Annotated in this window: 51 protein-coding genes and 2 pseudogenes (2 of these 53 cut by a window edge); 27 read left to right on the forward strand and 26 right to left on the reverse strand. The window is 72.5% G+C overall.

Translation table 11 applies throughout. The features are described 5' to 3' along the window. Positions 1-311, forward strand: partial view of an L-histidine N(alpha)-methyltransferase gene (gene egtD / locus ACZ7DL_RS12850; RefSeq protein ID WP_470773875.1) — the 3' portion only. It extends 652 nt beyond the left edge of the window; only the last 311 of its 963 coding nucleotides appear in the window; its start codon lies beyond the left edge, outside the window; the stop codon is at positions 309-311. Positions 312-326: 15 nt separating this feature from the next. Here egtD and ACZ7DL_RS12855 read toward each other — a convergent pair whose 3' ends face one another. Continuing rightward, a complete protein-coding gene (locus ACZ7DL_RS12855) occupies positions 327-1583 on the reverse strand; it encodes an extracellular solute-binding protein (protein ID WP_470773876.1) in 1257 nt (418 codons plus the stop codon). Between the two features lie 214 nt (positions 1584-1797). Between ACZ7DL_RS12855 and ACZ7DL_RS12860 the strand changes: the two genes are divergently transcribed. Further along, entirely contained in the window at positions 1798-2013 is a 216-nt protein-coding gene (locus tag ACZ7DL_RS12860) for a dodecin (protein WP_470773877.1), read from the forward strand. 33 nt (positions 2014-2046) lie between these two features. Here ACZ7DL_RS12860 and ACZ7DL_RS12865 read toward each other — a convergent pair whose 3' ends face one another. Next, a complete protein-coding gene (locus tag ACZ7DL_RS12865) occupies positions 2047-2538 on the reverse strand; it encodes a phosphatase domain-containing protein (RefSeq protein WP_470773878.1) in 492 nt (163 codons plus the stop codon). A 206-nt stretch (positions 2539-2744) separates the two neighbouring features. Here ACZ7DL_RS12865 and ACZ7DL_RS12870 point away from each other — a divergent pair, with 206 nt between their 5' ends. The 9 genes from ACZ7DL_RS12870 (at position 2745) to ACZ7DL_RS12910 (ending at position 14074) form a co-directional block, all read left to right on the forward strand. After that, a complete protein-coding gene (locus ACZ7DL_RS12870) occupies positions 2745-3194 on the forward strand; it encodes a (2Fe-2S) ferredoxin domain-containing protein (RefSeq protein WP_470773879.1) in 450 nt (149 codons plus the stop codon). A 111-nt stretch (positions 3195-3305) separates the two neighbouring features. Further along, positions 3306-3476 carry a 50S ribosomal protein L32 gene (gene rpmF, locus ACZ7DL_RS12875; RefSeq protein WP_470773880.1) on the forward strand — a complete coding sequence of 57 codons (171 nt, stop codon included), beginning with the start codon at positions 3306-3308 and terminating at the stop codon, positions 3474-3476. Between the two features lie 37 nt (positions 3477-3513). Beyond that, positions 3514-4521, forward strand: coding sequence for an LLM class flavin-dependent oxidoreductase (locus ACZ7DL_RS12880; protein WP_470773881.1), 1008 nt, complete (start codon positions 3514-3516; stop codon positions 4519-4521). A gap of 76 nt (positions 4522-4597) precedes the next feature. Next, positions 4598-4792: an antitoxin gene (locus ACZ7DL_RS12885; RefSeq protein ID WP_470773883.1), complete on the forward strand. Its 195-nt coding sequence runs from the start codon at positions 4598-4600 to the stop codon at positions 4790-4792. 27 nt (positions 4793-4819) lie between these two features. Beyond that, positions 4820-7153 (forward strand): ATP-binding cassette domain-containing protein, encoded by a 2334-nt coding sequence (locus tag ACZ7DL_RS12890; RefSeq protein WP_470773884.1) that lies wholly within the window; start codon positions 4820-4822, stop codon positions 7151-7153. 95 nt (positions 7154-7248) lie between these two features. Next, a complete protein-coding gene (locus tag ACZ7DL_RS12895; protein ID WP_470773885.1) occupies positions 7249-7653 on the forward strand; it encodes a CU044_2847 family protein in 405 nt (134 codons plus the stop codon). A 57-nt stretch (positions 7654-7710) separates the two neighbouring features. Beyond that, positions 7711-9804 (forward strand): VMAP-C domain-containing protein, encoded by a 2094-nt coding sequence (locus ACZ7DL_RS12900; protein WP_470773886.1) that lies wholly within the window; start codon positions 7711-7713, stop codon positions 9802-9804. After that, a complete protein-coding gene (locus ACZ7DL_RS12905; protein ID WP_470773887.1) occupies positions 9801-10745 on the forward strand; it encodes an AAA family ATPase in 945 nt (314 codons plus the stop codon). Before ACZ7DL_RS12900 ends, ACZ7DL_RS12905 begins: the two co-directional genes overlap by 4 nt. A gap of 2 nt (positions 10746-10747) precedes the next feature. Beyond that, positions 10748-14074: an SAV_2336 N-terminal domain-related protein gene (locus ACZ7DL_RS12910; RefSeq protein ID WP_470773888.1), complete on the forward strand. Its 3327-nt coding sequence runs from the start codon at positions 10748-10750 to the stop codon at positions 14072-14074. Here the strand turns inward: ACZ7DL_RS12910 and ACZ7DL_RS12915 are convergent. The 6 genes from ACZ7DL_RS12915 to ACZ7DL_RS12940 form a co-directional block, all read right to left on the reverse strand. After that, positions 13988-14884, reverse strand: coding sequence for a lysophospholipid acyltransferase family protein (locus ACZ7DL_RS12915; RefSeq protein WP_470773890.1), 897 nt, complete (start codon positions 14882-14884; stop codon positions 13988-13990). The two genes, ACZ7DL_RS12910 and ACZ7DL_RS12915, sit on opposite strands and share 87 nt — an antisense overlap. Continuing rightward, complete coding sequence (locus ACZ7DL_RS12920; RefSeq protein ID WP_470773891.1) at positions 14884-15678, reverse strand: GNAT family N-acetyltransferase; 795 nt, start codon at positions 15676-15678, stop codon at positions 14884-14886. The genes ACZ7DL_RS12915 and ACZ7DL_RS12920 overlap by 1 nt, the downstream gene beginning before the upstream one ends. Positions 15679-15823: 145 nt before the next feature. Next, entirely contained in the window at positions 15824-16852 is a 1029-nt protein-coding gene (locus ACZ7DL_RS12925; protein ID WP_470773893.1) for a hypothetical protein, read from the reverse strand. A 97-nt stretch (positions 16853-16949) separates the two neighbouring features. Next, the gene (locus tag ACZ7DL_RS12930) at positions 16950-17699 is read right to left on the reverse strand and encodes a succinate dehydrogenase/fumarate reductase iron-sulfur subunit (RefSeq protein WP_470773894.1); all 750 of its coding nucleotides are present in this window, start codon (positions 17697-17699) and stop codon (positions 16950-16952) included. Continuing rightward, positions 17696-19645, reverse strand: coding sequence for a fumarate reductase/succinate dehydrogenase flavoprotein subunit (locus ACZ7DL_RS12935; RefSeq protein ID WP_470773895.1), 1950 nt, complete (start codon positions 19643-19645; stop codon positions 17696-17698). The genes ACZ7DL_RS12930 and ACZ7DL_RS12935 overlap by 4 nt, the downstream gene beginning before the upstream one ends. Before the next feature lies 1 nt (position 19646). Then, positions 19647-20315, reverse strand: a complete 669-nt coding sequence (locus ACZ7DL_RS12940) for a succinate dehydrogenase (RefSeq protein ID WP_470774084.1) — start codon at positions 20313-20315, stop codon at positions 19647-19649. Between the two features lie 120 nt (positions 20316-20435). Here ACZ7DL_RS12940 and ACZ7DL_RS12945 point away from each other — a divergent pair, with 120 nt between their 5' ends. Further along, positions 20436-21320, forward strand: coding sequence for a LysR family transcriptional regulator (locus ACZ7DL_RS12945; RefSeq protein ID WP_470773897.1), 885 nt, complete (start codon positions 20436-20438; stop codon positions 21318-21320). A gap of 160 nt (positions 21321-21480) precedes the next feature. On the opposite strand, the gene ACZ7DL_RS12950 is transcribed toward ACZ7DL_RS12945, so the two are convergent. Then, positions 21481-21888, reverse strand: a complete 408-nt coding sequence (locus ACZ7DL_RS12950; RefSeq protein ID WP_470773899.1) for a DUF4345 domain-containing protein — start codon at positions 21886-21888, stop codon at positions 21481-21483. After that, entirely contained in the window at positions 21854-22411 is a 558-nt protein-coding gene (locus ACZ7DL_RS12955; protein WP_470773901.1) for a DUF6463 family protein, read from the reverse strand. The genes ACZ7DL_RS12950 and ACZ7DL_RS12955 overlap by 35 nt, the downstream gene beginning before the upstream one ends. A 241-nt stretch (positions 22412-22652) precedes the next feature. On the opposite strand from ACZ7DL_RS12955, the gene ACZ7DL_RS12960 reads away from it, so the two are divergent. Then, positions 22653-23597 (forward strand): LysR family transcriptional regulator, encoded by a 945-nt coding sequence (locus ACZ7DL_RS12960; RefSeq protein WP_470773903.1) that lies wholly within the window; start codon positions 22653-22655, stop codon positions 23595-23597. A gap of 110 nt (positions 23598-23707) precedes the next feature. On the opposite strand, the pseudogene ACZ7DL_RS12965 reads toward ACZ7DL_RS12960, so the two are convergent. After that, positions 23708-23884 (reverse strand): annotated as a pseudogene (locus tag ACZ7DL_RS12965) (DUF2867 domain-containing protein); the annotation flags it as partial. Between the two features lie 5 nt (positions 23885-23889). On the opposite strand from ACZ7DL_RS12965, the gene ACZ7DL_RS12970 reads away from it, so the two are divergent. Next, positions 23890-24405: a TetR family transcriptional regulator gene (locus ACZ7DL_RS12970; protein WP_470773905.1), complete on the forward strand. Its 516-nt coding sequence runs from the start codon at positions 23890-23892 to the stop codon at positions 24403-24405. Positions 24406-24521: 116 nt separating this feature from the next. Here ACZ7DL_RS12970 and ACZ7DL_RS12975 read toward each other — a convergent pair whose 3' ends face one another. From ACZ7DL_RS12975 to ACZ7DL_RS12985, 3 genes are all read right to left on the reverse strand, one after another. Then, positions 24522-26666 (reverse strand): putative bifunctional diguanylate cyclase/phosphodiesterase, encoded by a 2145-nt coding sequence (locus ACZ7DL_RS12975; protein WP_470773907.1) that lies wholly within the window; start codon positions 26664-26666, stop codon positions 24522-24524. After that, on the reverse strand, positions 26663-27475 hold the full coding sequence (locus tag ACZ7DL_RS12980) for an SAM-dependent methyltransferase (protein ID WP_470773909.1): 813 nt from the start codon (positions 27473-27475) through the stop codon (positions 26663-26665). The genes ACZ7DL_RS12975 and ACZ7DL_RS12980 overlap by 4 nt, the downstream gene beginning before the upstream one ends. A gap of 273 nt (positions 27476-27748) precedes the next feature. Beyond that, complete coding sequence (locus ACZ7DL_RS12985; protein WP_470774086.1) at positions 27749-28714, reverse strand: SCO0930 family lipoprotein; 966 nt, start codon at positions 28712-28714, stop codon at positions 27749-27751. Between the two features lie 791 nt (positions 28715-29505). On the opposite strand from ACZ7DL_RS12985, the gene ACZ7DL_RS12990 reads away from it, so the two are divergent. Then, positions 29506-29634 carry a hypothetical protein gene (locus ACZ7DL_RS12990; protein ID WP_470773912.1) on the forward strand — a complete coding sequence of 43 codons (129 nt, stop codon included), beginning with the start codon at positions 29506-29508 and terminating at the stop codon, positions 29632-29634. Between the two features lie 32 nt (positions 29635-29666). Continuing rightward, positions 29667-30431, forward strand: a complete 765-nt coding sequence (locus ACZ7DL_RS12995; RefSeq protein ID WP_470773914.1) for a bestrophin-like domain — start codon at positions 29667-29669, stop codon at positions 30429-30431. Positions 30432-30606: 175 nt separating this feature from the next. On the opposite strand, the gene ACZ7DL_RS13000 is transcribed toward ACZ7DL_RS12995, so the two are convergent. After that, on the reverse strand, positions 30607-31395 hold the full coding sequence (locus tag ACZ7DL_RS13000; RefSeq protein ID WP_470773916.1) for a hypothetical protein: 789 nt from the start codon (positions 31393-31395) through the stop codon (positions 30607-30609). Positions 31396-31730: 335 nt separating this feature from the next. Between ACZ7DL_RS13000 and ACZ7DL_RS13005 the strand changes: the two genes are divergently transcribed. Further along, the gene (locus ACZ7DL_RS13005; RefSeq protein WP_470773918.1) at positions 31731-32402 is read left to right on the forward strand and encodes a class F sortase; all 672 of its coding nucleotides are present in this window, start codon (positions 31731-31733) and stop codon (positions 32400-32402) included. 54 nt (positions 32403-32456) lie between these two features. Here the strand turns inward: ACZ7DL_RS13005 and ACZ7DL_RS13010 are convergent, their stop codons facing one another. Together ACZ7DL_RS13010 and lysX are read right to left on the reverse strand one after the other, a co-directional pair. Beyond that, positions 32457-33293 carry a polysaccharide deacetylase family protein gene (locus tag ACZ7DL_RS13010; RefSeq protein ID WP_470773920.1) on the reverse strand — a complete coding sequence of 279 codons (837 nt, stop codon included), beginning with the start codon at positions 33291-33293 and terminating at the stop codon, positions 32457-32459. Positions 33294-33481: 188 nt separating this feature from the next. Then, positions 33482-36763 (reverse strand): bifunctional lysylphosphatidylglycerol synthetase/lysine--tRNA ligase LysX, encoded by a 3282-nt coding sequence (gene lysX / locus ACZ7DL_RS13015; protein ID WP_470773922.1) that lies wholly within the window; start codon positions 36761-36763, stop codon positions 33482-33484. 135 nt (positions 36764-36898) lie between these two features. Between lysX and ACZ7DL_RS13020 the strand changes: the two genes are divergently transcribed. Then, complete coding sequence (locus ACZ7DL_RS13020) at positions 36899-37375, forward strand: universal stress protein (protein ID WP_470773924.1); 477 nt, start codon at positions 36899-36901, stop codon at positions 37373-37375. Here ACZ7DL_RS13020 and ACZ7DL_RS13025 read toward each other — a convergent pair. Continuing rightward, entirely contained in the window at positions 37311-38555 is a 1245-nt protein-coding gene (locus ACZ7DL_RS13025; RefSeq protein ID WP_470773926.1) for an MFS transporter, read from the reverse strand. The two genes, ACZ7DL_RS13020 and ACZ7DL_RS13025, sit on opposite strands and share 65 nt — an antisense overlap. 102 nt (positions 38556-38657) lie before the next feature. On the opposite strand from ACZ7DL_RS13025, the gene ACZ7DL_RS13030 reads away from it, so the two are divergent. Beyond that, on the forward strand, positions 38658-39605 hold the full coding sequence (locus tag ACZ7DL_RS13030) for a LysR family transcriptional regulator (RefSeq protein ID WP_470773928.1): 948 nt from the start codon (positions 38658-38660) through the stop codon (positions 39603-39605). Positions 39606-39656: 51 nt separating this feature from the next. After that, a complete protein-coding gene (locus ACZ7DL_RS13035) occupies positions 39657-41081 on the forward strand; it encodes an amino acid permease (RefSeq protein WP_470773930.1) in 1425 nt (474 codons plus the stop codon). An 11-nt stretch (positions 41082-41092) separates the two neighbouring features. Here the strand turns inward: ACZ7DL_RS13035 and ACZ7DL_RS13040 are convergent, their stop codons facing one another. Next, entirely contained in the window at positions 41093-42244 is a 1152-nt protein-coding gene (locus ACZ7DL_RS13040) for a CapA family protein (RefSeq protein ID WP_470773932.1), read from the reverse strand. 216 nt (positions 42245-42460) lie between these two features. On the opposite strand from ACZ7DL_RS13040, the gene ACZ7DL_RS13045 reads away from it, so the two are divergent. From ACZ7DL_RS13045 to ACZ7DL_RS13060, 4 genes are all read left to right on the forward strand, one after another. Further along, on the forward strand, positions 42461-43009 hold the full coding sequence (locus tag ACZ7DL_RS13045; RefSeq protein WP_470773934.1) for a sigma-70 family RNA polymerase sigma factor: 549 nt from the start codon (positions 42461-42463) through the stop codon (positions 43007-43009). 143 nt (positions 43010-43152) lie between these two features. Next, positions 43153-43668 (forward strand): hypothetical protein, encoded by a 516-nt coding sequence (locus ACZ7DL_RS13050; RefSeq protein WP_470773936.1) that lies wholly within the window; start codon positions 43153-43155, stop codon positions 43666-43668. 151 nt (positions 43669-43819) lie between these two features. After that, positions 43820-44473 (forward strand): zf-HC2 domain-containing protein, encoded by a 654-nt coding sequence (locus ACZ7DL_RS13055; RefSeq protein WP_470773938.1) that lies wholly within the window; start codon positions 43820-43822, stop codon positions 44471-44473. Positions 44474-44551: 78 nt separating this feature from the next. Beyond that, a complete protein-coding gene (locus ACZ7DL_RS13060; protein ID WP_470773940.1) occupies positions 44552-45139 on the forward strand; it encodes a hypothetical protein in 588 nt (195 codons plus the stop codon). A 16-nt stretch (positions 45140-45155) separates the two neighbouring features. On the opposite strand, the gene ACZ7DL_RS13065 is transcribed toward ACZ7DL_RS13060, so the two are convergent. The 3 genes from ACZ7DL_RS13065 to ACZ7DL_RS13075 all read right to left on the reverse strand — a co-directional run bounded on the left by ACZ7DL_RS13065 (position 45156) and on the right by ACZ7DL_RS13075 (position 49504). Beyond that, entirely contained in the window at positions 45156-46019 is an 864-nt protein-coding gene (locus tag ACZ7DL_RS13065; protein ID WP_470773942.1) for an Fpg/Nei family DNA glycosylase, read from the reverse strand. A 55-nt stretch (positions 46020-46074) separates the two neighbouring features. Then, positions 46075-48141: a SpoIIE family protein phosphatase gene (locus tag ACZ7DL_RS13070; RefSeq protein WP_470773945.1), complete on the reverse strand. Its 2067-nt coding sequence runs from the start codon at positions 48139-48141 to the stop codon at positions 46075-46077. 97 nt (positions 48142-48238) lie between these two features. Beyond that, positions 48239-49504: a DUF6777 domain-containing protein gene (locus ACZ7DL_RS13075; RefSeq protein WP_470773946.1), complete on the reverse strand. Its 1266-nt coding sequence runs from the start codon at positions 49502-49504 to the stop codon at positions 48239-48241. Positions 49505-49630: 126 nt separating this feature from the next. Here ACZ7DL_RS13075 and ACZ7DL_RS13080 point away from each other — a divergent pair, with 126 nt between their 5' ends. Continuing rightward, entirely contained in the window at positions 49631-51052 is a 1422-nt protein-coding gene (locus ACZ7DL_RS13080) for a lipase maturation factor family protein (RefSeq protein ID WP_470773947.1), read from the forward strand. Here ACZ7DL_RS13080 and ACZ7DL_RS13085 read toward each other — a convergent pair. Both ACZ7DL_RS13085 and ACZ7DL_RS13090 read right to left on the reverse strand, forming a co-directional pair. After that, the gene (locus tag ACZ7DL_RS13085; RefSeq protein WP_470774087.1) at positions 51040-51891 is read right to left on the reverse strand and encodes an amidohydrolase family protein; all 852 of its coding nucleotides are present in this window, start codon (positions 51889-51891) and stop codon (positions 51040-51042) included. The genes ACZ7DL_RS13080 and ACZ7DL_RS13085 overlap by 13 nt on opposite strands. An 81-nt stretch (positions 51892-51972) precedes the next feature. After that, positions 51973-52341 (reverse strand): annotated as a pseudogene (locus ACZ7DL_RS13090) (aldo/keto reductase); the annotation flags it as partial. Here ACZ7DL_RS13090 and ACZ7DL_RS13095 point away from each other — a divergent pair. Beyond that, positions 52223-52903 (forward strand): FadR/GntR family transcriptional regulator, encoded by a 681-nt coding sequence (locus ACZ7DL_RS13095; RefSeq protein ID WP_470773948.1) that lies wholly within the window; start codon positions 52223-52225, stop codon positions 52901-52903. The pseudogene ACZ7DL_RS13090 and the gene ACZ7DL_RS13095 sit on opposite strands and share 119 nt — an antisense overlap. A 124-nt stretch (positions 52904-53027) precedes the next feature. Next, entirely contained in the window at positions 53028-53804 is a 777-nt protein-coding gene (locus ACZ7DL_RS13100) for an IclR family transcriptional regulator (RefSeq protein WP_470773950.1), read from the forward strand. Positions 53805-54156: 352 nt separating this feature from the next. On the opposite strand, the gene gap is transcribed toward ACZ7DL_RS13100, so the two are convergent. Together gap and ACZ7DL_RS13110 are read right to left on the reverse strand one after the other, a co-directional pair. Beyond that, positions 54157-55167 carry a type I glyceraldehyde-3-phosphate dehydrogenase gene (gene gap, locus ACZ7DL_RS13105; RefSeq protein WP_470773952.1) on the reverse strand — a complete coding sequence of 337 codons (1011 nt, stop codon included), beginning with the start codon at positions 55165-55167 and terminating at the stop codon, positions 54157-54159. A 66-nt stretch (positions 55168-55233) separates the two neighbouring features. Next, a protein-coding gene (locus ACZ7DL_RS13110) for a DMT family transporter (protein ID WP_470773954.1) crosses the window boundary here: on the reverse strand, positions 55234-56111 show its 3' portion. 49 nt of this gene lie beyond the right edge of the window; 878 of the gene's 927 nt are visible here — the last part of the coding sequence; its start codon lies off the right edge, out of view — the gene reads right to left on this strand; its stop codon occupies positions 55234-55236.

Genomic DNA, 56111 nt, shown 5'->3' on the forward strand with positions numbered 1-56111 from the left:
TGCTGGCCGTCATCGACCGGGAGCTGGGGGCCGACTTCGATCCGGACGCGTTCGACCATGTGGCCCTGTGGAACGCCGAGCGGGAGTGGATCGAGATGCGGCTGCGCTCCCGTACCGACCAGACCGTGAAGGTGCCCGCGCTGGATCTCGCCGTGCACTTCGCCGCGGGCGAGGAGCTGCGCACCGAGGTGTCGGCCAAGTTCCGGAGGGACGGCGTGACCGCCGAACTGGCTGCGGTGGGCCTTGAGTTGACGCACTGGTGGACGGACGCCCAGGACCGGTTCGCGCTGTCGCTGAGCGTCGTGCGGTGAGCCGGGGGCGGTGGCTCAGCCCACGTTCGGGGCGAGCGCCTCGGTGATCTTCCGGGAGGCACGGCGGGCCTCCGTCGCGGGGTCCGCGCCTCCCAGCACCCGGGTCATGTACTCCTTGATCGGGTTGTCGGCCTCCACGTCGGCCCACTGAGGGGTGTGGGGGGTCGCCCGGCCGTGTGCCGCACCCGCGGCCATGGCGGCGACCCCCTCCTCGCCCGCGACGGCGTCGGCCAGCGTGGTCTTGTTGGGCACGTAGTTCATGGTGCGGGCGAGTTCGGTGTCCCATTTGGCACCGGTGAGGGCCGCGACGACGGCGGTCGCGGCGAACTGGTCATCGGTGTTCCGCGGGACGACCAGGTCGGAGCCGCCGGTGAAGACGGTGCCGGGCCGCCCGGCGGCCTTGCCGGGCACGGGGAAGAAGCCGAGCTTGTCCTCGAGGTCCGGCTTCTGCCGCACGATCGCCTGAGCGAGCCCGGGTACGGCGATGATCTGCGCGACCTTGCCGCCGGCGAACACCCCGGCCTGGGGCGGGTGTTCCTCGTCGGCGGCGGCGGGCCCCTTCCCCAGCGCCTGGAGCCGGCGGTAGAAGTCCATGCCGCGCAGCGCGGCCGGCGTGTCCAGCGCGCCCTCCCACGTGTAGTCCTTCTCCCGGGCGAGGTCGCCGCCCTCGTCCCAGATGAAGCCGGAGAGCGTGTACCAGTCCTGCCCGGCGAGGTAGATGCCCTGGCCGTCACCGGAGTTGAGCTTCTCGGTGTCGGCGAGCCACTCGTCGCGCGTCATCGGCGGGCGGGTGATGCCGGCCTGCTCGAAGAGGTCCTTGCGGTAGATGACCACACGGTTGGCCGCGTACCAGGGAACGCCGTACTGCTTGTTGCCGTCCCGGCCGGGCTGGGCGAGGCCGGGCAGCCACTTCTCCTTGCCCCAGTCCCGCATCGACTCCAGGGTGAGGTCCACGAGCCGGCCGCCGTCCGCGTACAGCGGGACCTGGGTGTTGCCGACCTCGATCACGTCGGGGCCGTCGCCGGAGTCCGTCTTGAGCGCGGTGCGCACCTTCTCGACGACGCCGGTCCACTCCTGGATGCGGATGTCCAGGCGCAGGTCCTGGTGGCCGCGTTCGAAGTCCTCGGTGAACCGCTGGAGGAACTCCCTGGAGGCACTGCCCTTCATCAGCCACACGGTCACGGTCGTGCGCTCGTGTCCGCCGGGGAGCAGTCCGCAGCCGCTGACGAGGGAGCCGGTGACACAGATGAGGGCGAGCAGACGACGTCTCACGAGGGGTCCTGTTCTGTCTGGCAGGGCGGTGCGGACAGGGGTGGGGGCCCGACGTGGGGGGACGAGCCGACGGCTCGTACGGGGTGTGCTGGATTTTGGTATGGACCAATGCGGAGGTCAAGGGTTACCGACGGCAGGCACGGGACGCCGTGCGGCCGCGGCGTTGATGCGGCACGGTGGAGTACGGCGTGACCCCGCCGAGAGGAGAACCCTCATGTCGAACCACACCTACCGCGTCACCGAGATCGTCGGCACGTCGCACGACGGCGTCGACCAGGCCATCCGCAACGGCATCGCCCGCGCCGACCAGACCCTGCGCAACCTGGACTGGTTCGAGGTGACCCAGATCCGCGGCCAGATCGAGAACGGGCGGATCGAGCACTACCAGGTGGGCCTGAAGGTCGGCTTCCGCATCGAGGACGGCGACTGACCCGGCCGGGCCGTCCCACCCGCCGTCCGCGCCTCAGGTACGCCCCTCCCGCTCCTGCGCGTCCTCCAGCGCGGCCGACTTCGCGGCCCAGCGGGCCCGTACGACCCTGAACCCGGCGCGCTCGGCGTCGTCGCACACCAGCTCGTCGTCGTCCACGAGCACCCGGATCTCCCGGTTGCGGGCGAGCCGGCGCAGGATCTCCAGCTTGGTGAACCGCGCCGGCCTGCGGTCGGCGTTGCCGCGCATGTACACGCGCCCCTCGGGCAGCCCGTGGGCGGCGAGCCATTCCAGCGTGTCCCGGCGGCACCGCTCGGGACGGCCCGTGAGGTAGACGATCTCGCAGTCACCGGCGCTCTGCACGGCCAGCGCGACGCCCTCGGCGAGCGGTGGATCCTGCGGCGCGGCGGCGAAGAACCCGTCCCAGTCGCGCGGCCGGCCCTCCAGGAAGTGCTGGCGGTGCGCGGTGCCGGCGAGTGTGTTGTCGAGGTCGAACACGGCGAGCGGACGTGTGCTGCTGTCTGTCACACCGGCCACCCTAGCCAGCCCCCGGACTCCGCATCCCGCGTGCGCCGAGCGGCTGCCGGGGTACGAGCGAGCGGACGGCCACCGGGAGACCTCGGGCGCGACGTGCCGTTCCGGCCGAAGCCGCGGATGCCGGGCGCGGTCGGCTTCCGGGCACGGCACCCCACCCACCCTCAACTCGCCCCGACGGGTACCTTCATGCTTCTCTCATGCCCAACTCCTCCACGCCGCCGTCTCCGGCGCCGACCTCTCCCGCCCCTTCCTCTCCCGCGCCCCACGCCGCCGTCGCCCGCCCCTGCACGCTCGTCGTGTGCCGGGGGTGCTGCTGCGGCGATCCGGCCAAGCATCCCGGCACCGACCACGCCGGCCAGCTGGAGCGGCTGCGACAAGCCGCCGCCGAGGGGGACTTCGAGGTGCGGGTCACCGACTGCCTCGGACCGTGCGACCAGGCCAACGTGATCGTCGTACGGCCGTCGACGGCGGGCCGGCGCGCCGGCGGCCGGCCGGCGTGGATCGGGTTCGCCCTGGACGACGTCGGCACGGCCGAGGTCGCGGACTGGGCACGGGCGGGCGGCCCCGGCCTGGCAGCACCCCCGCCGACGCTGGAGCTCCAGATGATCCAGGCCCCGCGCGGCGCCAGGGCGCGTTCCGGCCGCTGACGGTCACCGGCGACCGCGGTCACCCACAGCCACACACCACGACCACTTGATAATGGCATCCATTTTCATATAGCGTCCTCGGTGCCTGCCCCCAGCACCGAGGAGGACTCCATGGCCGTTCCCAAGCGGAAGATGTCCCGCAGCAACACCCGCCACCGCCGCGCCCAGTGGAAGGCGGCCACCCCCACCCTGGTCCCCGTCACGCTCGACGGCGTCCGGCACCTCGTCCCGCAGCGCCTGGCCAAGGCATACGAGCGCGGGCTGCTGCGCCCGGAGGACTGACCGGGAATCCCGGGCGCGCCAGGGCGTTGAACCCTGCGTGAGCAGCACAGTGATCGCCCGGACCCGGTTCTCCGTCCTCGACCGCTCCCGCACCCGCGAGGGCCGTCCGCCCGCCGAGGCGCTGCGGGACACCGTCGCGCTGGCCCGGGAGGCGGAGGCCCTCGGCTACCACCGGTTCTGGGTGTCCGAGCACCACGGAGTGCCCGGCGTGGCCGGCTCCGCGCCGACCGTGCTCGCCGCAGCGGTCGCCGCGGCCACCCGCGACATCCGGGTCGGCACCGGCGGAGTCATGCTGCCCAACCACCGGCCCCTGGTCGTCGCCGAGCAGTTCGGGGTGCTGGAGGCGCTGTTCCCGGGGCGTGTCGACATGGGGCTCGGCCGCTCCGTCGGCTTCACGGACGGGGTGCGCAGAGCCCTCGGCCGGGACAAGGAGGACGCCGAGGACTTCGCGGCGCAGCTCGGCGAACTGCTGGACTGGTTCACGGGCGGCTCGCCGACCGGGGTGCACGCCCGCCCCGCGGAGGGCCTGACCGTGCCGCCGTTCGTACTGGCCATGGGAGAGGGCGCGCGGATCGCGGCCCGCGCGGGCCTGCCCATGGTCATCGGTGACCTGCGCGGCCGCGACAGGATGCTGCGCGGCATCGACCAGTACCGCTCGCTGTTCCGCCCCTCCCGCTGGGCGGCCGAACCGTACGTCGTGATCTCCGGTACCGTCGCGGTCGCCGGCACCGAGACCGAGGCGCGGCGGCTGCTGGTCCCGGAGGCCTGGTCGATGGCGTACTCCCGCACGCACGGCACCTTCCCGCCGCTCGCCCCCGCCGCATCGGTCGAGGCCCGCACCATGACCGCGAAGGAACGCGGCTTCTACGAGTCCGCCCTGGCCGGGCACATCGCCGGCACCGCGGACCAGGTCGCCCACGAGCTGGAGACGGTGCTGAAGGAGACGGGTGCCGAGGAGGTGCTCGTCACCACCAGCACCTACGACCGTACGGCCCTGCTGGACTCCTACCGGCGGCTCGCCGCGCTGTTCGCGCCGGTGACGTGACCGCTCGAGATGCGATCCCCGCCCCCGCCGGTGACCCTTGGGAGAGCACAACCCCCACGCGACGAGGAGGGCTGCCATGTCCTTCATGGACAAGATCAAGGGCATGCTCAAGGGCCATGAGAGCATGGCCGACAAGGGCATCGACAAGGGCGGGGACTACGTCGACCAGCGCACCGGGAACAAGTACCGGTCCCAGGTCGACACCGGGCAGGACAAGGTGAGGGACGAGTTCGGCACCCGGCAGGACCGGGACAACCCTCCGCGGTCGTAGCGCCCGGGGGCGGTTAGAGTACCCCCGATGCACCACCCCCACGACCCGTACGTCCGCGTCCGCGGCGCCCGTGAGCACAACCTCAAGGGCGTCGACGTGGACATCCCCCGGGACGTGCTGGCGGTGTTCACCGGTGTCTCCGGCTCGGGCAAGTCGTCCCTGGCCTTCGGCACGGTCTACGCCGAGGCCCAGCGGCGGTACTTCGAGTCGGTCGCCCCGTACGCGCGCAGGCTCATCCACCAGGTCGGGGCGCCCAAGGTCGGCGAGATCACCGGGCTGCCGCCCGCGGTCTCGCTCCAGCAGCGCCGCTCGGCCCCCACCTCGCGCTCCTCGGTGGGCACCGTCACCAATCTCTCCAACTCGCTGCGCATGCTCTTCTCGCGCGCCGGCACGTACCCGCCCGGTGCCGAACGGCTCGACTCGGACGCGTTCTCGCCGAACACCGCGGCGGGCGCCTGCCCCGGCTGCCACGGCCTGGGGCAGGTGCACGAGACCAGCGAGGAGTTGCTGGTCCCGGATCCCTCGCTGTCCGTCCGCGAGGGCGCCATCGCGGCCTGGCCGGGCGCCTGGCAGGGCAAGAACCTCAGGGACATCCTCGACACGCTCGGGTACGACGTGGACCGGCCCTGGCGCGAGCTGCCCGCGCGGCAGCGCGAGTGGATCCTGTTCACCGACGAACAGCCGGTCGTCACCGTGCACCCGGTCCGGGACGCGGACCGCATCCAACGGCCGTACCAGGGCACGTACACGAGCGCCCGCCGGTATGTGCTGAAGACCTTCTCGGACACCAAGTCGGCCACCCTGCGGGCGAAGGCGGAGCGGTTCCTGGCCGGCGCGCCCTGCCGGGCGTGCGAGGGCAGCCGGCTGCGGCCCGAGGCGCTCGCGGTGACCTTCGGCGGCCGGACCATCGCCGAACTGGCCGCGCTGCCGCTGACCGACCTCGCGGGGCTGCTGGACGGCGCCGCCACGGAGACCGCCCGGGTGCTCACCGAGGACCTGAAGTCCCGTATCGCGCCCGTGGTCGAACTGGGCCTCGGTTATCTCAGCCTGGACCGGGCCACCCCCACCCTGTCGGCGGGCGAGCTCCAGCGGCTGCGGCTCGCCACCCAGTTGCGCTCCGGGCTGTTCGGTGTGGTGTACGTGCTGGACGAGCCGTCCGCCGGACTGCACCCGGCGGACACCGAGGCGCTGCTGACGGTGCTGGACCGGCTCAAGGCGGCCGGGAACTCGGTGTTCGTGGTGGAGCATCACCTGGAGGTGGTGCGTGCCGCCGACTGGCTGGTGGACGTGGGCCCCGGCGCCGGCGAGCACGGCGGTCGCGTGCTGTACAGCGGGCCGCCGGCCGAGCTGGCCTCGGTCGAGGAGTCGGCGACGGCCGCGTTCCTGTTCGACGAGTCGCCCGGACCGGCGCGGGAGGTGCGCACGCCACGCGGCTGGCTGTCGGTGGGTCCGGTGACCCGGCACAACCTGCGCGCGGTGACGGCCGGGTTCCCGCTCGGCGCGTTCACCGCCGTCACCGGTGTCTCCGGGTCCGGAAAGTCCACGCTGATCGGTGAGTTGACGGAGGACCTGGAGGGGGTGGGGCGGCTGGTCCGGGTCGACCAGAAGCCCATCGGACGCACCCCGCGGTCCAACCTGGCCACCTACACCGGCCTGTTCGACGTCGTACGGAAGGTGTTCGCCGGCACCGAGGAGGCGCGGGCGCACGGGTACGGCGTCGGGCGGTTCTCGTTCAATGTGGCCGGGGGACGCTGCGAGACCTGTCAGGGTGAGGGGTTCGTCAGTGTGGAGCTGCTGTTCCTGCCGAGCACGTACGCGCCCTGCCCGGACTGCGGCGGCGCCCGCTACCGGCCGGAGACGCTCCAGGTGACGTACCGGGGACGGAACATCGCCGAGGTGCTGGACCTGACGGTGGAGGCGGCCGCGGAGTTCTTCGCGGACACCCCGGCCGCCGCCCGCAGTCTTGGCACGCTGCTCGACGTGGGCCTCGGCTATCTGCGGCTCGGCCAGCCCGCGACCGAGCTGTCCGGCGGGGAGGCCCAGCGGATCAAGCTGGCGAGCGAGCTCCAGCGCGGACGCCGGGGGCACACCCTGTATCTGCTGGACGAGCCGACCACCGGACTGCACCCGGCCGACGTGGAGGTGCTGATGGACCGGCTGCACGGGCTGGTGGACGCCGGCCACACGGTGGTCGTGGTGGAGCACGACATGACGGTGGTCGCGGGCGCCGACTGGGTGATCGACCTGGGTCCGGGCGGCGGCGAACGGGGCGGCCGGATCGTGGCGGCCGGCCCGCCGGAGCGGGTGGCCCGGGCGGAGGGCAGCGCGACGGCGCCGTATCTGGCCCGGGTCATGCCCTGAGCCTCGGGTGGTCCAGCGAGTCCAAGGCATCGATGCGGTAACCGAGTTGTGCAAGAACAGCGGCTGGCGCGGGCTTCCCGCCGATAATACGAACCGTGAGCTCTTTCGCCGATTCCTCCGATCTCGCGCTCGACGACGGCACTCCGGTCCGGTTCCTGCTCGGGCCCGGCACGGTACCGCTGCCCTCTCCACCGGACGACGACCTCCCGGAGGGCATGGGCCGGGCGGTACCGGTCGGCGCGGGCGGCCGCGCGGTCGCGAACTTCGCGGCCGAGGCGCTCCGGGGTGCGCTGCGGCCGATCGGCCCGCTGCTCCAGGAGGTCCACGACGCCGCCACGGCGGTGCCCGAGCCGCCCACCGAGCTGACCGTGACCTTCGGCGTGCAGGTCGGCCAGGACCTCAAGTTCGGGATCGTCGGGGCGGCCGGGCAGGCGCATCTCACCGTCACCGCCAGTTGGCGGCCCGCCCCGGACACCGGTGCGACGCCCGCCGCGGAGTGACACGTGGGATGGTTCCGGAATCGGTGGGACAGTTTCGATGATCCGTCCCGGTACGTCGTGTCCATCCGGCGCATCGAGGACGGCAAGACCGCGGGTGCGGGCTTCGTGCTCGGCCCCGACACGGTGCTGACCTGCGCGCACGTCGTCAACGCCGCGCTGGGCAGGGAGATGTTCGACGCACGGGCACCGGGCGTGGCGGAGGTTCCCGTCGAGGTGCCCGACGCCGGGTCGGCAGGCAGCCGGGGGTACCCGGCCCGCGTGGCCCACTGGATCCCGCCCCGCGCCCGGGACGGCGGAGCGGTGAGCGCGGGCAGCGACGAGTGGCGCGGCGACCTCGCCGTCCTGCGCGTCGACGCCCCGGCCGGGGGCCTGCCGCCCGGTCCCCGCCAGGCGGCCATGGCGGTCGGCCACAAGGTGGACGCCTGGCACGGTGTGGGCCGTGCCTCCACCGTGGCCCGTCTCACCGTCGCCGCTCTCCAGGGCCCCCTCGCCTATGTGGACGGCGCGCCCACCGGCATGGCCGTCGGCCCCGGCTACAGCGGCAGCCCGCTGTGGTGCCGGGAGGAACAGGCCGTGGTCGGACTCGTCGTCGGCCACTTCATGCCCGTGGACCGCACGGGTGCGCCGCTCGCCCTCGCTTTCCAGAGCGTCATCCGGCGCAGCTGGGCCCTGCCCTGGCAGGCCGTCGAGGCGGAGCTGCGCCCCCTCGGCGTGCTGGACGGCCTGCGGCCCGCGCCGGTCGACCCCGACGACCCCGCCTTCGCGTTGCTGGTGGAGGCGATCGAGGACGGGCTTCCCTCCCCCAGCGGGCGTGGTGACTGCGCCCGCAAGCTGGCCCGGCTGTGCGGTGTCGAGCCGGGCAGCGACGTCGTCCCGCCCTCCCCCGAGGAGGTCGGTGCATTCGTGCTGACCCACCCGCGGGCCCTGGCGGCGCTGGTCGGGGTTCTGCGCCGGGACGACCCGCGGGCGGCCGACCGGATCCTGGCCGCGGGCGCCCTGTCCCGCACGCCCCGGCTGCTGACCGCGGCCGAGTTCACGGAGCTGCGCGGCCACCTGCGCGCCATCGTCCCGGCCGTGCTGGGACGCTTCCCCGAGGCGGTCCGGGCCGCGCTGCCGCATCTCGCGGCCCGGCCGGGCGGCGACACCGTGGACGCGTTGCTCGATCATCTGGAGGGCCTGTCGGGCGACGGCCACGCGAGCGGCGACGAGCGCCGGGTGCCGGCGCTGCTGCGGGTGATGGAGTACGTCGGCGCGCTGTGCCCCGACACCCAGCGGGCGCGGCTGCGGCTGTGGGCGGACGGGGTGGCCCGGCGCCTGGGCATCGAGCGGTCGGCGCTGGCCGAGCGCCGTTTCGACGCGCAGGAGTGGGCGCGTTCGGTGCGCGCGCGGGCCACCCGGGTCCGCGTGCTGGTACAGGTGACCAAGACCGGGCGGAACCGGCACCGGCTGCGGATCTGGTGCGACGAGGGGACCGGGCCGCGGCAGGTCTCCGCCGAGAGCGTGAAGTCGTACTCGGCCTCGGAGGCGGCGCGCGAGGTGCTGCGTGCGCTGGACTCGCTCACGCCTCCGGCCGAGGACGAGCGTCCGCCGCTGGTGGAGGTGCTCGTGGACCGCGGCGGTCTCAACCTGCCCGTGGACGAGTGGGCGGCCAGGGACCCGGCCGAGCTGGTGCCCGGCGTGCTCGGGGTGGAGTTCCCGCTGGTCGTGCACTGTCCCGAACTGCTGCGTCGCAACGGTCGGTTCGTCTCCCGCTGGCGTACGCGGTGGAGCCGCCTGGACTCGGGCAAGGCGCTCGTCGTCTCCGAACCCACCGACCGGGACACGCTCTACTCCCGGCTGGTCAACCAACTCGACACCGTGCGCGTCTCCGTGGACGTACCGCCCGGTCCTCCCCGGGACCGCATCGTGCAGACCTGCCTGGCGCTGGGCATACCTGTGGTGATGTGGGACCGCCGCGAGGACGGCCCCTCGCACAGCGTCCGGCACATGGCCGAGGTCGCGACCCGGGAGCTGCCCGACGGTGTGCACAGCTATCGGGCGAACGCCCAGGCCAACCCTCCCGAGTTCCCCGGCCGGCCGGTCCTCGCCTGGGCCGACGCCGACCGTACCGTCCCTCGTCTGCATCTGTCCGAACCTCAGGAGGGCTCATGACATCCGCCGCCGACTGGCGCCTGTTCCGAGGCGACGGTGTGCCCCGGGCCGTCGGGCTCCCCTCCGCCCCGCCCTGGCGGCGCTTCACCCCGGCGCGCGCGACGCGCCCCGAGCTGCCGTACGTGATCGATCCGCGGCACGCCGACATCGTCAACGCGGCGCTGCACCTGCGCCGTCCGCTGCTGGTGACCGGGCCCGCCGGTACCGGCAAGTCGTCCCTCGCCCGGGCCGTCGCGCACGAGCTGTGCCTGGGCGACCTGCTGCGCTGGTCGGTCACCAGCCGCTCCACGGTGCCGGACGCGCTGTACGTGTACGACGCCATCGGCCGGCTGCGGGAGACCACGCTCAGCCGGGACCGCGGCGAAGGGGAGCCGTCCATCGGGCAGTTCATCCGGCTCGGGCCACTCGGTACGGCGCTGGTGGCGTCGGCCGCCCCGCGCTGTCTGCTCGTGGACGAGATGGACAAGGGTGACGTGGACCTGCCCAACGACCTGCTCACCGTGTTCGAGGAGGGCTACTTCGAGATCAAGGAGCTGGTCCGGCTGCCCGAGGACACGGCCGACGTGGAGGTGCAGACCTCCGACCACCGGGGGACCGTCCGGGTGCACCAGGGGGTGGTGCAGTGCGCCGAGTTCCCGGTGGTGATCATCACCAGCAACGGGGAGCGGGACTTCCCGCCCGCGTTCCTGCGCCGGTGTCTGCGGCTCGAACTGCCGGTGCCCGACGAGGAGCGGCTGCGCACCATCGTCGCCGCTCATCTGGGCGAGGATGCGCTGCGGGAGGCGGACGACCTGATCGACGCCTTCCTGCGCCGCCGCGCTCTGGGCGAGCTGGCCACCGACCAGTTGCTGAACGCCGTGTTCCTGCGCAGCGGAGGCGTCGACCTGAACGCGGACGGCCTGCTGGACGCCGTGCTGCACCAGCTCACCGGGGCGATGTGACGGTGGCCGGCGGGGGCGAACGGCTGGCCGAGGTGGTGCGGGTCCTGTCGGCCTGCGGCCACGACCTGGACGCGGACCAGGTCCTCGACGTGCTGTGGCTCGCCCGCAGGCTGCCCCCGGACGCCGGCGCCCCGCTGCTGCGTGAGCCGTCGCCCCCGTCGGCCCGCCCGGCGCCGGATCCCCTCCCCGAGCCCGGCCGGGCCGCCCCGCAGCAGCCGGCGCCGGAGCCCGACGACCCGGACCTGCCCGATCTCACCGCCCCCTCTCTGTACGCGGCGGCCCGGCAGAGTGCGGTGGCGGAGGTACGCATCGCCCCGGCGGCCCCCGAGCCGCGGCGGGCGATGCCGGTGCGGGTGCCCGAGGACAAGGCCCTCGCCGACGAACTCGAACTGGGCCGGGCGCTCAGGCCGTTGCGCCGCCGCCTCGACAGCCGCTACCGCACGGAGATCGACGAGGAGCGCACCGCCGCCCAGCTCGCCGAGACGAATCTGCCCGACGTGGTGGAGCGGCCGGTGCGGGAGCGCTGGCTGAATCTGGCGCTGCTCGTGGACGACGGCCTGTCGATGCTGTTGTGGCATCGGCTCGGCGCCGAACTGCGCACGCTTCTGGAGCGGTTGGGTGCGTTCGCCACCACCCGGGTGTTCGGCCTCGACACCCGCAGTGCCCGCGAGCCCTGCCTGCGCGCCCGCCCGTTCCGGCCCGAGAGCGGTGTGCTGCCGCTGAGCACCGTCAGCGACCCCTCGGGCCGTACCCTCGTGCTCGTCGTCAGCGACGGCATGGGCGCCGCCTGGCGGTCCGGGACGCTGCACCGGCTGCTGGCGGAGTGGGCTGCCCGCGGCCCGGTCGCGGTGCTCCAGACGCTGCCGCCGGACATGTGGGAGGCGTCCGGTATCGCCGCGGAGCGCTGGCAGTGCACGACCCGGCGGATCGGCGGTGCCAACGCGGCCTGGGAGGTGGGCGATCCGGTGCTGCCACCGGAGCTGTCCGCCTTCGACGGGGTGCCGGTGCCCGTGCTGGAGCCGACGCCTCAGGCGCTGCGGGACTGGGCGCGGCTGCTGGCCTCGCCCGGCGCCACCGTGGAGCTGCCGCTGCTGGCCCGTCCCGATCCGTACGGCAGTGTGGCCGCCGCGCGGGATCTGACCAGCGCGCAGCACTTCCGGGACGCGGCCACCCCGGAGGCGTACCGGCTGGCGGCGCATCTGGCGGCGGTCTCCCCGCTGTCGGTACCGGTGATGCGGCTGGTGCGGGCGGCGGTGCCGTGGCCGGCGACGACCTCGCACCTGGCGGAGGTGTTCCTGGGCGGCCTGGTCCGTCCGCATCCGGCGCCGGTGCCCGGCCCGCTGCCCGCCAAGCACCGGGTGTTCGACTTCACCGAGGAGTCCAAGGCGGTCCTCCTGGACTCGGTCCCGCAGGCCGAACTGTTGCGCACCAGCCGGCGCATCGGCCGCCACCTGGAGGAACTGGCGGGCAACTCCCCGGACTTCCCCGCCTGGCTGGCCCATCCGGACGGCTCCGCCCAGCTGCCCGGCTCGCACCAGCCGTTCACCAGCGTCGAGCGCCGGCTGCTGGCCCGGTTCGGGATGTCCTTCGACCGGGTGCCCGGCCTGCCCCGCCGGGAGCCGGACCGCACCGCCGGGTCCACCGACGACTGGGAGCCCCTGACCGACGCCGACCCGGTGCGGCTCGGCGCCTACCAGCTGCGCGACCGGCGCCGGGGCCGCCGTACGGTGGTGTACCGCGGTGTCGACGCGCAGGGCACCGAGGCGGTGCTCCGTACGCCACGACCCGAGCTGCCCGCGGCCAACGCCCAGTTGATCGCGGTGGAGGCGGAGGTGCTGGGCCGGCTCCAGGGCCAGTACGCGCCGGCGCTGCTGGCCACCGGACTGGAAGATTCCCCGCCGTGGCTGGCGATGGCCCCGGTGCGGGACCAGGACGCCCCGGACGGGCAGCCGCCCCGGCTGTCGGACGTGTTCGCCCGGTCCCTGGAGCAGGGCAGGACCCCGTTCGACCTGGTGCGCGGTCTGCTGGTGTCCTGGCATCTGGCGAACGCGCTCGCCCTGTGCCACGCCGGCGGGCTGGTGCCGGCCGGCTTCGGCATGGACAGCGTGTACGTGCTGCGCCGCACCATCGTGCTCGGCGACCTGTCCGACTGCGCGGTCGACGGCCGGTATCTGGGGCCCGGCCCGGTGCCGACCGTCGCGGACAGCATGCGCGCGCTGGGGGCGATGCTCCAGCTGATCAGCAGCAAGGTGCCGAGCCAGCCGGAGGGCATGCATCTGTGGCAGGGCGACGGCTGGGAGCAGCTGCGGCGCCTGGTGCTGCGCTGCCTGGACGAGGACCCGGCCCGCCGGCCCACCGCCAGCGAGGTCGCCGACGCCCTCGCCAAGTACATCGCGCTGGCCCGGCTGCGGCAGGGTGACGACGTGCCGCGGCCGGTGGCGCCGGCGGGCAGCCGGGCGCCGGCCCCCGTGCCGCTCACCCCGCCGGCCCCGGCCGAGCCGGTCCCGCCGGCCGACCGGCTGCTGCGCCTGCGCCTGCGTCCGGCCCGCTCCGAGTTCCGCAGGCGCCTGGACCGGGTGCGCCAGGGGATGCGGCACAGCAGGCGGGTGACGCTGGTCAGTGCCTTCCACTACAGCGGCCGGGCCACCGCCACGGTCGCCCTGGGCTCCCTGCTGGCCGCCGTCCGGGCCGAACCCGTCCTCGCCCTCGACGGAGCCTCCACCGAGGGCGCGCTCGGTTCCTTCCTGCCGCCCGACCGCAACCAGGCCGTCCCGCGGGATCTGGCCGCGCTGCCGCTCGGCCCGTCGTACGAGGAGGTCCGTGCCCTCACCACGCGCCTGCCCTCGGGCCTGGAAGTGATCGCGCACCGCTCGGGGCACGTAGGGCCCAACTCCGCGCACGCGCAGGAGTATCTGCGGGTGCTGGCCCATACGGCGCCGTACTACTCCTTCGTGCTGACCGACTGGGCGCCGATGCGGCTGGACCAGACGACGGACGTGGTCCTGGACCACACCGACCAGCTGGTCGTGTGCTGCAGCACCGCCGACTGGTTCTTCGAGGCGGCGGCGCGCACGCTCGGCCGGATCCGGCAGGACGGCCGGCCCGATCTGGCGGACCGGGCGGTCGTCGTGGCCACCCGGACCGACGGCTCGCACCGCCGGAATCTCCCCGGTGACCTGCACCGGACGCTGGGCATCCGGCACGATCAGGTCGTCCAGGTGCCGTTCGACACCGCGCTCCAGTCAGCGCGCTGGCAGCTGAAGGACCTCCGCGGGGCCACCGTGGACGCCTATCTGCGGCTGGCGGAGCTGGTCGTACGGCCTCTCTAGGACGCCCGCGACCAGCGCCGCGTGGGTCCAGGCCGGCTCGGGGGCGACCGGCTGGGCCGCGTCGGCGAGGGCGCGGCGGTCGGGGTGGACGCCCGGCGGGATCACCGGCCGGACCTCCACCTCGGCGACCAGGCCGCGAGCCCGGGCCACCCGCCACAGGGAGGACAGCAGGGTGTCCTCGCCGACGAAGGCCGCCGCGGTGCCGGGCCCGCCGTCCTGCTGCCGGTAGCGCAGGCCGACCGGCTGGACGGGTACGCCCGCGTCGAGCGCGGCCTGGAAGACGGCCCGGCGGTACCGGCCCTGGGCGCGCCCGCACCAGGTGCTGCCCTCGGGGAAGGCGGTCACGGCCGCGCCCGCCCGCAGGGCGTCGGCGATCCGGGCGACCGTGCCGGGCAGGGCGCGCAGCCGGTCCCGTTCGATGAACAGGGCCCCGCCGCGTGCGGCCAGCGCGCCCGCCACGGGCCACTGCCGGACCTCGGCCTTGGCGAGCATGCGGGCCGGTCGGACGGTGGTGAGCAGGGGGATGTCCAGCCAGGAGACGTGGTTGGCGACCATCAGCAGCGCGCCGGCCGGTGCGGCGGCGCCGGTGACGCGGACCCGGACCCCGATGGCCCGCACGATCATCCGGCACCACCGCCTGGCCCACTCGGCGGGGATCCTCCCGCCGAGCGGGGACAGCGCGATCCCGGCCAGCGCCAGGACCACGACCGCGGTCAGCCGCAGCACGGCACGGGGTACGGCCGCGGCGGCCCGGACCGGTTCCACGCAGGCGCCCGGGGTGCAGGGCGCGGTGGGCAGCCAGACGCTCATCAGGCCGGCACGAGGGACAGGAAGTGCCGCAGATAGCGCGGGTTGACCCGGCGCATCGACAGCAGGACGTACAGGTCGGCGACCCCGAAGTCGGGGTCGTACGCGGGCTCGCCGCACACCCGGGCGCCGAGGCGGAGGTAGCCGCGCAGCAGGACGGGGAGCTCGTGGCGGGTAGGCGGGAGATGAGGGGCGCGGGTGGCCGGGGCCTCGGCGTTCGGGACCCAGGGCAGCAGGGGCCGTACCCGGAACTCGTCGGGTGCCAGGTGCCCCGCGCGGACCCGCTCCCAGGTGGCTGTGGCGAGGGCGCCGCCGTCGGCGAGCGGCACGGAGCAGCAGCCCGCCAGCCACTCGTGGCCCCGGTCGGTCATGTAGCGGGCTATGCCGGCCCAGATCAGGCCGATGACGGCGCCGTCACGGTGGTCGGGGTGGACGCAGGAGCGGCCGACCTCGACCAGGCCGGGGCGGATCGCGTCGAGCGCGCCCAGGTCGAACTCGCCCTCGGAGTAGAGCCGGCCGGCGATCGCGGCCCGGTCCGGCGGCAGCAGCCGGTAGGTGCCGACGACCTGCCCGGTCTCCGTGTCGTGCACGAGGAGGTGGTCGCAGTAGGCGTCGAAGGCGTCGACGTCGTACCCCGGCTCCGTGGTGGCCAGCAGGGCCCCCATCTCGCCGGCGAAGACGTCGTGCCGCAGCCGCTGCGCGGCGCGCACGTCGGACTCGTCGCGGGCGAGGGTGACGGTGTAGCGGGTGGGTGCCGCGGGCTGCGGGGGACGGTCGAGGGTGGAAACGCCGGTCATGGCTCTCTCCTGGTCACGGGCCGGTTCGGCGACGGCGGGCCTGCCGCGCAGACCCGCCGTTCCAGTTCTTCCGACGCGGGTTGGCCGGTGCATGACCTGTGCCAGGAGAGCGGATGTGGGGGTGGTGAACGCCGGGGTCGGCGGGTCAGCCGTCCTTGCTGACGCACCCGGCGAGCAGCCGCCCGGCCTCCTCCGGAGCGAGCACGCGCTCCAGGACGAGGTCGCCCCTCATGTGCGGGAAGAACCGGCCCGCGGGCCAGCCGCGCTGGTAGGGCGGCGGGTCCAGGACGAGCAGCCGTACGCCGTCGACGACGGGGATGTCCGTGGGCGTGCCCTCGTTCCACACCCAGGCACCGGACGGGGTGACCAGGTTGAAGGAGCCGGTGGTGTCCACCTGCCCGGGCTGGTCGCGGCAGACGGCGGCCTCCTCGGCGGAGGGGGCGCGGCCGGGCAGGTGGCCGCCGCCTATCAGGACGTCGGCGAGCAGGGTGTGCAGCTGGAAGTTGTCGCCGATACCGCTCATGCGCAGCGCGTAGCCGGTTCCGGTGGGGCGGTGCAGGACGACCAGTGGTTCGTCGTCGAGCACGAGCAGGGCGTAGGCCAGGCACTTGAAGTCGTGTCCGGAGGCCTCCTCCACCGACCGCAAGACCTTGAACAGGCCGGCGCGCGTGTCGGCGTCGAGGGCGGTGCGGACGGCGGCGTGGTTGAGCATGGCGACGGAGGCCATCTCCCACTGGTGCAGGGTCAGCCAGGCCATGGCCGCCTCCGGCCCGACCCGGTCGAAGAGGCCCTCGTGAGCCTCCTCGGCCTCCGGGTCGGGGAAGTCGCCGCCGCCGGTCGCCTCCCAGCGCTCGCAGAACTGCCGGGCGCCGTCGAGCGTCTCGGCGAGCCCGGCGAGGATGTGCGGCCCGCAGACCGAGGCGTCGGCACCGCGCTCGACGCACGCGCCGACGATCACGGCGACGGTGGCGCGGGGCCCCGGCGGGACCTCGTCGAGTATGCCGGCCAGCCGTGGCCCGGCCTGGTGGAACTCCGCGTCGGCCGCCTCACCGAAGAACCGGTGCATGTCCTGGAAGTGCTGCTGCGACCGGTCGGCGTCCCGTTCGCGCACAGCGGCCTCGAAACCGGATACGGCATCGAGGAACCGCTCACTCCCCTTGTTTCCGAAGATCATGTGCGGAGACTACCGGCGCCCGTGAAACCAGACGGGGCCGGGGAGCACCACTCCCGGCCCCGCCCGCCCGCCCCTTGTCAGGCGAACGCTCCGGCGCTCAGCGCTTGCCCACCTTCCGGGTAGCCCTCAGCCACTCCCTGTTCATGCTCGTGATCGACACCAGCGGAATCCCCTTGGGACAGGCGGTCGCGCACTCCCCCGTCAGCGTGCACCCGCCGAACCCCTCCGCATCCATCTGCGCCACCATGTCCAGCACCCGCGTCTCCCGCTCGGGCGCCCCCTGGGGCAGGACGTTGAGGTGGTTGACCTTGGCCGAGGTGAACAGCATCGCCGCCCCGTTGGGACACGCGGCCACACACGCCCCGCACCCGATGCACTCGGCGTGCTCGAAGGCGAAGTCGGCGTCGGCCTTCGGGACCGGCGTGGCGTGGGCCTCCGGCGCGGACCCGGTCGGGGCGGTGATGTAGCCGCCGGCCTGGATGATCCGGTCGAACGCCGACCGGTCCACCACCAGGTCCTTGATCACCGGGAACGCGGCCGCCCGCCACGGCTCGATGTCGATCGTGTCGCCGTCCCGGAAGGACCGCATGTGCAGCTGGCAGGTGGTGGTGCGCTCCGGCCCGTGCGCGTCGCCGTTGATGACCAGCGAGCACGCACCGCAGATGCCTTCGCGGCAGTCGTGGTCGAAGGCGACCGGCTCCTCGCCGGAGAGGATGAGCTGTTCGTTGAGGACGTCCAGCATCTCCAGGAAGGACATGTCGGGCGAGATGTCGTCCACCTCGTAGGTGGACATCGCTCCATCGGCGTCGGCGTTCTTCTGCCGCCAGACGCGCAGGGTGAGCTTCATGCGTAGCTCCGCTGGGTGGGGTGGACGTACTCGAAGACCAGGTCTTCCTTGTGCAGGACGGGGGCCTCGCCGGTGCCGGTGAACTCCCAGGCCGCCGCGTAGCCGAACGCGTCGTCCCTGCGGGCCGCCTCGCCGTCCGGGGTCTGGGACTCCTCGCGGAAGTGGCCGCCGCAGGACTCGGCGCGGTGCAGCGCGTCGAGGCACATCAGCTCGGCGAGTTCCAGGTAGTCGACGATGCGGTTGGCCTTCTCCAGCGACTGGTTGAACTCCTCGCCGGTACCGGGGACCTTGATGCGCCGCCAGAACTCCTCACGGATCTGCGGGATGCGCTCCAGGGCCTTGCGCAGCCCCGTGTCGGTGCGGGCCATGCCGCAGAACTCCCACATCAGTTCGCCGAGTTCGCGGTGGAAGGAGTCCGGGGTACGGTCGCCGTCCACCGCCAGCAGCAGGTTGATCCGGTCCTCGGTCTCGGCCAGCACCTCCTGGACGACGGGGTGTTCGACGGTGACCGCCTCCTGGTGCGGGTTGCGGGCCAGGTAGTCGTTGATGGTGGCCGGCAGCACGAAGTAGCCGTCGGCCAGGCCCTGCATCAGCGCGGAGGCGCCGAGCCGGTTGGCGCCGTGGTCGGAGAAGTTGGCCTCGCCGATCGCGAACAGGCCGGGGATGGTGGTCTGGAGGTCGTAGTCGACCCACAGGCCGCCCATCGTGTAGTGCACGGCGGGGTAGATCCGCATCGGCACCTCGTACGGATCCTCGTCGGTGATCCGCTGGTACATGTCGAAGAGGTTGCCGTACCTGGCCTCGACGGCCTTGCGACCCATGCGCTTGATGGCGTCGGCGAAGTCCAGGTACACGCCCTGCCCGCCGGGGCCCACTCCCCTGCCCTCGTCGCAGACGTTCTTGGCGGCGCGGGAGGCGATGTCGCGGGGCACGAGGTTGCCGAAGGACGGGTAGATGCGCTCCAGGTAGTAGTCGCGCTCGTCCTCGGGGATCTCGTTCGGCGGGCGGGTGTCGCCCGGGGCCTTGGGCACCCAGATCCGGCCGTCGTTGCGCAGCGACTCGCTCATCAGCGTCAGCTTGGACTGGTGGTCGCCGGTGCGCGGGATGCAGGTCGGGTGGATCTGCGTGAAGCAGGGGTTGGCGAAGTACGCGCCGCGCCGGTGCGCCCGCCAGACGGCGGTCGCGTTGGAGTTCATCGCGTTGGTCGACAGGTAGAAGACGTTGCCGTAGCCGCCGGAGGCGAGGACGACGGCGTCCGCGAAGTACGTGTCGATCTTGCCGGTGACCAGGTCCCGCGCGACGATTCCGCGGGCCCGGCCGTCGACGACGATCAGGTCCAGCATCTCGGTGCGCGGATGCATCTCCACGTTCCCGGCGGCGACCTGCCGGGACAGCGCCTGGTAGGCGCCGAGCAGCAGCTGCTGGCCCGTCTGGCCGCGGGCGTAGAAGGTGCGGGAGACCTGGACGCCGCCGAAGGAGCGGGTGTCGAGCAGGCCGCCGTACTCGCGGGCGAACGGCACGCCCTGGGCCACGCACTGGTCGATGATCTCGACGGAGATCTGCGCGAGGCGGTGCACGTTGGACTCGCGGGCCCGGAAGTCGCCGCCCTTGACGGTGTCGTAGAACAGCCGGTGGATCGAGTCGCCGTCGTTTCGGTAGTTCTTCGCCGCGTTGATGCCTCCCTGCGCGGCGATGGAGTGGGCACGGCGCGGGGAGTCCTGGTAGCAGAACTGGACGACGCGGTAGCCCTGTTCGGCCAGGGTGGCGCCCGCGGAGCCGCCGGCGAGGCCGGTGCCGACGACGATGATCGTGTGCTTGCGGCGGTTGGCGGGGTTGACCAGCTTGGCCTCGAAGCGGCGGGTGTCCCAGCGCTCGTGGATCGGCCCGGAGGGGGCCTTGGTGTCGGTGACCGGCGCGCCGGTCGCGTAGTCGGCGTAGGTAGTCATGTCAGCTCACCACTCCGGTCATGACGCCCACGGGTACGGCGATGAAGCCGGCCGTGAGCAGCAGCGCGAGGACGTCGGCGACGGTCTTCAGGGCGCGGTCGCGCCTCCGGCTGCCGGCGCCGAGGGTCTGGGCGGCGCTCCAGAAGCCGTGCCGGATGTGCAGGCCGAGCGCGAGCATCGCGACGATGTAGATGACGTTGCCGTACCAGGTGGAGAAGGTGTCCACGACGTTCTGGTACGGGTGGCCCTCCTGGAAGCCGGGGTGCACGGTGCCGGTCGTGATGTCCAGGATGTGCCAGACGATGAACAGGCCGAGGATGACGCCGCCCCAGCGCATGGTGCGGGTGGCGTAACTGGCCCTCGGCTTCTTGTGCACGTACTTGCTGGGCCGTGCCTTGATGTCGCGGCGGCTGAGCTGGTAGGCGGACGTGGCGTGGGCGACCACGGCGACGAGGAGGACGACCCGGATGAGCCAGAGCGTCCACTCGTAGTGCATGAAGGGTTCGCCGACCGTGCGCAGCCAGTGCCCGTAGTGGTTGAACTCCTCCGGGCCGAAGAAGATCTTCAGATTGCCGATGACGTGGGCGACCAGGTACAGCAGCATGATCAGGCCGCTGACGGCCATCACCGTCTTCTTGCCGACGGAGGAGTCCCACATCGTGCGCGCCATGGACGGCCGTCGGTCCGTCCGCGTTGCCAGAGCCATGGCACAAGACGCTAGGGCCGAACAGGCCAATCGGTCCAAGACATGGTCCAGCTCGATTCAATAGCCGGAAGCTATCGTGACACCATGCAGTTCCAGCAGCTCCAGTATTTCGTGGCCGTCGCCGAGACCCGGCACTTCACCCGGGCCGCGGAGCTGGTCCATGTCGCCCAGCCGTCGCTCTCGCAGCAGATCAAGGCGCTGGAGCGGGAGCTGGGCGCGGATCTCTTCCTGCGCGCGCGGGGCAACATCACGCTCACCGACGCCGGCGAGGCGCTGCTGCCGCTGGCCCGGCGCATCCTGGCCGACACCGACACCGCCCGGCACGAGGTGCAGGAACTGGTCCAGCTGCGTCGGGGGCGGGTACGGCTGGGGGCGACGCCGAGCCTGTGCACAGGGCTGCTGCCGGATGTGCTGCGGGCCTTTCACGACCGCTATCCGGGCATTCGCCTGCTGATCGAGGAGGGCGGCTCGCACGACCTCGTGCGGGGGCTGGCGCGGGGTGCGCTCGACCTCGCGCTGATCGTGCTGCCGCTGCCGACGCCCGCGCCCGCGCTGACGACCGTGGAGCTGCTGCGGGAGGATCTGGTGGTGGTGTCCTCACCGGAGGCCCCCCGGCCCGGCGGCGGGCGGCGCACCGTACGGGTCGCCGACCTGGAGGGCGAGCGGCTGGTGATGTTCCGGCACGGCTACGACCTGCGGGAACTGACCGTGGCCGCGTGCCGCGCCGAGGGCTTCGAGCCGGAATTCGCGGTGGAGGGCGGGGAGATGGACGCGGTGCTGGGCTTCGTACGGGCCGGACTGGGCGTGGCAGTCGTCCCGCGCATGGTGGCCACCCGTTCCGGGCGCGGACTGCGGGTGACTCCACTGGCCCGCCCCGGCCTGAACCGCACCATCGCACTCGCCCACCGGAGCGACGTGGCGCCGCCACGGGCGGCACGGGAGTTGCAGCGGATGCTGCTGGAAAGGTGACCGCATTCCGGTCCGGGGGACGGGCCGTGGCGGTCGGCCAACGACCCAGGTCTGGCGGTCAGCGGGTCCGCATGGAACGACCCGAGCTCACGGGGCAGTCACGGGCACGTGCGGTACCGGTCTCATCGGATCAACCGACCAACCCACCAAAGAGACACGCTCACGCGCGCGACCGGGCGAGCCGGGTCTGCCAGGCGAGGAGAGCGGGCGGAAGGAGCAGTTCGACGCCGATGAACGCCGTGTGCAGCGGGTGCGGTGCTCCGACCGCGAGGAAGGAGACCAGCCGCGCCAGCCCGCCGAGGAACACCGCACCGAACACCGCCCGCAGTCCGGTGCCGTTGCGCTCGACGTGTGGCACGAGCCACAGCAGGACCAGACCGAGAGTCGTCCAGACACCGGCGAAGAAACGGTAGTTGCTGTCCACGGTGGTGCTCACCTCCGGATGTCCCGGCAGCGCGGCCGGCCCGGAGACGACATCGAGACCGCCGGTACCGAGCACGATGAGAGCGAGCACGACAAGAACGGTCTGCAGACTACGACGGAAGGGCACGGTGGCAGCCTTTCTCACGATCGGTCGCGGGGTCGTCAGCAGTCGCGGCGCGGCCGGGCGCGGGGGGCGGCAACCCCTCTGGACGCGCCGGCTCGAGTCCGGCATCACGATCCGTTCCGGGCCGGCCTTCGGTCTCCTGGCCGCAAGGTCGTATGGCATGCTGCTTCGACCGGCGAGACGCGATCAGCGCCATCACGCCGATGACGGGCAGCGCCCAACTGCCGGTGGCGGGGAAGCAGATGACGCACAGCGGCACCCCGACCGCCATCAGAAACCAGCCGACCTGGGCGGGCAGCCGTCCCGTGGCGTGGAGCGTGTGGTGCGTGAGTGAACCGAAAGCCAGCAGCACCACGCCTGCCGCCATGAACCACACGGTGGCCTCACGCGGGTAGTACTCCTCCGCATGCTGGTCAACGACACTGGCGAGGAACCCGTCGCGGGCGATCCCGGACCAGTCGTTGGGCTGGACGAACGCCCAGGCGAAGTGGAGCACCGCCGTGGCAATCATGAGCCGCGGCACCCAGCGGGCGAGGCCGTTCATCCGTTTCCCTTCCGGCCGGCCGATGCCAGGCGCAGGTTCGGACTGCTTCCGGACTGCGGACGGGAGTCGTCGCCGTCCCTGATCTCCTGGACTTCAGTCTGGTTGCCTGCACGGGGTGAGGGAAGATCAGATCGATGTGACGGTCCGGGCGATTGATAGCCTGCGCTGCATGGGGATGGGTGGGGCACCTCAGCAGAAGCCGCTTGACCTGGATATGGGTGGCATTGCCTCCGATCCGAGCGTGCACCGGTTACGACTGCTGCTCGTGCTGTCGGAGGAACTGCATTTCGGGCGGGCGGCACGACGGATGTTCATCAGTCAGCCCGCGTTCAGCCGGCAGATCCGGGCCCTCGAGGAACACCTCGGCGTGTCTCTGGTCGAGCGGTCCACGCGACGGGTGGAACTGACGGCGGCTGGGGAGGCTCTGCTGCCCCGGGTGCGGGCGGTGGTGGAGGCCGCCGACAGCCTCCGCCAGGCGGCTGGAGCGGAGGCCCACTCGCTCTCGGGCCGGCTGGTGCTCGGCTCGTACATCACCGCGCTGCCCGTGATCCGGCTGATCGTCGAGCGTATGCGCGAGCACCACCCGCGCCTGGAGATCGAGCTGCGGGAGATCGACTTCGTCGAGCAGGCCGGTGTCCTCCTGGAGGGGCATGCCGACGCCGTTCTGTGCTACGAACCCATGCCCGCCGGAATCCAGACTCTTCCACTGGCCGCCGAGCCACAGGTCGCCTGCCTCCCCGAGAGCCATCCGCTCGCCGACCGCAACACGCTGACCCTGGCGGAACTCGCGGACGTGCCCGTCATCGGCCTTTCGGAGCGCGTGCCCCGGCAGTGGCGCGATTTCTGGGCGGCGGACCCGCGCCCCGGGGGAACTCCGGTGCAGTACACCGATCACGGGGCGACCACGTTCGAGTCCAGTATCTCCGCCGTCAGCCTGGGGCACGGCATTCGCTTCGTCTCCGCCAGTTGCCGGGTGCTCTTCCCTCGTCCCGGCATCCGCTACGTCGACGTCGTCGATCTGCCTCCCTGCTCGGCCGCGCTCGCCTGGTCGGCCACGCACCGCGACTCCCCGGCGGTCGCCACACTCCGGCACGTCGTCCACCAGCTGGCGAGCGCCGACGGTGCACCGGGTGCACCGGGTGCACCGGCACCGAACAGCTGTTGGTGGGACGTCCGCAGCGGATGACGCGCGGCCGCCTCCTCGTGGGGGCGGCTCGGCAGTACGGAGATCCCCGGTACGAGCGGCTGAGCATGTGACGGGTTCGCTGAAGCTGCCCCACGAGTACGGGGAGCCGGTCAGCGCGCGCTGCGTCGGGTGGCGTTCGCTTGCCACTCGCGGCCGATGGAGCGCATCAGGGCGGGGTAGACCCCGATGTAGCGGAAGGGCTTGACGGCGGCCATGTAGAGCGTGCCGAACAGCCCGTTCGGCTTCACCAGGACGGCCATCTGGCCGCGGTAGCCGCCGGAGCCGTCCTGGCTTGCGAGCACTGGTCGAAGGCGGCCCCGAGGCCGTCCGGATCGAGGCCCTGGCGCAGGCGCTCGCCGTCAGCAAGGGCGGCTTCTACGGGTACTTCCGCAACCGCGGCGCACTGCTCGCCGAAATACTCGACACCTGGGAGTACGAGGTCACCGAGAGCGTGATCGAACAGGTCGAAAGCGGCGGCGGAGATGCCAGGGCCAAACTGGAGCGGCTGTTCGACATCGTCGCCGCCACCACCGACGGTCCGGTGCGGGGCACCACCGCCGATATAGCGATCCGCGACTGGGCCCGCCGGGACCCTGCCGTCGCCGTGCGCCTGCGCCGGGTCGACAACCGCCGTATGGACTACTTGCGTTCCCTGTTCTCCGCCTTCTGCCCCGACGAGGACGAGGTCGAGGTCCGCTGCCTGCTCGCCGTCTCGGTGCGCATCGGCAACCACTTCAATGCGGCCGACAACGGCAAGCACAGCCGCGCGGAGGTGATGGAGCTGATCAGGCAACGGCTGCTGAAGTAACCTCCCCGGGCGCCCGGTCACGAAGCCGGGGGCATGTGGCAGCGGGTGGCGATGCCTCCGGACTCGGCGGCCAAAGCCCAGCCGGCCGCATCACCGACCTGTCCGGCCAGTAACACCTAGCCCGACGCATCCACCAACGCCAGGTCGTGGAGTCTCTCCGGGGGGCCGGGGCGGGCGTAGTACCAGCCCTGGGCCGTGTCGCAGCCCAGGATCCGCAGTTGTTCGGCCTGGGCACCGGTTTCCACGCCCTCCACCGTGACGGCCAGGTCGAGGCTGTGGGCGAGGGAGACGATTCCCTCCACGATCTTCAGATCGACGGGGTCGGCGGGGAACTGCTGCATGCCCCGGGTGAAGGAGCGGTCGAGTTTGAGGATGCTCACCGGCAGCCGGCGCAGGTTGGCGAGGTTGGAGTAGCCGGTGCCGAAGTCGTCCAGGGCGATGTCGACGCCCATCTCGGCCAGCCGGCGCAGCGGTTTGAGCAGGTCGTCGTCGGCGCCGATGAGGGCCGATTCGGTGACCTCCAGGCAGAGGGCGTCGGGGGTGACGCCCGCCCGTTCGAGGATGTCGACCGTGTCCTGGACCAGACCGGGATGGCTGAGCTGGCACGGCGAGAGGTTGACGTTGATGCGCAGGGGGCCGGCGGCGGTCTGTTCGCCGTGGCGTTCGCGCCAGGCGCGGGCCTGGCGGATCGACTCCTCCAGGACCCAGCGGCCGAGCGGGACGATCAGGCCGGTGTGCTCGGCGAGCGGGATGAAACGGTCGGGGCCGAGTACGCCGTGCTGCGGGTGCAGCCAGCGCACCAGGGCCTCGGCGCCGCGCACGCTGCCGTCGCCGAGGTGCACCAGGGGCTGGTACTCGATGAAGAACTCGCCGCGTTCCAGGGCGGTCGGCAGGGCCGTGGTGAGGCCGTGCCGGGTGATGGCGCGGGCGTCGGCCTCGGGGTCGGCGAGTTCGGAGCGGTTGCCGCCCGCCGACTTGGCCCGGTACATGGTGATGTCGGCGCTGCGCAGGACCTCGGCGGCGGTGCGTTCGCCGGCCGGGCCCTCGACGATGCCGAGGCTGCCGCGCACCAGGAGGTCGCGGCCGTCGACGCTGATGGGGGTCAGGAGCGCGTTCATGATGCGGTCGGCGAGTTCGTCGACCTTGCGGTCGGTGCCGGGGCCGGTGGTCAGGGCCACGAACTCGTCGCCGCCGAGCCGGGCCACCATCTCGCCGGGCGCGGTCGCGCAGGACTGCAGCCGGTCGGCGACCTCCACCAGCAGCCGGTCGCCGGCCGCGTGACCGAGGCTGTCGTTGATGGTCTTGAAGCCGTCCAGGTCCAGGTAGCACAGGCCGAAGCGCTGGCCCTCGCCCGCGTTCAGGGCCTTCTCCAGCCGCTCGAAGAACAGCGTGCGGTTGGGCAGGCCGGTGAGGGCGTCGTGCGTGGCCTCGTAGCGCAGCCGGAGGTTGAGCAGCCGGCGCTCGGTGGTGTCCTCCATGAGGGCGAGCTGGTACTGCGGGGAGCCGTCGGCGTCGCGCAGCAGGGAGACCGTCAGGTTGGTCCACAGGACCGTGCCGTCGGGGCGGTTGAAGGCCTTCTCCACGTGGTAGTGCTCGCGCTCGCCGCGCACGAGTTCGTCGTAGAGCCGCCAGGTCTGCGGGGCGTCCTCCGGGTGGACCCACTCCTGGACGCTCCGGCCGCGCAGGGTCTGCTCGGAGAGGCCGAACATGCGCAGCAGCGCCTCGTTGACTTGGAGGACGTTGCCGTCCAGGTCGGCGATGCCGATCCCTATGGCGGCGCCCTCGAACACCGCGCGGAAGCGGGCCTCGCTGGCGTGCAGCGCCTGGGCCACCACGCCCTGGGCGCGCAGCGCGGCCTGGGCGATGGCCTCCTGCTCGGCGAGGGTGCGCTCGCGCAGCGCCTGGGCGTAGCCGGCGGCCATCGCGTGCAGCAGCCGGGAGGAACGCATGCGCAGTTCGTCCTGGGGGCCGTCCTCGCCGCAGTACAGGACCAGGTAGGCGTCGACGCAGTCCAGGGTGCGGGTGAGCGCCTCGGGGTCGGTGCAGTGGGCCCCGACCAGGGCGGCGCCGACGGCTTTCGCCGCGTCCGCGTCGAAGTGACGGGCGCGCAGCAGGTCGCTCAACCGGCGTGCGAGCGGCAGCAGTTGCTCTTCGAACTCGGCGCGGGTCAGCGACGTCGAGGTCACCGGGAAGACCACCCGGCTCCAGATCGTCGTCAGCCGGCGCAGTCTGTCCTCCGGCCCGTCCGGCTCCGCGCTCACGCCGTACGCCCCACGCCGGCGAATCCGGAGAAGGCATACGGATCCTCGTCCTCCGGCGCCGACTCCGGGCGCCAGTGCGGCATCGGCACCAGTCCGGGTTCCACCATGTCGTACCCCTCGAAGAACCGCGCGATCTCGTCGCGCGAGCGCATGATCAGCGGGTTGCGAATGTCCTTGTACACGTCCACCGCACCCTCGGCCCGCTCGGCGGGCACCGGGATTCCCTCGTACGAGGCATGGGTGAGGATCAGCAGGCTGCCGGGCGCGAGTGCCTCGCGCAGCTCGGCCACCGCACCGTACGGGTCGTCCGCGTCTTCCACGAAGTGCAGTATGGCAACGAGGAGGAGGGCCACTGGCCGATTCAGGTCGATCAGCCGGTCCAGTCGGGGACTGGCGAGGATCTCCTGGGGCTTGCACAGATCGGCGGCGATCACCTCCGCGTTCTCGTTGCCCGTGAGGACCGCCTGGCTGTGGGCGACGGCCACCGGGTCGTGGTCGACGTAGACCACGCGGGCACCGGGTACGGCCGCCTGGGCCACCTCGTGGACGTTGCCGAACGTCGGGATGCCCGAACCGATGTCGAGGAACTGGGTGATGCCCTCCCCGGCCGCGAACCGCACGGCCCTGCGCATGAACGCCCGGTTGGCCTGCATGATTTTCGGCAGACCCGGCATGAACTCCATGGCCTTGCGGGCCGCTTCCCGGTCGACCTCGAAGTTGTGCGAACCGCCCAGGTAGTAGTCGTAGATCCGCGAGACGCTGGGCACCGAGATGTCGATGCTCCGTGGGGCCCAGGCGGGACGCTCCATGTATCTCTCCAAGGCGTGGACAGGGGTAGGCGATCCGGTGTTCGAGCAGAGGCTACTGATCGACCGCCAAAGGAGCGACCTGAACCGGAAATTGACCGTCCGTTCCCGGTCACTGCCTGCGGCAAGTGCCCGTATGGCCCCGCTGTGTGACGGCTGTGCCGTCCGACTCGCCTGCTCCGTACACAACGATCCGCCCCCTCCGTGCGGTGCGGAGGGGGCGGATCTTCGGTCGCGCGCCGGGTCGGGCGGGGCGATCGACCCTGGGGAGGTGATCTAGTTGCCCGGCGCGCCGACCGGCTTGCCGTCGGGCGAGACGGCGTACCACGTGCCGCCCACGCCCTGACCGTTGGTGTCGCCCGGGGCCTTGTCCCCGGAGAAGGTGTAGATGGGCCAGCAGTTGACCGTCATCTGCTTGATCCCGTCGGGCCGGGTGAAGGGCATCAGGCCCTTCTTCTTCACGCCCTCGGTGTCGTCGGAGCCGACCGGTCCGACGGCCGGCCACTTCTCCAGGCAGGCCCCGGTGCAGTTGGAGACGGACTTCGGCCAGGCCTTGTCCTTCAGGAAGCGGTAGACCGTCATGCCGTTCCTGTCCACGACGACCTCGCCGAGCTTGGGGTCCTTGCGGACGGACAGCCCGGGCAGGTCGGACAGCTTGGCCTTCTTGCCGTTGGGGGCGAGCGCGAACCACTTTCCGCCCACGCCCTGGCCGTTGACGTCACCGGCGTTGACGTCCTTGACGTAACGGTAGGCGGGCCAGCCGCCGATGGTGAGCTGCTTGCTGCCGTCGGCCCGGGTCACCTCGCCGAGCAGCGCCTTGTCGATGCCGGCACCGGCGGTGGCGTCGTCGGCGGGGACCGGCGGCCAGGTGGTGGCGCAGTCGCCGTCGCAGTTCGACTTGGGCGGGTTGGCGGTGTCCTTGTCGAACCGGTAGAGGGTGAGGCCGGAGCCGTCGGTCAGCACATTGCCGAGGTCGGGGTTGGCGGCCACGGACAGCTTGCCCGCGGGGGAAGCCGGGGCCGCGGAGGCGGAGCTCTGCTTGCCGTCGGCACCGTAGCCGTTGCCCGTTCCGGTCGCGGTGCCGGCACCCGGGTTGCCGTAGTCGCCGGCCGCGGCCGTGGCTCCGACGTTCTGGGCCGCCGACGCGGGAGTGGTGGCGTTGTCCTGACCGCACGCCGTCGTCAGCACCAGCACCGCAGTGGCTGAGGCCACCAGTGAGGCGGTCCGCCAGGAGGTCTTCATCGTCAACTCCCCATTATCGCCTGAATATTGCAGCGCCTCTGTGCCGCCGCACGGCCATGGGTACGCACCGCAGGGGCCGCAGCGTTCAACGGCGGCCGGAATTTCTTTCCGGATCCTGTGACGGTGCCGCCCGCCGCGGGTGCGTACCTCCGCGCGCGTCACGCCGATTCAGGCTCTTCCGCCCGTCAAACCACTCATCGCACCATCTCCCTCTTTCGGAGCAATCTCGACGCACTACGGCGTACGGCGGCGCTCCGCCCCTCATGATCTTCGTCGTGCATGGACCCGAAGTGACCCGATGCGCGCCCGCCACAAGAGTGTTGGCCCTGTTGACGCTGACCTGGACCCTGGTGGGCTGTCCGGCCGGCAGCGCGTCGGCCGACGCCTGCGCGTCCGCCTCGACGGGCCCGGACGGCACGGTGGCGGTGGCCTACGCGGGCGGCCACCACCACTGGCCACCGCCACCCTGTCCGAAGCCGCCGCCACCGTGTCCGCCCTCACCCACGCCCCCACCCACGCCCACGCCGCCCCCGCCGCCCAAACCGACGCCACCGCCGAAGCCGACGCCACCGCCGAAGCCGACGCCCCATCCGACGCCGACGCCGAAACCCACACCGAAACCCACGCCCAAGCCAAAGCCGAAGCCGCCCACCCGGCCCGCTCCGCCACCCCCGGCACCCCCGGCACCCCGGCCGACGCCCCCGCCGGCGCCCACCCCGACGCCGGCGCCCAAGCCGAAGCCCACGCCGAAGCCTCCGCCCACACCGACCCCGCGGCCCTCCGTGACCCCGGTGAGCTACCCGGCGTATCACCCCCACGCCATCAGCCACCCCCGGCGCGGTCACACCAAGCCCGTCACCTATGTCCTGCTCATCACCGTTCCCGCGATCGTCGCCGTCGCGGCGCTGCGCCCGCGCTGACGCGCCGGCCCCCTCACTTCTGGAGGCACCAGTTGTCGGATTGGCTTGTTCTCGTCCTCGCGATGCTGGGGGCCTGTGGCGTGGTGGTCGTCATCACGCTGCTGCGGCACCGGACGGCGTCCGAGGACGAGGATCCCAGCGAGACCCCGGATGTCATCGAGTACATGACGATGTGGATCGGTGTCATCTACGCCATCGTCCTGGGCCTGGCCATCGCGGGCGTGTGGGAGGCCCGCAGCACCGCCCAGGACTATGTGCAGTCGGAGGCCCAGGCGCTGCACGAGATCTCGGAGCGGGTCCGGGTCTACCCGCCGGACGTCCGTGACCGCATCCGCGACGACGTGGACAGCTACGTCGGTTACGTCGTGCACACCGAGTGGACGCGGATGGCGGCCGACGAGGAGGTCACGGTCCGCGGTGGTGAACTGCTCCACAAGATCCGCGAGGACGTCACCGACTACCGGCCGAAGAACGACTTCGAGGCGCAGACGTACCAGCCACTGCTCGACCAGTTGGCCGCCGCCGACCAGGCGCGCACCGCGCGTGCCGACTCCACCGGGGCCACCATGCCGTCGGTCGTGTGGTGGGGCCTGATCACCGGCGGGCTGATCACCATCGCGATGGTATTCGCCCTCCAGATCCGGCGCACCGGGCGGGAACTGCTCCTGGCCGGGGTGTTCTCCGCGACCATCGCCTTCATGCTGTTCCTCATCTGGGACTTCGACGCGCCCTTCAGCCGGGGCATCGCGGTGACCGCGGAGCCGTTCCTGAACCTGTTCCCGGGCGTCACCGGATAACCGCCCGGCAGCGGCCCCGGCCCGCGCCGGTCCACCTGGTCCGCGCCGGACCATGCCGGACCGCGCCGGACCACGACAGGCCTTCGCCCCCGCTCCCGCAAGGAGCGGGGCGAAGGCCTGTCGACGTGTGCGGTGCTCCTTCGCGGGTCGGGCCCGGAGGCTCGCCCGACCCGGCTCAGATGTGCTTCTCGTGCCGTCGACGCAGCCAGAAGGCACCGCCTCCGAGCACGGCGGATGCCACCAGGCCGCCACCGATGGCCATGTCGGTGGGCGTCGCGCCGCTGGTCCTGCTTCCGCCGACACCGCCGTTGACGCCGCCGATCACGGTGAAGGCATCCCGGCGGGTCAAGGTGCGGCCGTCACAGCGGACGGTGACGTCGTACCGGCCGCGCCGGGCGTCGCGGTCGATGATGGCGACACCCCGCGCGGTGTCGTCGGACGCCTCCAGCCGGATGGTGCCGAAGGCTTCGGAACTCGCCGTGCCGCCTCGGCAGCCGTTCACGATGACGGTGAGGCGGCCCCCGGCGGGGAGCACGTCGGGCGTGACGAAGATGTCGCGCGCGTTGCCGGAGCCTTCGCCCCGGCCACCGAAGCCGTTCCCGCCGGAGCCGTCCCCGCGGCCGAAGTCGTTTCCTCGGTTGCCGCCGTCGCCCCCACGGCCGTTGCCGTTGCCGTTGCCCCCGCGGCCGTTGCCGTTTCCGTTTCCGTTGAAGTTACCGTTTCCGTTGAAGTTACCGTTCCCGTTCCCGTTGAAGTGGCCGTTGCCATTGGCGTTGCCGGTCCCGGGGAGCACGCCGTTTCCGCTGACGGCGCCGATGTTGCCGGTCCCAGGGACGATGACGGTGGTGTCGGTGCTGCTCGGCCCGCCCCCGTTGCCCATGCCGTCCGCGACGGCCACGGGGGCTGCGAGCCCGAGGACGGCGAGCGTGGTGCACGCCGCCGCCAGGGCACGTTTGTTGCGCATGTGATCCTCCGCGGGAGGTCACCGGGTCCCGTCCCCGGTGGATCGGCGAGAAGACACCTCCCAGAAAGACCCTCGGACGCGCGGAACACGCCCGCATGTCGAGAATGGTCCGTCCTGGTGATACGACACACCGGAGGAAAACCACACAATCGGATATTGTCGCAGGTCACATACCGTCAGAAAATTCCTGGGAACGGCAACTCGGATGGCGCACCGAACGGGCGCCGGGCCACCCGTTCGCCGATCGCCCCGTCGCCCGTCGTGCGCGCTGGACTTAGTTTTTTCCCATGCGGATGGACGCGGCCGGCCGCGACCGCGTCGAGAGGGGATGGCGAATGTCTGCGTCCAAGCTGTCGGAGCTTGCCGAAGAGGAGGAGCGGCGCAAGAGGCGCGCTCCGTGGGGCGTCATAGCGCTTGTTCTGCTGACCGGCCTGGCGCTCATTCGAAACGGCTCGGGAGAGTTCGACGTCGGACCGCCGCAGCCCGCCTCGGCGGCGGCCCCGGACACCGGCGCCACATCGGGCACCTTCGCGCCCGCGCCCGTCTCGCTGCCGTTCGCCGTCGTGGACCGGGTCCGCATCCCCGCGATCCAGGTGGACGCGCCTGTCGTGCCGGTCGGGCTGGACGCGGACGGCTGGGTCGCCGCGCCCCCGCCGAACCGCCCCGACCTGGCCGGCTGGTTCACCGGCGCCGTCTCGCCGGGGGAAAAGGGCACCGCGGTCGTCGTCGGCCATGTCGACAACCAGCAGGGTCCCGCCGTGTTCTACGGCCTCGGGGCGCTGAAGAAGGGAAACCAGGTCGAGGTCCTGCGCCAGGACGGGCGGACCGCTGTCTTCGAGATCTATGGAGTCGAGGTCTTCGAGAAGAACAATTTCCCCGGCAACCGGGTGTACGGCTCGAAGGGGACACCGGAACTCCGGGTCATCACCTGCGGTGGCGGATTCTCGAAGCAGAACGGCTACAACGGGAATGTCGTCGTCTTCGCCCGCCTGGTCGCGGTCATGTGAACCACCGCGGACGGGCGGGCGAAGTCCGGCAGTTGCCGGGAAAGCCCGGGACCGTCACAGGCGCCGGCGCGGCACGGTGAGGTGATATCCGGAGTCGATCAGATAGGGAAGCCATTCCCGGATCGCCCGGACGGTCTGCGAACGGTCGCCCCCGGCGTCGTGCGAGAGCACCACGACACCGGGAGCGGCGCCGCTCTCCACCCGGTCGACGATGGTGCTCGTGCCGGGTTCCTCCCAGTCGGTCGTGTCGACGGTCCAGGCCATCGGCTCCATGCCCATCTCGGCGCCCAACTGGAAGGCGGCGCGGTTCCAGGCGCCGTAGGGGGCGCGGAACCACTGCGGGGACTGGCCGTAGGCGTCCTCGATGGCGTCGCTGGTGCTCTCCATCTCGGAGCGGATCGCCCCGCGGCTCAGGGTCGTCAGCAGCGGATGCGTCCAGGTGTGGTTGCCCACGACATGGCCCTCGTCCGCCATCCGGGCCAGCAGTTCCCGGTTCTCGACGACACACTCGCCGCACACGAAGAACATCGCCCGGACGTCGTACTTGGCGAGGGTGTCCAGGATGTGCGGGGTGTAGTCCGGGTGGGGGCCGTCGTCGAAGGTCAGCACCATGCGCCGGCCGCGTCCGGAGACGTGGAGGATGGGTTCCGTGCGCACCTTGAGCTTGCGGGGCACGGCACGCGGCGGGCCGTATCCGGTGAGCGGCTGGAGCCGGAAGGAGGAGGGCCTGAGCGCCTGGCGGGCCTGCGGACCGGCGACGGGGGCCGCGGCGGTCCGGGCGGTCTCCTCACCACCGCCCGCCAGGATGGCTCCGGCGGTGCCCGCGGCTCCCAGCGCGGCGGCGCCGGCGAGGAGCATCCGGCGCCGCGTGAACAACTGATCCTTCTGCATGACTCATCAGTCGCCCCACCAGACTCCGGCGCACCACAACGGGACCGGTGCGGCGGCGGGATTGCACCCGGACGGCGGAGCGAACCACCCGTTGAACGGCGCCCGTTCAGGGGCCCCCCACTTCAGCGCCCGTCCATCGTTGCCGGTCCGGCGGGCCCCGTCATCAGAGCCGGTCCAGCGGCGCCGGTTCAGCGGCGCCGTACGAGCGGGAAGGGGAGCGTCTCGCGGATCGTCAGGCCGGTCAGGAACATGATGAGCCGGTCGACGCCGATGCCGAGGCCGCCGGTCGGGGGCATCGCGTAGGCGAGGGCCTGGAGGAAGTCCTCGTCCAGTTCCATGGCCTCCGGGTCGCCGCCGGCGGCCAGCAGCGACTGCTCGGTGAGCCGGCGGCGCTGTTCGACGGGGTCAGTCAGCTCCGAGTAGGCGGTGCCGAGTTCGGTGCCGAAGGCGACGAGGTCCCAGCGTTCGGCGAGCCGCGGGTCGGTGCGGTGCTGCCGGGTCAGCGGGGAGACGTCGGTCGGGAAGTCCTTGTAGAAGGTGGGCGGTCCGGTCCGGTGCTCGACCAGCCGCTCGTACATCTCCAGCACGACGTCACCGGTCCCGTCGTCGGCGGTGTACGGCACTCCGGCCCGGTCGCACAGCCGGTGCAGCCGCAGCAGTTCGGTGCCGGGACCGATCTCCTCGCCGAGCGTCTCGGAAAGCGCCCCGTACACGGTCTTGACCGGCCAGGTCCCGGAGATGTCGTACTCCGCGCCGTCCCTGCACACCACCGGGGAGCCGGAGGCGGCGGTCGCGGCGCCCTGGATCAGCTCACGGGCGAGGTCGAGCATCACGTCGTAGTCGGCGTGGGCCTGGTACGCCTCCAGCATCGTGAACTCGGGGTTGTGCTTGTAGGAGACGCCCTCGTTGCGGAAGGTGCGGCCCAGCTCGAAGACCTTCTCCAGGCCGCCGACGCACAGCCGCTTCAGATACAGCTCGGGGGCGATGCGCAGGTGAAGGTCGAGGTCGTAGGCGTTGATGTGGGTGGTGAAGGGGCGGGCGTTGGCGCCCCCGTGGATCTGCTGGAGCATCGGGGTCTCGACCTCCAGATAGCCCCGGTCCAGCAGGCCCTGGCGCAGGGCCTGTACGGCGGCGGAGCGGGCGCGGACGACGGCGCGGGCTTCGGGGCTGGTGATCAGGTCCAGGTGGCGGCGGCGGACCTTGGCCTCGGGGTCCGTGAGGCCGCGCCGCTTGTCGGGCAGCACGTTCAGGCACTTGCCGGTGAGCTGCCAGGAGGTGACGAAGACGGTCGGCTCGCCCTTGTCGCTGAGCCCGGTGTGGCCGGTCGCGGTGATGTGGTCGCCGATGTCGGTGTCGGCGGTGAAGCGGTCGAGTGCCGGGCCGCAGCCGTCGCGGGTGAGGGCGATCTGGTGGTCGCCGGACCAGTCGCGCAGCACGGCGAAGACGATGCCGCCGAAGTCGCGGACCAGCATGACGCGTCCGGCCACGGTGACGTCCTCGTCGGGCGGTACGTCGGCCAGGGCGTGGGTGGGTGCCGGCACGCCCACCGGGTAGGGGTCTGTGCCGGTGACGCGCAGCCGGTCGAGGGTGCGGTGCCGGACGCGGACCTGGTCGGGCAGGCCCGCGTCCGGGGCGACGGCGGGCCCGGCCTCCTCCCCTCCGTCGAGGCCGAGCACCGGCGCAGACGGCAGCCCCGGTGTGGCGGCGGGCGGCCGTCCGCTCCTCGGGTGCCCCTTTCCCCAGAGTTTGTGCAGTGAAGGTACGGACACGAATCCTTCGGCGATGCCGGAGGCGAGGCCGATGCGGGCGAGGGAGGCGGTGTCGCCGTAACAGAGGAAGCGCGGGTACCACTCGGGGCGGTACTTGGCGTTGGAGCGGTACAGGGCCTCAAGTTGCCACCAGCGGGAGAAGAACAGCAGCAGCCGGCGCCAGAGCCTGAGGACCGGTCCCGCGCCGATGCGGGCGCCCTCCTCGAAGACCGACCGGAAGACGGCGAAGTTCAGGGAGATACGGCGCACGCCCAGTTTCGGCGCGGCGGCGCACAGTTCGCTGACCATGAACTCCATCACCCCGTTGGGGGCGGTCCGGTCACGGCGCATCAGGTCGAGGGAGACGCCCTCGCGGCCCCAGGGGACGAAGGAGAGCAGGGCGAGCAGCCGGCCGTCGTCGCCGAGGGCCTCCACGAGCAGGCAGCCGCCGTCGGCGGGGTCGCCGAGCCGGTCCAGGGCCATGGAGAAGCCGCGCTCGGTCTCGGTGTCCCGCCAGGCGTCGGCCTTGTCGACGATCTCCTCCATCTCCCGCTCGGTGAGGCAGGCGTGGCGGCGGACCCGGCAGACGGCCCCGGTACGGCGTACCCGGTGCACGGCCTGCCGGGTGACCCGCATCTCCCGGCCGTTCAGGTCGAAGGAGGCCACGTGCACGATGGCCTCGTCACCGAGCTCCAGCGCGCCGAGGCCGGCGCGGGCGTAGGCGCGGGCGCCGTCCTCGGAGGCCCCCATCACGGCGGGCGCCCAGGCGTACCGGCGGGCCACGTCCAGCCAGGCGTCGATGGCGTGCGGCCAGGCCTCCGGGTCGCCGACGGGGTCGCCGCTGGCCAGACACACGCCGGCCTCGACGCGGTAGGTGACGGCGGCCTTGCCGCTGGGCGAGAAGACGACGGCCTTGTCGCGCCGGGTGGCGAAGTAGCCGAGGGAGTCCCGCTCGCCGTACGCCGTCAGCAGGGCGCGGACGCGGGCCTCCTCGTCGCCGTGCAGGGCGGCTTCCAGGCGCTGGGAGCGAAAGAGGGTGGCGGCCGCGTTGAGCAGGGCGAGCGCGCCGAGCAGGCCGAGCACGAAGGTGACCCGGCGTGGCGGGCGCCCGTCGAAGGAACTGTTGGAGACGAGCCCGCCGCACACCCGGTCGGCGGCCCAGGCCAGGTGCTGGTCCGCCGGCAGGCTGCCCGGGAAGAGCAGCACCAGGCCCGAGCCGAGCAGGATCGCCACGGCCAGCCCGGCCAGCAGCACGGCGAGCGCCCGCCACACGGCGCCGCGCCGGGAGGCGGCGTAGAACTCCCGTCGGGCGGCCACCAGCAGGGACAGCAGCAGCGCGCACAGCACCAGGGACGGCAGTGACTCGGCGTACACGCCGACGGCCACGCCGAGCACGTCGGTGAGGACGAGCAGGCCGAGATAGACGACGACCAGCCACCAGGCGACCTTCTTGCGGGCCGCGGTGGCGGCGGCCAGCAGGAACAGGAAGACGGCGTAGGCGAGATTGGCGCTGATGGGGACGAGCAGCAGGTCGAGGGTGCGGACGACCGGACGCAGCAGGCGGCGCAGCGGGGCGATGAACGCGAGCAGGGCGCACAGCAGGCCGAGCGTGGCGAACAGGGTGGCGAAGGCCTCCGGGACCCAGCCGAGGCGCCCGCCGGCGGGCGGGCGTGTCGGGGCCGTGGTGTCCCGCCGTGCGGTGGGCTCCGCGGTGCCGGTCATGGTTCCGACTCTAGGAAGAGGGCGGGCGGCTCGCCCGTCGGGAGACACCCCGGGGCCGCGGGTGCCGAGAGCGCCCGGAGCGCCGAACAGCCCCGGCCCGCGGTGGGAACCGGTGGTTCCGATAGCCTCGGCCTTGTGACGGAGCAGCAGGGGCAGCATGCGCAACCGCACCGGTTCGAGCGGGGCACGGACGGGCCGAAAGTGATCCTGGCCGGGGTGGACGGCTCCGAGTCCTCGCTGCGCGCCGCCGCGTACGCGGGCGGTCTGGCGCGGCGCCAGCACGCGCTGCTGGCCGTGGTGTACGTGCAGCCGGTGCTCGCGGCCGGGGCGGCCCTCGGGGCGCCGGTGGCGGAGACGACCGAGGAGATCGCCCAGGACCTGATCGCGCAGATCCGGGAGGCCACCGAGCGGGTCAAGGGGATATTCGAGGTGCGCTGGGAGTTCCACACCTTCCGCGGCGACCCCTTCACCGGCCTGGTGCGGGCGGCCGACGAGCTGAAGGCGGACGCGGTGGTGGTGGGCGCCTCGGAGCAGGCCGGGCACCGGATCATCGGCTCGGTGGCGGTCCGGCTGGTGAAGGCGGGGCGCTGGCCGGTGACCGTCGTTCCGTGAGGCGCCACAGCTGCAGGGGGGTCGCCAGCAGCAGCACTCCGGCCAGGGCGAGCGCGGTGCGCGGGCCGGTGCGGGCGGCCAGCAGGCCCCACAGGGCGGTCACGGCGGCGGTGACGGCCTTGCCGGTGACCGACCAGGCGGCCAGGGTACGGGCCACCCGGTCGGCCGGGGTCAGCTCCAGGCGCTCGGCGGCGTAGACGGGGTTGAACACGCCCGAGCAGGTGATCAGGCCGGACTCGACCACCATCACCACGAGCAGGCCGGGGACGCCCGGGCCGACGAAGGCCAGCCCGATGGGCCAGCAGGCGCGCAGCACGCCCGTCGTGAGCAGCACCCGGCGGCGACCGTAGCGGGTGGCCAGGGGGCGGGCCAGCCGGGAGCCGAGCAGTCCGCCGAGGCAGGGCACGGCGAAGGCGAGGCCGTACTGCCAGGGCGCGAAGCCGAGCGGGCCGAGCATGAAGACCGAGAGCACCGGCAGGCCGGCCATGATCAGGGCGTTGACCAGGAGCACGTTGAAGAACAGCGGGCGCAGGGCGGGGCTGGTGAGGATGTGCCGCCAGCCGTGGAGGACGTCGGCGGCCCGGGTCACGGCGGGGTGGCGCTCGGGGTGGGGCTCGTCCGTGCCGATGGCGCGGATGCCGAGGGCCGACAGGAGATAGCTGACGGCGTCGGCGGCCACCGTGGTCAGCGGTCCGAGCAGGCCGATCGCGGCTCCGCCGAGCGGGGGCCCGAGCACGGTGGCGGTCCACGTCGTGGACTCGAACCGGCTGGTGGCGGTGAGCAGCCCGGAGGACGGCACGAGCGCCTTGAGGTGGGCACCGGAGGCGGCGGTGAAGGTGATGTCGGCCGCCGCGACCACCATGGAGACGGCCAGCAGTTGCCCGAAGCCGAGCATCCCGAGCGCGTAGCCGGCCGGGAGTGTGAGCAGCGCGGCACAGCGCACGAGGTCGGCCGCGATCATCACCGGGCGCTTGCGGCGGAACTCCACCCAGGGCCCGAGCGGTACGGCGGCCACCGCGCCGACCGCCGATCCGGCGGAGGCGAGCAGCGCCACCTCGACGGATCCGGCGTGCAGCACGAGGACGGCGATCAGCGCGAAGGCGTCGAAGGCGAGCCAGGTGCCGAAGGTGCTGACGGTGTACGCGGCCCACAGCCACCCGAACGCCCGCCCCAGCCTCATGCACAACCTCCCGTTGACCCGGGATATGAAAACCAGCGGGCGGGGGCCGGATCAAACAACCACGAGGCGGCCGTCCACAACCATCGGTTGTACGGTGGCCTGGTGGATCTCAGGGCCGTGCGCACCTTCGTCGCCGTGGCGGACAGCGGGCAGTTCCAGGAGGCCGCGTCCGTCCTCGGCATCACCCAGCAGGCCGTCTCCAAGCGGATCGCGGCTCTGGAGAGTGAGCTGGGCGTGCGGTTGTTCACGCGCACCGCGCGCGGGGCGGAGCCGACCATCGACGGGCAGGCGTTCCTGCCGCACGCCCGGGAACTGCTGCTGGCCGCAGAGCGGGCGGCGGCCTCGGTACGGCCGGGGCGGCGGGCGCTGCGTGTGGACGTGATCAGGGCACGGCTGGCCCCGGCGGCCCTGCTGCGCGGCTTCCACCGGGCCCACCCGGAGACGGATCTGGACGTGGTGACGCTCTTCGACGCGGACACGGCCGTCGCCGCCGTGCGCTCCGGCGCGATCGACGCGACGTTCCGCGCGGTCACCGGGCCGCTGCCCGAGGGCCTGCGGGCGGTTCGGGTGCTGGACGAGCCGCTCCAGCTGCTCACCGGGCCGGGGCACGCGCTCGCCGGTGCCCGGTCGGTGACGCCGGCGCAGCTCGCCGGGCACCGGATCTGGATGCCGGGCATCGTGGACGGCACCGAATGGGCGGCCTATTACGCGGACCTCGCGGCCGGGTTCGGGCTGACCATCGACTCCGTGGGGCCCAACTTCGGCATCGAGGCACTGCTCGACGCGGTCGCCGACTCGTCCTCGCTCGCCACCTTCGTCGGCGGGCACACCCGGCTGGTGTGGCCCGCCGGGCACGATCTGCGGCGCATCCCGCTGACCGACCCGCAGCCGGTGTACCCGCACTCCCTGGTGTGGGACGCGGCCAACCCCCATCCGGGGCTCGCCGCGCTGCACGCCCATCTCACCGCCCGGCTGCCGGAGAGGCCGGCCTCCCGGACGTGGACACCGGCGTGGGCCGTGCGTGGCGCCTTCCCTGAGGGTCCCGGCTGAGACATCATGATCCGCCGTCAGCCGTTTGCCGTCGGCGAAGAGGTGAGGCGCGTGGACAGGCTCCGAGCGGGTGAGGGAATTCTCCGCCGCAAACCCATCGAACACATCGAGGAGACGGAGGTCGGCGAGGGCACCCGCCTGGACAAGTCGCTGGGGCTCTGGCAGCTCACCGCGATCGGCGTGGGCGGCATCATCGGCGCGGGCATCTTCACACTGGCCGGCACGGTGGCCCACCAGACGGCCGGTCCCGCGGTGCTCGTGTCCTTCCTCATCGCCGGTGTCGCGAGCGCCTGCGCGGCCCTGTCGTACGCGGAGTTCGCCGGGCTGATCCCGAAGGCGGGATCGGCGTACACCTACGGCTACGCGGTGCTCGGCGAGTTCGCGGGCTGGTTCATCGGCTGGGACCTGCTTCTGGAGTACACGGCGATCGTGGCCGTGGTGGCGATCGGCATCTCCGGCTACTTCGGCTTCCTGGTCGAGGCGATGGGCGCGAACCTGCCCGACTGGATGCTGGGCGCGCCCGGCACCGGCCACGGGCACCGGGTGGACCTGTTCGCGGCCGTGCTCTGCCTGCTGATCGCCTGGCTGCTGAACCTGGGCATCCGCGCCGCGGCCCGCTTCGAGACGTTCGTGGTGGCGCTGAAGGTGCTGGTGGTGCTGCTGGTGATCGCGGTGGGGGTGCTCCACATCAACTCGGCGAACTACCAGCCGTTCTTCCCCTTCGGCCTCAGCGGAGCGTTCACCGGGGCGGCGACGGTGTTCTTCGCGGTGTTCGGCTACGACGCCATGTCCACGGCGGCCGAGGAGTCGAAGGACGCCCAGCGGCACATGCCGAGGGCGATCATCTACTCGCTGGCGATCTCGATGGTGCTGTACGTGGCGGCCTGTCTGGTGCTGACGGGCATGCAGAACTACAAGGGCATCGACCCGGAGAGCGGCTTCTCCTCGGCGTTCAAGTCGGTGGGCCTGAGCGCGCTCGCGGACGTGATCGCGGTGGGCGCGATCATCGGCATCCTCACGGTGATGTTCACCTTCATGCTGGGCGTGACACGCGTGTGGTTCTCGATGTCCCGTGACGGGCTGCTGCCCACGTGGTTCGCCAAGACGCACCCGACGCGGCACGTACCGACGCGCGTGACCTGGATCGTCGGGGCGGCGTCGGCCGTCATCGCCGGGTTCGTGCCGATCGGCCAGGCGGCCGAACTCACCAACATCGGCATCCTGCTGGCGTTCGTGGTGGTGTGCGTGGCGGTGATCGTGCTGCGCTACCGGCAGCCGGAGCTGCCGCGCACCTTCCGGACGCCGTGGATGCCGTTCGTGCCCGCGCTGGGTGTCGTCTTCTCGGTCTGGCTGATCACGTTCCTCCAGTGGCAGACCTGGGTGCGGTTCGCGGTGTGGTTCGCGATCGGGTGCGTGATCTACTTCGGCTACTCCTACCGGCGCTCGGTGCTGGCCACCCGGCAGCCCGCCGCCTGACCAGGCGCTGATCACTCCGCCATGGTCAGGCCGTCCTGAGCGGCCCCGCGGCTGAGCACCACCTGACTGATCCGGTCGCGCACCGCCTGCAGGTCGGCGCCCCGGGCGATGGCCTGGTTGAGGTCGAGCACCCGGCCGGCGTCGAGGTCGTACAGCTGCGGGACGAACTCGGCCTTGGTGACCCGCCAGCGCTCGCCCGGGCGGGCCGGCGGGGCGAAGGTGAAACGGCCGAGCGTGGACTCGTTGCCGCGCGAATCCTGGGCGCCGTCGTCGTTGTACATCTCGCCGGCGATCTGGTCGCCCATCCCGTAGATCACCCAGGTGCCGTTGACCTTCTCGTACGCCTGCGGGACGTGGGCGTGGGTGCCGAGGATCAGGTCGATGTCCGGGCGGCCGTTCGTGGCCGAGGCGGTCAGGCGCTGAGCGAGGGAGAGCTGGATCCGGTCGGGCTCGTCCTGCCATTCGGTGCCCCAGAGCACGGAGAGCACGACCACGTCGGCGCCGGCCCGACGGGCGGCGCGGGCGTCGGCGATCATCCGGTCGGCGTCGATCAGGTTGACCGCCCAGGGCTGTCCGGGCGGCAGCGGGATGTTGTTGGTACCGAAGGTGTACGACAGGTGGGCGACCTTGGCCGAGCCCGCCCGGAGGATCGTGACCGTCCGGGCCTCGGCCTCGGTGCGGGCGGTGCCGGCGTGCCGCAGGCCGGCCCGGTCCATGGCGTCCAGGGTGCGCCGGACGCCGGCGGGACCGTCGTCCAGGGCGTGGGTGGAGGCGGTGGAGCAGCCGTCGTAGCCGGTCGCGGCCAGGCCGTCGGCGATCTGCGGCGGGGATTTGAACAGGGGGTAGCCCGCGTAGTCGCCGTCGCCGCCGTAGACGGTCTCCATGTGACACAGTGCCAGGTCGGCGCGGGAGACGACCGGTTGGACGCCGGAGAGCATGGGGCGGAAGTCGTGGCCGTCGCCGTCGGCGTCGTAGGAGGCCCGTTCGATCACGGAGGTGTGCGGCAGGACGTCTCCGGAGGCGACGAGGGTGAAGCCGCCGGCCGCGGACGGCGCCGAACGCCCCTGCGTGCCGGATTCCTCCCGGTGCTGGTTCTGGCAGGCGGCCCCGGCCGCGAGGACGGCGGTCAGGGCCAGAGCCACCTGCTGTCTGCGTCCGAACATCAACTCACCCCTGGATTGTCGTATATACAGACCAAGCCGTGACGGGCATATGGGTATGAATCTGACGCGCCGGATAAACGGCCCAGGTGGCGTCATTAACCCGTCCGGTGTCCTGGCGTACCGCTCGTCCGACCGTTCGCCGACGCGATCGACCGTCCGTCGCAGAACCGGCTCCGCGCCCTGTCCGCCGGCCGCGCCCTGCGCTGCCATACGGCCATGACGGCCGGAACCTCACTCACCCCCGGGACGACGACCGCCGAGCACGAGCTGGCCGCGCTCCAGCGCGAGCACGGCGGCCCCCTGTTCGCCCTGCTGCTCAGGCTCTGCGACGGAGACCGGCAGCGCGCCGAGGACCTGGTACAGGAGACCCTGGTACGCGCCTGGCAGCACCCGGAGGCGCTGCACGCCGACGACTTCGACTCGGTACGACCCTGGCTGCTCACCGTGGCCCGGCGGCTCGCGATCGACGCCCGGCGGGCCCGGCAGGCGCGGCCGCCGGAGAGCGGCGACGAGGTTCCCGAGGACGCGCGGGTGACCGCCGACCACGCCGAGCGGGCCGCGGCGATGCTCGATGTCCGGGAGGCTGTGAAGACACTCACGCCGGAACACCGTGACGTTCTGATCCTCGTGTATTTCCTCGGGGCCAGTGTGACGGAAGCGGCGACGACCCTGGGGATTCCAGCCGGTACGGTGAAATCGCGCGCGTACTACGCGCTGCGCGCCCTGCGCCGGGTCCTTCCGGGTTATGCGGCCGACCTGCGGTGAAACCGGAAGCCTGGTCAAACCTCGGTAAAGCGCCTTGCTATGGCCCCCGTTCGGGCAATGGGCTGTCCTCATCCGCGTTCCGGGCGGGGGCGGGCCCGGGGGGTCGGGCGACGCGCACGCACCTGGAGGAAGGGCAGGAAGGGATGCTGCACAGAGGACACGAGAGTACGGACGGCACCGACGGCGATGAACTGGCCGTCCCCATGGCCTGGCTGTACGCCGAGTACATCGCCGACGAGCTGCTGCGCACCGGCGATCTGATGCCACCGACGTCCTTCGAGTTCCGGGCCGGCCGGGACGCGCTGGCACTGACCGTCTTCCTGTCCGACACCGACGGGGAGCTCTCCGGCATCCGGGTGATCTCACAGCTGGAGAACTGGCTGTCGCTGACCGCCTACGACCAGCCGTGGCAGGACTGGGTGCGCGAGCGCATGGCCGAGCTGGCCGAGCGGGCGGCCGGCTCCGGCGCCCCCTCCCCCGACCTGGCACTGGCGGCGGACGCCTGGCGCTGGCTGGAGGAGACGGAGCTGCTCGCGCCGGACCTGGACGCGGTGCCGGGCGGTGGCGCGGTGGTCGGCGAGGACGACGGGCCGAAGGTCTGGACACCGGCCTGGCGGCTCGGGCTGCCCCTCGGGCACCTCGCGATCCATCTCTTCTGAAGCTTCCGGAATTCACACCAATCCGCGGGCCGGGCCGCTCCGAATCTCTTGACCGTGATTCTGTGCGCGCCTTGAGTGATTCGGCGATCGGCTGCGTACGGGTGGGAGCAAGGAGTAACCCCACCCGCACCCATCGGCACGAGGATTCGGCATGAGGTCCCTGGAAAGGCATCGCGACGTCGGCGCATACGCGCTCGGCGTGCTCGGCGAGGCGGAGGCCTTCCGCTTCGAGGACCACCTCATGGAGTGCCCTCAGTGCGCGGCACACGTGACCGAATTCGGGCCCACGACCCGGCAGTTGATGCTCTACCGCCGGGCCACGCCGCGCTTCGTGCACCCCATGGCACAGCCCGGTCCCCGGCTGCTCGACCGGCTGCTCGGCGACCTGGCGCGGCGGCAGCGGGCACGGCGCCGCCGGCTGCTGTACGGCCTGGCCGCCTCGGTGGTGCTCGCCCTGGCCGGTCCGGGGATCATGGCCTTCGCCGGCCACGCGGAACCGACCGCCGAGGTCAGGGCGGCGACCGATCCGCGGACCGGGGTGTGGGCGCAGGTCACCTCCGCGGACAAGGACTGGGGCAGCGATCTGCGCCTGGAGGTCAAGGACGGCTCCGGGGCGCACACCTGCCGGCTGGTCGCGGTCGGCAGCGACGGCACGGAACAGGTCGTCGCAGGCTGGACCAACCGCGGCGACGGCAGCCGGCCCACCACCACGATGGGCGCCGCCTCGATGCACCCCGACCAGATCCTTAGGTACGAGATCCGCACCGCGGACGGAAAGCGGCTGGTCACGATAGAGGCACGGTAACGACACCAGGACTTGACCCAAGATTCACATTAGGTAAGCCTTACCTAGCTTTTGCTGTGAGTCCCCTAGGAGCAGTCCGTGTCCGTGCGTCCCGAGCCTTCCCTGTCCCCGCAGGCGACCGCCGCTTCCCCCGGGGCGCGGCTGGGCCTGTACGACACCTGGTGGACGGTCGGCGCGGCGGCGGTGGCGGCCTGTGCGAGCCTCGCGGCCTGCGCCTGGATCTCCCTGCACCTGCGCGTGGACGCCAGCCTGCACACCGCGGCGCTCTTCGTCCACCTCGCCTCGCTGGTGCTCGGCTTCGGCGCAGTGCTGGCCGCCGACTACCACGTCCTGCTGTGGCTGACCGGCCGGTGCTCCCTGGCGGACGCCCTCGGCGGCACCCACCGGCTGCACGTGCCCGTCTGGGCCGGGCTCGCCGGGCTGGTGGCCAGCGGAGTCCTGCTCCACCCCGACCTCGGCTCCGCCCTCACCCGGACCAAGCTCGCCCTGGTGCTCGCGCTCACTCTCAACGGCCTCCAGGCCGGACTGCTCACCCGGCGGATGCGGGCGCAGCACGCCGGAGCCGTCCCACCGCGCCTGCTCGCCTGGGGCGCCGGCACGGCGCTCGTGTCCCAGGTGTGCTGGTGGGGAGCGGTGGTCATCGGGTTCCGCAACAGCCAGCGCTGACAGCGCCCGCTCGGGCTCACTTCAGCAGCCGGGACAGCCGGCGGTCGGCGAGGGGCTTGCCGCCCGTCTGGCAGGTCGGGCAGTACTGGAGCGAGGAGTCGCTGAAGGAGACCTCGCGGATGGTGTCGCCGCACTCCGGGCAGGGTTCGCCGGTGCGGCCGTGCACGCGCAGGCCGGTCTTCTTCTCCGTCTTCAGCCGGCCGGCGGCCACGCCCCGGGAGCGCTCGACCGCCTCGGCGAGCGTGTCGCGCAGCGCCTCGTACAGGCGGTGGGTCTCCTGCGGGGTGAGGGACGCGGCGAGCTTGAACGGGGACATCTTCGCGGCGTGCAGGATCTCGTCGCTGTAAGCGTTGCCGACGCCCGCGATCAGCGACTGGTCCCGCAGCGCGCCCTTCAACTGGCGTCTTTCGTCCTTCAGCAGGGCGGCGAAGCGGTCCTCGTCGAAGTCGGCGGCGAGCGGATCGGGGCCGAGGCGGGCGATGCCGGGCACCTCCCGCGGGTCGCGGACGACGTACACGGCGAGGCGTTTCTGGGTGCCGGCCTCGGTGAGGTCGAAGCCCTCGCCGGTCTCCAGGGCGACGCGCAGCGCGAGCGGGCCCTTGCCGGGCTTCGGCGGGCCGTCCGGCAGCCGGTCCTTCCAGTGCAGCCAGCCCGCACGGGCCAGATGGGTCACCAGGTGCAGCCCGCCGTCCGTCTCGACGTCCAGGAACTTGCCGTACCGGCGCACGGCCGTCACCTCGCCGCCCTCGACGGCGGTGACCGGAGGGTCGTACGTCTTCAGGACGCTGATGGCGACCGGCAGCACCCGCACCACCCTGCGGCCGACCAGGTGCTCGGTGAGGAAGTCGGTGAGCGCTTCTACCTCGGGCAGTTCCGGCATACGTACAGGGTGCCACCCGGCACCGACAACGCCAGGCGGCCGTCATGGCCCGCTCCTACCGCAGCCGGAACTCGCACCACACCGCCTTGCCGCCACCGCGCGCCTCCACGCCCCAGCTGTCGGCGAGCCGTTCCACGAGGAGCAGCCCGCGGCCGGAGACACCGTTCTCCCCCGCGTCGCGGCGGCGCGGCAGGGCGCTGGAGGAGTCCTCGACCTCGAGGCGCAGCCTGCGGTGACCGCCGTCCAGGGCCCGCAGGGTGACGATCGCGGAGCCCTCGGTGTGCATCAGCGCGTTGGTGATCAGTTCGTCGGCGACCAGCTCGATCTCGTCGGCGAGGTCGCCGGCGCCCCAGGCGCGGACCGCAGCGCGGATCATGTGCCGGGCCTGGGTGAGGGCCTCCGGGTCGCCGGGCGCCACGTGCTGCTGGAGCCGGCCGCCGGGCCGCGTGGTCTCCCGGGCGCGGCGGCGCAGCAGGAGCAGGGCCACGTCGTCGTCGCCGCCCCGCGCCTCGGCCACCTGGATCAGCTGGTCGGCGAGGTCCCGCACCTCTTCGGGCCCCTCGCAGATGAGCGCCGTGAGGCCGCGCATGCCGTCGTCCAGATCGGCGCCGGGCTGCTCGACCAGCCCGTCGGTGCACAGCAGCAGGGTGTGACCCGGGTCGAGTTCGAGGGTGGCGACGGGATACTCCAGCCGGCCGAACTCGGCGGACAGGCCGAGCGGCAGCCCGCCCTCGACGGGGATCCGGGTGCAGGTGCCGTCGCTGCCGCGGATCAGCGGGTCGATGTGCCCGGCGCGGACCACCTGGACGACCCCGGTGGACAGGTCGGCTTCGGCGTACAGACAGGTGGCGAACCGGTCGGTGTCGAGTTCGTGGAGGAAGACGGAGGCGCGGGCCATCACGGTGGCCGGGGTGTGGCCCTCGGCGGCGTAGGCGCGCAGCACGATCCGCAGCTGGCCCATGACGGCCGCCGCGTGCGTGTCGTGACCCTGGACGTCCCCGATGACCGCGCCGACCCGGCCGCCGGGCAGCGGGATCAGGTCGTACCAGTCGCCGCCGATGTCCCGGCCGAGGGCGGCCGAACGGTAGCGGACCGCGACGTCGGCGCCGCGCACGCTGGGGATGGTGCGCGGCAGCATGGCCTGCTGGAGCCCCTGGGCGAGGTCCTTCTCCTGCTCGTAGAGCATGGCCCGCTGGAGGCTCTGCGCGATGCTGCTGCCGAGCGCGACCAGCACGGCGCGCTCCTCGGCGGAGAAGCCGCGCCGGTCGTCGTAGAGCAGGCCCATCGCGCCGATCGGGCGGGCCTGGGCGATCAGGGGCAGGTAGGCGGCCGAGGTGATGTGCAGGTCGGTGAGGTGCGGCCAGAGGATCGGGTAGTGCGCGGCGAACTCCTCCGGGGACTCGATGAACCGCGGGACGAGGGTACGGACGACCTCACTCATCGGGTACGGCTCGTCGATCCGGGTGACGCGGGTGCCGGGCACGAAGCTGCCCGCGGGGCCCTCGGCCACCAGCCGGATCCGGCCCGCCTCCACCAGCCCCATCACGAGGCTCGCCGCGCCGAGATGGCGGACGCCGTGGGTGTCCTTGAGGACGTCGATGACGTCCTGGACGTCGCGGGCGTGGGCGAGGGCGGCGGAGATGACCTGGACGACGCTGGTCTGCTGCCGGAACGCCTCGTCCTGGGCGGCTCTGAGGCTGCGGGCCGCGCTGTCGGCGAGTTCCTGGGTGGCGTCGCGGACGATGCCGACGACCCGGCGCGGGCGGCCGGACTCGTCGCGCCGGATGTAGCCCTGGGTGTGCGTCCAGCGCAGGGTGCCGTCGCGGCAGCGGATGCGGAAGTAGGCGCCGTAGTTCTCGCTGCCGTCCTTGATCGCCTGGGCGACCGCCGCGTCGAGCCGGGCGGCCTCCGGCCGCGGCACCCGCACGGTCAGGGTCTCCGGGCGGCCGTCGTACTCCTCGGGAAGCAGGTCGAACACCTCGAACGCCTGGGCGTCCATGTCCATCAGACCGGCGTCCAGGTCCCAGTCGAAGCTGCCCATGCGGTTGAGCGCGAGGATCGGGTCCGGGTGTGCGGGCCAGTCCTCCGGGAGTGACAGGGCGCTCGCTCCCCGATCGGCCATGGGGCCAACCTTGCCAGCATCCGGGTGATTCTTCGACTTCATCGACGGGTGGCGGTCACGGGCGGGCCAGGCGGCCGGTGCGGCGCGGGGCACGCGGTCAGCCACCGGTCCGACCGGCCCGGCCGCCGGGGGCGGTGCCGGTTGTGCCCGGTGTGCCTGGTGTGCCGGATGTGCCCGGGGCGGTGCCGGGTGTGCCCGGGGCGGCGTTGGTGGTGGTGCCGGGAGTGCCGGGGGCGGTGTCCGCGCGGGTTTCCGGCGGGTCCCCCGGGACAGGACCGCCGTCGGGGAGGCCGGGGGTGTCGGGCACGCTGGGCAGGCCGGTCCCGTCGAGCGGGTCCGGGGAGGATTCCAGGAAGGGATCGGTGTAGGGCGGCTGCTCCGCGGGGGGCGTGGTGTGCCGGTCCGCCAGGCTCGTGGCGCTGTCCGGGGGCTCGGTGCGGTCTTCCGGGGACACGGGGCCGGCCGGGGACGGCGTCATGCCGGTCCGACCCGGGGAGAGGGCCGTCCCGCTCTCGCGCAGGGTGGACGGTCCGGTGGAAGGCGGTGCGGTGCCGACAGGGTCGGGTGCGGACGGGCTCGTCGTGGCCCGCGCCGGTGCGGACACGACATGGTCCCGGCGGACGTCGTGGCCGATGCGGCGCTCGATCCAGGTGCTGGTCTCGACGTTGACGAGGGTGATGCGGGTGACGGCCCGCGGCGCCGGGGTCACCACGACCACCTGGTTCGGCCGGTAGCCGACCCAGACGGTGCCACGGGCGCCGGCGCCGACGTGGGCCGGGGCGGGCGGGCTCAGCGGGTTGCCGCAGGCGCAGCGCACCCGGGGCACGCCCCGGTTGTCGACGAGGACGGCGGTGCCGGCCTGGAGCACGGCCTGGAATCCGGCCGCCCGGCTGTCCCGGTAGGTGTGGCTGGTGACGCGGGTGTCGGCGCGCAGCAGGACGGGGGTCAGGCCGCGCAGATAGCCGGGCAGCGCCGTCCGGCTGACGCCGGCCGCGTGGGCGAACGCCTCGGCCTTGGTCTCGTCCGCCGTCAGATAGCCGATCTGCCGCGCGACGTCACAGCCGGCGACGTGCGCAGTGCCCCGGTACAGGCCGGGGGTCTCGCCGGACAGGGTGCGTGCCACGTGCAGGGGCGCCATGGCCGGGCCGGTCGGCACGACGCCGGGGACCCGGGCGGAGGGGGGCGCGGCGGCCACGGTGGCGGTGGAGGCGGTGAAGGGCTCGGGCCCCTGGTCGGCGGCGGCCTGGAGGACGACCTGCTCGCCCACCCGGGCCTGCTTGATACCGGAGCCCGCGCAGCCGGCGGCGAGGAGCGCCGCCGAGAGCGCACAGGCCCCGACGAGGGACCGGGTGGGTATCCGCACCGCACACTCCACATCACTTTGGGTAACTACGCCCTATTGTTGGCATTGCACATGTTTGGCTGGCAACTCGGAGAACGCCGCACCGAGCGCGGCGCCGGGTGGCCGTACAGGAGGGCGCGCACAGCCGTGGACTGGTTCACCGCACCCGACTACTGGCTGAGCCGGCTGGTCTTCCAGCGGGCCCTGGCAGCCGTGTACCTGGTCGCGTTCCTGACGGCGGCGCTCCAGTTCCGGGCCCTGCTGGGTGAGCGCGGGATGCTGCCGATCCCCCGCTTCACTGCCCGGGTACGGTTCCGGCGCGCCCCGAGCCTGTTCCAGCTGCACTACTCCGACCGTTTCTTCGCGGCCTGCGCCTGGACGGGCTGTGCGGTGTCGACGGCCCTGCTCGCCGGGGCGGACTCGGCGCTGCCGCTGTGGGCCGGGATCCTGCTGTGGCTGGTGCCGTGGGCGCTGTACCTGTCGATCGTCAACGTGGGCCAGACGTGGTACGCGTTCGGCTGGGAGTCGCTCCTGCTGGAGACGGGTTTCCTCGCCGCCTTCCTCGGCAACGACGAGGTGGCGCCACCGGTCGTCGTGCTGTTCCTGCTGCGCTGGATCCTGTTCCGGGTCGAGTTCGGCGCCGGGCTGATCAAGCTGCGGGGCGACGCCTGCTGGCGGAAGCTGACCTGTCTGCACTACCACCACGAGACCCAGCCGATGCCGGGCCCGCTGAGCTGGTTCTTCCACCATCTGCCGGGGCCGCTGCACCGGGTGGAGGTGGCCGCCAACCACATCACCCAACTGGCCGTACCGGTCCTGCTGTTCACTCCGCAGCCGATCGCCTCGGCCGCCGCCGCCCTGATGATCCTCACCCAGCTGTGGCTGGTGCTCTCGGGCAACTTCTCCTGGCTCAACTGGATCACCATCGTGCTGGCCCTGTCCGCGCTCCGGCTGCCGGCGTCGGCGCCGTCCGTGCCGCCGGCGCCGCTGTGGTACGAGGTACTGGTGCTCGCGGTCGCCGCGCTGCTGGTCTTCCTGAGCTACCACCCGGTGGTGAACATGACCTCCCGCCGCCAGGTCATGAACCGCTCCTTCGACCCGCTGCACCTGGTCAACACCTACGGCGCGTTCGGCAGCGTCAGCCGGGTGCGCTACGAGGTCGTGGTCGAGGGCACGCTGGACGACACCCCGCGCGCGGACTCGGACTGGCGGGAGTACGCGTTCAAGGGCAAGCCCGGTGATCCCCGGCGCTGGCCGCGCCAGTTCGCCCCCTACCATCTGCGTCTGGACTGGCTGATGTGGTTCGCGGCGCTGTCCCCCGGTTACGCCGGGGAGTGGTTCGGCGCCTTGGTGGAGCGCCTCCTGGAGAACGACCGGGACACGCTCAGGCTGCTCCGCCGCTCCCCGTTCCCGCCGGACACCCCGCCCCGCTATGTCCGGGCCCGGCTGTTCCGGTACCGGTACACGAGCTGGCGGGAGCTGCGGGAGACGGGGGCGTGCTGGGAGCGGACGTTCGTACGGGAGTATCTGCCGCCGACGCGGCTGGCCGGGGCTGCTCAGAGGTCGTAGACCCGGGTGGCGGTGCCCTCGAACAGCGCGCAGCGCTCCGCGGGGCCGAGAGCCATGGTCAACTCCACCGCTGTTTCGTGCACTTGGGCGTAGATGGCGGCCGGCGAGCACACGGGCCAGTCGGAGCCGAACATCAGACGGCCGGGGCCGAATGCCTCCAGGGCGGCATCGGCGTAGGGGCGCAGGTCATCGGTCGTCCAGGAGGCGGGGTCGGCCTCGGTGACCGGGCCGGAGAGCTTGGCGACGGTGTTGGGCAGGCCGGCGAGGGCGCGCAGGGACGTCGTCCAGGGTTCGCGCGGGCCCGAGGCGATGGGCGGCTTGCCCAGGTGATCGAGGACGAAGGTGAGCCGGGGCAGCGTCGCCGCCGCCCGCGCGCAGGCCGGGAGCTGACGGGGCAGGACCACGAGGTCGTAGACGAGACCGGCGTCGGCCACGGCGGCCAGGCCGCGGAGGACGTCGGGGCGCAGCAGCCACTCGGGGTCGGACTCGCTCTGGACCTGGTGCCGGATGCCCTTCAGGAAGGAGCCGCCGGGGAGCGCGCGCAGCCGGGCCAGCTCGTCGGCGATGTCGGCCCGGGTGAGGTCGGTCCAGCCGACGACTCCGGCGATCAGGTCGTGCTCGGCGGCGAGGACGAGGAACTCGGGGGTCTCCTCGGGGACGGTGACCGTCTGGACGAGGACGGTACGGTCCACCCCGGCGGCCCGGGCCTGGGGTTCCAGATCGGCGAGGGTGAAGTTCCGCCACAGCGGAGCGAGTTCCGGTCCGCGGATCCAGTCCTGGTCGCGGACGGTCAGGTCCCAGACGTGGTGGTGGGCGTCGACGGTCACGGCAGCTCCCATGCGACGGGCGGCCCGGCCTCCGCTCCGGCGCCTCTCATGACGGCTCCTCGACGGGCGCAGGCCGGTGTCGCGCAGTTCCCGCCAGAAGGCGTCCGGGACCGTCGTCTCGAACTCGTCGGCGCAGTCGTGGACCTCGGCTGCCGAGCGGGCGCCCGCCAGGACGCTCGCCACGGCCGGGTGCGCGGAGCAGAAGGCCAGGGCCGCGGCGCGCAGGGTGGTGCCGTGGCGCTCGGCGACCTCCTTGATGCGCAGCGCCCGGTCGACCAACTCCTGTGGTGCACGCGTGTAGTCGTAGGTCGCCTCGGGCGTCGGATCGGCCAGCAGGCCGGAGTTGAAGGCGCCGCCGACCCAGCGCGCCATCGAGCGGACCAAGGCGATGATCGGCGAGGGCCTGCTGGAGCCTGGCCAGCGCCTGCCGACCGAGCGGGAGCTCGCGGCCCGACTGGCCATCTCCCGCAGCTCGATGCGCGAGGCGATCCGCGCACTGACGGTCCTGGGCGTCCTGGAGGCCCGGCACGGCTCGGGCATCTACGTCACGGCGCTCGAGGCGGGCGACCTGCTGGAGACCTTCGGCGTCGTCGCCGATCTGTCCCGGGGACCGCGCCTGGTGGAGCTGATGGAGGTGCGCCGCATCCTGGAGTCGACGGCGACCGCGCTGGCCGCCGCACGGATCACCCCCGACCGGCTGGCCGAGGTGGAGAGGCACCTCACGGCCATGAACGCCACGGACGACCCCGAGGAGATCCTCGCCCACGACCTCGCCTTCCACCGGGAGATCGCGGCCGCTGCGGGCAACGAGACCATGGCGGCGATCCTGGAGGGCCTGTCGTCCAGGTTCCGCGCCCGGGTCTGGCGCGGCTACCAGGAGGAAGGCGCCTTCGAGCGCACCCGCCGCGAACACGCGGCCATCCATCGCGCCCTGGCCGCCCACGACCCGGAGGCGGCGCGGGCCGCGGCGGCCGCGCACGTGGCCGAGGTGGAGGAGTGGCTGCGCGCGCAACTCGGGGATTGACGGCCGCCCGTCACTGACGGCTCCCCCGACGCACATCCCGCGTAGGGGGCGCTCGGCGGTCCCGCATGCCGCGATGCTATGTTGCCTAAACGGCGTTCCGTATTACCGAATGCGAGTAGGAACCATGGTGCAGTCCGTTCAGCGCGCGGCACTCATCCTGCGGGAGCTGGCGACGTCGGGCCCTCGTCTGGGCGTCACCGAACTGGCCGAGCTGGTCGGCGTCTCCAAACCGACGGTGTACGCGCTGCTGCGCACCCTGGAGGCCGAGGGGCTGGTGCGCCAGGAGAAGGAGACCAGCAAGTACCTCCTGGGATCGGCGCTGCTGCGCCTCGGCAACTCCTATCTGGAGACGCACGAGTTGCGCTCGCGCTCCGTCGCCTGGGCCGACGCCTTGGCCGAGCGCACCGGCGAGGCCGTGTGGGTCGCGGTGCTCGACGGCGACCGGCGCATGCTCGTCGTACACCATGCCTTCCGGCACGGCAGCGGGGTGCAGCTCCTGGAGCTCGGCGCCACCGTTCCGTGGAACACCTGCGCCCTGGGCAAGGCCCTCGTCGCGTTCCTGCCGCGCGAGCGGCAGAAGGAGCTGCTCGGTGGCTCGCTGGCCCGGCTGACCGGGCAGAGCCTGGTGGATCCCGCCGTGCTGGCCGGGCAGTTGGAGGAAGTCCGGCGGCTCGGGTGTGCGCTGGAGGACCAGGAGAGCACGCTGGGCGAGGCCGGTATCGCCTCGCCGGTGTTCGACCGCTCCGGTACACCGGCGGGCGCCATCGGCATCGTCGGTCCCGTCGAGCGGCTGCTCACCGGGAGCCAGCAGCAGCACATCGTGGCGGTACGCGAGGTGGCGACGCTGCTCTCCCGGGAACTGGGGGCCGGCCGGGGCGTTGCCTGGCGCGTCGCCGACTGACGGACCGTCGGGTCCAAGGCGGACGAGACGAGCGGCCCTGCCCGGCACCCGATGGGGGACGGTTGCCAGGCAGGACCGCGGGTGGCCTGCCCGGCACCGACGGGGGACGGGTGCCGGACAGGGCCGGGGATGGCCTGCCCGGCACCCGATGGGGGGCGGATGCCAGGCAGGACCGGAGGTGGCCTGCCCGGCACCGACGGGGGACGGGTGCCGGACAGGGCCGGGGATGGCCTGCCCGGCACCCGATGGGGGGCGGATGCCAGGCAGGGCCGGGGATGGCCTGCCCGGCACCCGATGGGGGGCGGATGCCAGGCAGGGCCGAGGGTGGCCGGTGTGACCGGCCGGTCTGGGGTCAGGCCTGTGCGCCCAGCAGGCGTACGACGTCCACGACGCGGTGGGAGAAGCCCGACTCGTTGTCGTACCAGCCGAAGACCTTCACATGGCGGCCCTCGCCCGTGACCGTCGTCAGCTGGGAGTCGAAGACGCAGGACGCCGGGTCGCCGATGATGTCGGTGGAGACCAGCGGGGCGTCGGTGTACCGCAGCACGCCGGCGAGCGGTCCGGCCGCCGCCTCGGCGAAGATCGCGTTGACCTCTTCCACGGTGGTGGGCCGGGCGACGTACGCCGACAGGTCGGTCAGCGAGCCGACCGGCACCGGCACGCGCAGCGACAGACCCGCCAGCCGGCCGTTGAGCTCGGGCAGGACGAGGCCGATGGCGGTCGCCGCGCCGGTCGAGGTGGGCACGATGTTGAGAGCTGCCGAGCGGGCGCGCCGGGGGTCCCGGTGCGGGCCGTCCTGGAGGTTCTGGTCCTGGGTGTAGGCGTGCACGGTGGTCATCACGCCGTGCTCCAGGCCGAGCCCGTCGTGCAGCACCTTGGCCAGCGGCGCCAGGCAGTTCGTCGTGCAGGACGCGTTCGAGACGATGTGGTGGACGTCAGGGTCGTAACTCGTGTGGTTGATGCCGTACGCGAGGGTCAGGTCCTCGTTCTTCGCGGGAGCGGAGATGAGGACCTTGCGGGCGCCGGCCTCCAGGTGCGCGGCGGCCTTCCTGGCGTCGGTGAAGATGCCGGTGGACTCCACGACCACGTCGACACCCAGTTCGCCCCACGGGAGCTTGCCCGGCTCACGCTCCGCGTGGACGGCGATCCTGTGCCCGTTCACGTAAAGGGCGTCCCCTTCGGCGACCACCTCCGCGTCCAGGCGGCCCATCGTGCTGTCGTAGGCCAGCAGAAGCGCGAGCGTCTCCGCGTCGGCGAGGTCGTTCACCGCCACGATGTCCAGGTCGGCTCCCTGGGCGAGCGCGGCCCGGAGAAAGCCGCGGCCGATGCGGCCGAATCCGTTGATGGCGACCTTGATGCTCATGTGTCCTGTCCTTCTGTGTTCGTCGGAGGCGTCGTGACGGCGGTCTGACCGGTGGGACGAGGGGCGCTACTTGCGCGCCGCGAGGAGCACACCGACCCCGCCGAGGACGAGCCCGATGACCGCGGACAGGCCCAGCGTCTGGTCGATGACCAGCCAGGCCAGCACGGCCGTGACCGCCGGGGTGAGGAAGAAGAGCGTGCCGACGCGGCTCGCGTCCTGCTTCTTGAGCATGAAGTTGAGGAGCAGGAACGTCCCCACGGAGTTGATCAGGACGATCCAGGCCAGCGAGCCGCCGAACCCGGCCCAGTCGGTGACCTTGGGGTCCTCCAGCGTCAGGGTCATCACCAGCATCACCGGCGCGCTGGCGAGGAAGTGCACCGCGGTGCTGCTGCGTACGTCCGCGCCCTGGGTGAAGCGCTTCTGGTAGACCGTGCCGACGCTCAGACCGAGCAGTCCGACGAAGGACAGCAGGATGGCGCTGGTGGAGGAGTCGAGCGCCCCGGCCACCGCGATCGCGACGCCGACCCCGCCGACGGCGAACCCGAGCCACTGGTGCCGGGAGATCTTCTCACCGGCGAAGAAGCCGGCCATCAGAGCGATCAGTACGGGGTTGAAGCCCTGGATCAGCGCGACGAGGCCACCGGGCAGGCCCGCGCCGATGGCCGTGTAGAAGGCACCGAACTGGACGGCCTGCATCAGCAGTCCGGTGACGACCACGTGCAGCAGCAGTCGGCCCTTGGGCCAGGGCGCCTTGGTCACCACGACGACCCCGGCGAGCAGGACGCCGGCGACCGCGAAGCGGCAGAACGTCAGCAGGAGCGGCGGCGCGGCGTCCGTGCCGATCACCGCGGCGATGAACGCACTGCTCCACAGGACCACGAAGACGGCGGGGATCGTCGCGGAGACCCACGCCGGGGCGCCGGTCCGCGGCGCCGGGGCGGCCG

It is taken from the genome of Streptomyces sp. NPDC036984 (assembly GCF_055607665.1).

Bases quoted from the DNA above. Each gene is read 5' to 3' on its own strand.
- ACZ7DL_RS12860 (WP_470773877.1), top strand. From the start codon at position 1,798: ATGTCGAACCACACCTACCGCGTCACCGAGATCGTCGGCACGTCGCAC.
- ACZ7DL_RS12870 (WP_470773879.1), top strand. From the start codon at position 2,745: ATGCCCAACTCCTCCACGCCGCCGTCTCCGGCGCCGACCTCTCCCGCC.
- rpmF (WP_470773880.1), top strand. From the start codon at position 3,306: ATGGCCGTTCCCAAGCGGAAGATGTCCCGCAGCAACACCCGCCACCGC.
- ACZ7DL_RS12885 (WP_470773883.1), top strand. From the start codon at position 4,598: ATGTCCTTCATGGACAAGATCAAGGGCATGCTCAAGGGCCATGAGAGC.
- ACZ7DL_RS12890 (WP_470773884.1), top strand. From the start codon at position 4,820: ATGCACCACCCCCACGACCCGTACGTCCGCGTCCGCGGCGCCCGTGAG.
- ACZ7DL_RS12905 (WP_470773887.1), top strand. From the start codon at position 9,801: ATGACATCCGCCGCCGACTGGCGCCTGTTCCGAGGCGACGGTGTGCCC.
- ACZ7DL_RS12915 (WP_470773890.1), bottom strand. From the start codon at position 14,884: ATGAGCGTCTGGCTGCCCACCGCGCCCTGCACCCCGGGCGCCTGCGTG.
- ACZ7DL_RS12920 (WP_470773891.1), bottom strand. From the start codon at position 15,678: ATGACCGGCGTTTCCACCCTCGACCGTCCCCCGCAGCCCGCGGCACCC.
- ACZ7DL_RS12925 (WP_470773893.1), bottom strand. From the start codon at position 16,852: ATGATCTTCGGAAACAAGGGGAGTGAGCGGTTCCTCGATGCCGTATCC.
- ACZ7DL_RS12930 (WP_470773894.1), bottom strand. From the start codon at position 17,699: ATGAAGCTCACCCTGCGCGTCTGGCGGCAGAAGAACGCCGACGCCGAT.
- ACZ7DL_RS12935 (WP_470773895.1), bottom strand. From the start codon at position 19,645: ATGACTACCTACGCCGACTACGCGACCGGCGCGCCGGTCACCGACACC.
- ACZ7DL_RS12940 (WP_470774084.1), bottom strand. From the start codon at position 20,315: ATGGCGCGCACGATGTGGGACTCCTCCGTCGGCAAGAAGACGGTGATG.
- ACZ7DL_RS12945 (WP_470773897.1), top strand. From the start codon at position 20,436: ATGCAGTTCCAGCAGCTCCAGTATTTCGTGGCCGTCGCCGAGACCCGG.
- ACZ7DL_RS12955 (WP_470773901.1), bottom strand. From the start codon at position 22,411: ATGAACGGCCTCGCCCGCTGGGTGCCGCGGCTCATGATTGCCACGGCG.
- ACZ7DL_RS12980 (WP_470773909.1), bottom strand. From the start codon at position 27,475: ATGGAGCGTCCCGCCTGGGCCCCACGGAGCATCGACATCTCGGTGCCC.
- ACZ7DL_RS12985 (WP_470774086.1), bottom strand. From the start codon at position 28,714: ATGAAGACCTCCTGGCGGACCGCCTCACTGGTGGCCTCAGCCACTGCG.
- ACZ7DL_RS13000 (WP_470773916.1), bottom strand. From the start codon at position 31,395: ATGCGCAACAAACGTGCCCTGGCGGCGGCGTGCACCACGCTCGCCGTC.
- ACZ7DL_RS13005 (WP_470773918.1), top strand. From the start codon at position 31,731: ATGTCTGCGTCCAAGCTGTCGGAGCTTGCCGAAGAGGAGGAGCGGCGC.
- ACZ7DL_RS13010 (WP_470773920.1), bottom strand. From the start codon at position 33,293: ATGCAGAAGGATCAGTTGTTCACGCGGCGCCGGATGCTCCTCGCCGGC.
- lysX (WP_470773922.1), bottom strand. From the start codon at position 36,763: ATGACCGGCACCGCGGAGCCCACCGCACGGCGGGACACCACGGCCCCG.
- ACZ7DL_RS13025 (WP_470773926.1), bottom strand. From the start codon at position 38,555: ATGAGGCTGGGGCGGGCGTTCGGGTGGCTGTGGGCCGCGTACACCGTC.
- ACZ7DL_RS13040 (WP_470773932.1), bottom strand. From the start codon at position 42,244: ATGTTCGGACGCAGACAGCAGGTGGCTCTGGCCCTGACCGCCGTCCTC.
- ACZ7DL_RS13045 (WP_470773934.1), top strand. From the start codon at position 42,461: ATGACGGCCGGAACCTCACTCACCCCCGGGACGACGACCGCCGAGCAC.
- ACZ7DL_RS13050 (WP_470773936.1), top strand. From the start codon at position 43,153: ATGCTGCACAGAGGACACGAGAGTACGGACGGCACCGACGGCGATGAA.
- ACZ7DL_RS13055 (WP_470773938.1), top strand. From the start codon at position 43,820: ATGAGGTCCCTGGAAAGGCATCGCGACGTCGGCGCATACGCGCTCGGC.
- ACZ7DL_RS13065 (WP_470773942.1), bottom strand. From the start codon at position 46,019: ATGCCGGAACTGCCCGAGGTAGAAGCGCTCACCGACTTCCTCACCGAG.
- ACZ7DL_RS13070 (WP_470773945.1), bottom strand. From the start codon at position 48,141: ATGGCCGATCGGGGAGCGAGCGCCCTGTCACTCCCGGAGGACTGGCCC.
- ACZ7DL_RS13085 (WP_470774087.1), bottom strand. From the start codon at position 51,891: ATGGGAGCTGCCGTGACCGTCGACGCCCACCACCACGTCTGGGACCTG.
- ACZ7DL_RS13100 (WP_470773950.1), top strand. From the start codon at position 53,028: ATGGTGCAGTCCGTTCAGCGCGCGGCACTCATCCTGCGGGAGCTGGCG.
- gap (WP_470773952.1), bottom strand. From the start codon at position 55,167: ATGAGCATCAAGGTCGCCATCAACGGATTCGGCCGCATCGGCCGCGGC.